The organism is Pseudomonas tumuqii (genome assembly GCF_013184545.1).
Taxonomy (GTDB): Bacteria; Pseudomonadota; Gammaproteobacteria; order Pseudomonadales; family Pseudomonadaceae; genus Aquipseudomonas; species Aquipseudomonas tumuqii.
Genome location: NZ_JAAOJA010000001.1, coordinates 574,089 through 630,224, shown reverse-complemented (window position 1 = coordinate 630,224; position 56,136 = coordinate 574,089). Strand labels below are relative to the sequence as shown.

56 protein-coding genes and 1 other RNA gene (2 of these 57 running past the window's edge) are annotated in these 56,136 nt (G+C 62.5%); 14 read left to right on the top strand and 43 right to left on the bottom strand.

The genetic code is table 11. From position 1 onward, the window contains the following. The 4 genes from groL to G9C89_RS02795 form a co-directional block, all read right to left on the bottom strand. Window positions 1-133, bottom strand: partial view of a chaperonin GroEL gene (gene groL / locus G9C89_RS02810; protein ID WP_172144205.1) — the 5' end (the start) only. It extends 1,511 nt beyond the left edge of the window; only the first 133 of its 1,644 coding nucleotides appear in the window; its start codon is at window positions 131-133; the stop codon falls past the left edge of the window. Window positions 134-193: 60 nt separating this feature from the next. Further along, the gene (locus tag G9C89_RS02805) at window positions 194-487 is read right to left on the bottom strand and encodes a co-chaperone GroES (RefSeq protein WP_090503430.1); all 294 of its coding nucleotides are present in this window, start codon (window positions 485-487) and stop codon (window positions 194-196) included. 303 nt (window positions 488-790) lie between these two features. Then, window positions 791-1,255 carry an FxsA family protein gene (locus G9C89_RS02800; RefSeq protein WP_172144204.1) on the bottom strand — a complete coding sequence of 155 codons (465 nt, stop codon included), beginning with the start codon at window positions 1,253-1,255 and terminating at the stop codon, window positions 791-793. Between the two features lie 63 nt (window positions 1,256-1,318). Beyond that, complete coding sequence (locus G9C89_RS02795; RefSeq protein ID WP_172144203.1) at window positions 1,319-2,095, bottom strand: HugZ family pyridoxamine 5'-phosphate oxidase; 777 nt, start codon at window positions 2,093-2,095, stop codon at window positions 1,319-1,321. 104 nt (window positions 2,096-2,199) lie between these two features. Between G9C89_RS02795 and G9C89_RS02790 the strand changes: the two genes are divergently transcribed. Next, window positions 2,200-2,958 carry an SDR family oxidoreductase gene (locus G9C89_RS02790; RefSeq protein ID WP_172144202.1) on the top strand — a complete coding sequence of 253 codons (759 nt, stop codon included), beginning with the start codon at window positions 2,200-2,202 and terminating at the stop codon, window positions 2,956-2,958. Window positions 2,959-3,132: 174 nt separating this feature from the next. Here G9C89_RS02790 and G9C89_RS02785 read toward each other — a convergent pair whose 3' ends face one another. Beyond that, entirely contained in the window at window positions 3,133-3,960 is an 828-nt protein-coding gene (locus G9C89_RS02785) for a mechanosensitive ion channel family protein (protein ID WP_172144201.1), read from the bottom strand. A 105-nt stretch (window positions 3,961-4,065) separates the two neighbouring features. Further along, the gene (locus G9C89_RS02780; RefSeq protein ID WP_172144200.1) at window positions 4,066-4,545 is read right to left on the bottom strand and encodes a YajQ family cyclic di-GMP-binding protein; all 480 of its coding nucleotides are present in this window, start codon (window positions 4,543-4,545) and stop codon (window positions 4,066-4,068) included. A gap of 153 nt (window positions 4,546-4,698) precedes the next feature. Here G9C89_RS02780 and G9C89_RS02775 point away from each other — a divergent pair, with 153 nt between their 5' ends. The 4 genes from G9C89_RS02775 to G9C89_RS02760 are packed head-to-tail and all read left to right on the top strand — an operon-like array spanning window position 4,699 to window position 9,254. Further along, complete coding sequence (locus G9C89_RS02775) at window positions 4,699-5,664, top strand: GGDEF domain-containing response regulator (protein WP_172144199.1); 966 nt, start codon at window positions 4,699-4,701, stop codon at window positions 5,662-5,664. Then, window positions 5,654-6,601 (top strand): putative 2-dehydropantoate 2-reductase, encoded by a 948-nt coding sequence (locus G9C89_RS02770; RefSeq protein ID WP_172144198.1) that lies wholly within the window; start codon window positions 5,654-5,656, stop codon window positions 6,599-6,601. The genes G9C89_RS02775 and G9C89_RS02770 overlap by 11 nt, the downstream gene beginning before the upstream one ends. 50 nt (window positions 6,602-6,651) lie before the next feature. Continuing rightward, the gene (locus G9C89_RS02765) at window positions 6,652-8,670 is read left to right on the top strand and encodes a sensor histidine kinase (protein ID WP_172144197.1); all 2,019 of its coding nucleotides are present in this window, start codon (window positions 6,652-6,654) and stop codon (window positions 8,668-8,670) included. A gap of 2 nt (window positions 8,671-8,672) precedes the next feature. After that, window positions 8,673-9,254 (top strand): cob(I)yrinic acid a,c-diamide adenosyltransferase, encoded by a 582-nt coding sequence (locus G9C89_RS02760; RefSeq protein ID WP_172144196.1) that lies wholly within the window; start codon window positions 8,673-8,675, stop codon window positions 9,252-9,254. Window positions 9,255-9,347: 93 nt separating this feature from the next. Here the strand turns inward: G9C89_RS02760 and G9C89_RS02755 are convergent, their stop codons facing one another. The 6 genes from G9C89_RS02755 to G9C89_RS02730 all read right to left on the bottom strand — a co-directional run bounded on the left by G9C89_RS02755 (window position 9,348) and on the right by G9C89_RS02730 (window position 14,165). After that, window positions 9,348-10,241: a pseudouridine synthase gene (locus tag G9C89_RS02755; RefSeq protein WP_172144195.1), complete on the bottom strand. Its 894-nt coding sequence runs from the start codon at window positions 10,239-10,241 to the stop codon at window positions 9,348-9,350. Between the two features lie 81 nt (window positions 10,242-10,322). Next, a complete protein-coding gene (locus G9C89_RS02750) occupies window positions 10,323-10,718 on the bottom strand; it encodes a diacylglycerol kinase (RefSeq protein ID WP_172144194.1) in 396 nt (131 codons plus the stop codon). After that, a complete protein-coding gene (locus G9C89_RS02745) occupies window positions 10,708-11,415 on the bottom strand; it encodes a lipopolysaccharide kinase InaA family protein (protein WP_172144193.1) in 708 nt (235 codons plus the stop codon). Before G9C89_RS02745 ends, G9C89_RS02750 begins: the two co-directional genes overlap by 11 nt. A 1-nt stretch (window position 11,416) precedes the next feature. Beyond that, complete coding sequence (locus G9C89_RS02740; RefSeq protein WP_172144192.1) at window positions 11,417-12,106, bottom strand: class I SAM-dependent methyltransferase; 690 nt, start codon at window positions 12,104-12,106, stop codon at window positions 11,417-11,419. A 117-nt stretch (window positions 12,107-12,223) separates the two neighbouring features. Then, entirely contained in the window at window positions 12,224-13,492 is a 1,269-nt protein-coding gene (locus G9C89_RS02735; RefSeq protein ID WP_172144191.1) for a sensor histidine kinase, read from the bottom strand. Beyond that, window positions 13,482-14,165, bottom strand: coding sequence for a response regulator transcription factor (locus G9C89_RS02730; protein WP_172144190.1), 684 nt, complete (start codon window positions 14,163-14,165; stop codon window positions 13,482-13,484). The genes G9C89_RS02735 and G9C89_RS02730 overlap by 11 nt, the downstream gene beginning before the upstream one ends. 118 nt (window positions 14,166-14,283) lie before the next feature. On the opposite strand from G9C89_RS02730, the gene G9C89_RS02725 reads away from it, so the two are divergent. Continuing rightward, a complete protein-coding gene (locus G9C89_RS02725) occupies window positions 14,284-16,290 on the top strand; it encodes an LTA synthase family protein (RefSeq protein WP_172144188.1) in 2,007 nt (668 codons plus the stop codon). Beyond that, window positions 16,280-17,032: a phosphatase PAP2 family protein gene (locus G9C89_RS02720; RefSeq protein ID WP_390623749.1), complete on the top strand. Its 753-nt coding sequence runs from the start codon at window positions 16,280-16,282 to the stop codon at window positions 17,030-17,032. Before G9C89_RS02725 ends, G9C89_RS02720 begins: the two co-directional genes overlap by 11 nt. A gap of 28 nt (window positions 17,033-17,060) precedes the next feature. On the opposite strand, the gene G9C89_RS02715 is transcribed toward G9C89_RS02720, so the two are convergent. The 5 genes from G9C89_RS02715 to G9C89_RS02695 all read right to left on the bottom strand — a co-directional run bounded on the left by G9C89_RS02715 (window position 17,061) and on the right by G9C89_RS02695 (window position 24,146). Then, entirely contained in the window at window positions 17,061-18,020 is a 960-nt protein-coding gene (locus tag G9C89_RS02715; protein ID WP_172144185.1) for a Nudix family hydrolase, read from the bottom strand. Then, a complete protein-coding gene (locus tag G9C89_RS02710; protein ID WP_172144183.1) occupies window positions 18,017-18,649 on the bottom strand; it encodes a glutathione S-transferase family protein in 633 nt (210 codons plus the stop codon). The genes G9C89_RS02715 and G9C89_RS02710 overlap by 4 nt, the downstream gene beginning before the upstream one ends. 139 nt (window positions 18,650-18,788) lie before the next feature. Next, entirely contained in the window at window positions 18,789-20,006 is a 1,218-nt protein-coding gene (gene argJ, locus G9C89_RS02705) for a bifunctional glutamate N-acetyltransferase/amino-acid acetyltransferase ArgJ (RefSeq protein ID WP_172144181.1), read from the bottom strand. 158 nt (window positions 20,007-20,164) lie between these two features. Continuing rightward, window positions 20,165-22,900, bottom strand: a complete 2,736-nt coding sequence (gene secA, locus G9C89_RS02700) for a preprotein translocase subunit SecA (RefSeq protein WP_172144179.1) — start codon at window positions 22,898-22,900, stop codon at window positions 20,165-20,167. 319 nt (window positions 22,901-23,219) lie between these two features. Beyond that, window positions 23,220-24,146: a M23 family metallopeptidase gene (locus G9C89_RS02695; protein ID WP_172144177.1), complete on the bottom strand. Its 927-nt coding sequence runs from the start codon at window positions 24,144-24,146 to the stop codon at window positions 23,220-23,222. An 81-nt stretch (window positions 24,147-24,227) separates the two neighbouring features. Here G9C89_RS02695 and G9C89_RS02690 point away from each other — a divergent pair, with 81 nt between their 5' ends. After that, a complete protein-coding gene (locus tag G9C89_RS02690; RefSeq protein WP_172144175.1) occupies window positions 24,228-24,683 on the top strand; it encodes a DciA family protein in 456 nt (151 codons plus the stop codon). 101 nt (window positions 24,684-24,784) lie between these two features. On the opposite strand, the gene lpxC is transcribed toward G9C89_RS02690, so the two are convergent. The 18 genes from lpxC to rsmI all read right to left on the bottom strand — a co-directional run bounded on the left by lpxC (window position 24,785) and on the right by rsmI (window position 44,191). Then, a complete protein-coding gene (gene lpxC, locus G9C89_RS02685) occupies window positions 24,785-25,696 on the bottom strand; it encodes a UDP-3-O-acyl-N-acetylglucosamine deacetylase (protein WP_172144173.1) in 912 nt (303 codons plus the stop codon). A 112-nt stretch (window positions 25,697-25,808) separates the two neighbouring features. Next, window positions 25,809-26,999 carry a cell division protein FtsZ gene (gene ftsZ / locus G9C89_RS02680; RefSeq protein ID WP_172144171.1) on the bottom strand — a complete coding sequence of 397 codons (1,191 nt, stop codon included), beginning with the start codon at window positions 26,997-26,999 and terminating at the stop codon, window positions 25,809-25,811. A 55-nt stretch (window positions 27,000-27,054) separates the two neighbouring features. Then, window positions 27,055-28,302 carry a cell division protein FtsA gene (ftsA, locus tag G9C89_RS02675; RefSeq protein WP_172144169.1) on the bottom strand — a complete coding sequence of 416 codons (1,248 nt, stop codon included), beginning with the start codon at window positions 28,300-28,302 and terminating at the stop codon, window positions 27,055-27,057. Window positions 28,303-28,322: 20 nt separating this feature from the next. Next, a complete protein-coding gene (locus tag G9C89_RS02670) occupies window positions 28,323-29,180 on the bottom strand; it encodes a cell division protein FtsQ/DivIB (protein ID WP_172144166.1) in 858 nt (285 codons plus the stop codon). Between the two features lie 3 nt (window positions 29,181-29,183). Continuing rightward, the gene (locus tag G9C89_RS02665) at window positions 29,184-30,134 is read right to left on the bottom strand and encodes a D-alanine--D-alanine ligase (protein WP_172144164.1); all 951 of its coding nucleotides are present in this window, start codon (window positions 30,132-30,134) and stop codon (window positions 29,184-29,186) included. After that, on the bottom strand, window positions 30,131-31,555 hold the full coding sequence (gene murC / locus G9C89_RS02660; RefSeq protein ID WP_172144162.1) for a UDP-N-acetylmuramate--L-alanine ligase: 1,425 nt from the start codon (window positions 31,553-31,555) through the stop codon (window positions 30,131-30,133). The genes G9C89_RS02665 and murC overlap by 4 nt, the downstream gene beginning before the upstream one ends. 28 nt (window positions 31,556-31,583) lie before the next feature. Further along, window positions 31,584-32,654 carry an undecaprenyldiphospho-muramoylpentapeptide beta-N-acetylglucosaminyltransferase gene (gene murG / locus G9C89_RS02655; protein ID WP_172144160.1) on the bottom strand — a complete coding sequence of 357 codons (1,071 nt, stop codon included), beginning with the start codon at window positions 32,652-32,654 and terminating at the stop codon, window positions 31,584-31,586. Continuing rightward, entirely contained in the window at window positions 32,644-33,870 is a 1,227-nt protein-coding gene (gene ftsW / locus G9C89_RS02650) for a putative lipid II flippase FtsW (protein ID WP_172144158.1), read from the bottom strand. Before ftsW ends, murG begins: the two co-directional genes overlap by 11 nt. After that, entirely contained in the window at window positions 33,870-35,216 is a 1,347-nt protein-coding gene (murD, locus tag G9C89_RS02645) for a UDP-N-acetylmuramoyl-L-alanine--D-glutamate ligase (RefSeq protein WP_172144156.1), read from the bottom strand. Before murD ends, ftsW begins: the two co-directional genes overlap by 1 nt. Window positions 35,217-35,223: 7 nt before the next feature. After that, a complete protein-coding gene (mraY, locus tag G9C89_RS02640; RefSeq protein WP_172144154.1) occupies window positions 35,224-36,306 on the bottom strand; it encodes a phospho-N-acetylmuramoyl-pentapeptide-transferase in 1,083 nt (360 codons plus the stop codon). After that, window positions 36,307-37,701, bottom strand: coding sequence for a UDP-N-acetylmuramoyl-tripeptide--D-alanyl-D-alanine ligase (locus G9C89_RS02635; protein ID WP_172144152.1), 1,395 nt, complete (start codon window positions 37,699-37,701; stop codon window positions 36,307-36,309). Beyond that, window positions 37,694-39,157, bottom strand: coding sequence for a UDP-N-acetylmuramoyl-L-alanyl-D-glutamate--2,6-diaminopimelate ligase (locus G9C89_RS02630; RefSeq protein WP_172144150.1), 1,464 nt, complete (start codon window positions 39,155-39,157; stop codon window positions 37,694-37,696). Before G9C89_RS02630 ends, G9C89_RS02635 begins: the two co-directional genes overlap by 8 nt. Next, window positions 39,157-40,890, bottom strand: a complete 1,734-nt coding sequence (locus G9C89_RS02625) for a peptidoglycan D,D-transpeptidase FtsI family protein (RefSeq protein ID WP_178115409.1) — start codon at window positions 40,888-40,890, stop codon at window positions 39,157-39,159. Before G9C89_RS02625 ends, G9C89_RS02630 begins: the two co-directional genes overlap by 1 nt. Beyond that, the gene (ftsL, locus tag G9C89_RS02620; RefSeq protein ID WP_172144148.1) at window positions 40,887-41,180 is read right to left on the bottom strand and encodes a cell division protein FtsL; all 294 of its coding nucleotides are present in this window, start codon (window positions 41,178-41,180) and stop codon (window positions 40,887-40,889) included. Before ftsL ends, G9C89_RS02625 begins: the two co-directional genes overlap by 4 nt. After that, entirely contained in the window at window positions 41,177-42,118 is a 942-nt protein-coding gene (gene rsmH, locus G9C89_RS02615) for a 16S rRNA (cytosine(1402)-N(4))-methyltransferase RsmH (RefSeq protein ID WP_172144146.1), read from the bottom strand. Before rsmH ends, ftsL begins: the two co-directional genes overlap by 4 nt. A gap of 2 nt (window positions 42,119-42,120) precedes the next feature. Continuing rightward, a complete protein-coding gene (mraZ, locus tag G9C89_RS02610) occupies window positions 42,121-42,576 on the bottom strand; it encodes a division/cell wall cluster transcriptional repressor MraZ (RefSeq protein WP_172144144.1) in 456 nt (151 codons plus the stop codon). 309 nt (window positions 42,577-42,885) lie between these two features. After that, window positions 42,886-43,244, bottom strand: an RNA gene (rnpB, locus tag G9C89_RS02605) — RNase P RNA component class A. A gap of 41 nt (window positions 43,245-43,285) precedes the next feature. Further along, entirely contained in the window at window positions 43,286-44,191 is a 906-nt protein-coding gene (gene rsmI, locus G9C89_RS02600; RefSeq protein WP_178115408.1) for a 16S rRNA (cytidine(1402)-2'-O)-methyltransferase, read from the bottom strand. Between the two features lie 90 nt (window positions 44,192-44,281). Here rsmI and G9C89_RS02595 point away from each other — a divergent pair, with 90 nt between their 5' ends. From G9C89_RS02595 to G9C89_RS02580, 4 genes are read left to right on the top strand one after another with little or no spacing between them, the layout of a single operon-like run. Next, window positions 44,282-46,093, top strand: coding sequence for a penicillin-binding protein activator (locus G9C89_RS02595; RefSeq protein WP_172144140.1), 1,812 nt, complete (start codon window positions 44,282-44,284; stop codon window positions 46,091-46,093). Further along, on the top strand, window positions 46,090-46,464 hold the full coding sequence (locus G9C89_RS02590; RefSeq protein ID WP_172144138.1) for a YraN family protein: 375 nt from the start codon (window positions 46,090-46,092) through the stop codon (window positions 46,462-46,464). The genes G9C89_RS02595 and G9C89_RS02590 overlap by 4 nt, the downstream gene beginning before the upstream one ends. A 30-nt stretch (window positions 46,465-46,494) precedes the next feature. Then, window positions 46,495-47,088, top strand: a complete 594-nt coding sequence (locus G9C89_RS02585) for a phosphoheptose isomerase (protein ID WP_172144136.1) — start codon at window positions 46,495-46,497, stop codon at window positions 47,086-47,088. Beyond that, window positions 47,085-47,618, top strand: a complete 534-nt coding sequence (locus G9C89_RS02580) for a BON domain-containing protein (protein WP_172144134.1) — start codon at window positions 47,085-47,087, stop codon at window positions 47,616-47,618. The genes G9C89_RS02585 and G9C89_RS02580 overlap by 4 nt, the downstream gene beginning before the upstream one ends. 103 nt (window positions 47,619-47,721) lie before the next feature. On the opposite strand, the gene G9C89_RS02575 is transcribed toward G9C89_RS02580, so the two are convergent. The 7 genes from G9C89_RS02575 to rplM all read right to left on the bottom strand — a co-directional run bounded on the left by G9C89_RS02575 (window position 47,722) and on the right by rplM (window position 52,537). Next, complete coding sequence (locus G9C89_RS02575; RefSeq protein WP_172144132.1) at window positions 47,722-48,138, bottom strand: ClpXP protease specificity-enhancing factor; 417 nt, start codon at window positions 48,136-48,138, stop codon at window positions 47,722-47,724. A gap of 16 nt (window positions 48,139-48,154) precedes the next feature. Next, window positions 48,155-48,772, bottom strand: coding sequence for a glutathione S-transferase N-terminal domain-containing protein (locus G9C89_RS02570; protein ID WP_172144130.1), 618 nt, complete (start codon window positions 48,770-48,772; stop codon window positions 48,155-48,157). Window positions 48,773-48,861: 89 nt separating this feature from the next. Beyond that, entirely contained in the window at window positions 48,862-49,644 is a 783-nt protein-coding gene (locus tag G9C89_RS02565) for a cytochrome c1 (protein WP_172144128.1), read from the bottom strand. Continuing rightward, window positions 49,644-50,855, bottom strand: coding sequence for a cytochrome b (locus G9C89_RS02560; protein ID WP_172144126.1), 1,212 nt, complete (start codon window positions 50,853-50,855; stop codon window positions 49,644-49,646). The genes G9C89_RS02565 and G9C89_RS02560 overlap by 1 nt, the downstream gene beginning before the upstream one ends. Further along, on the bottom strand, window positions 50,855-51,448 hold the full coding sequence (gene petA / locus G9C89_RS02555; RefSeq protein ID WP_172144124.1) for a ubiquinol-cytochrome c reductase iron-sulfur subunit: 594 nt from the start codon (window positions 51,446-51,448) through the stop codon (window positions 50,855-50,857). Before petA ends, G9C89_RS02560 begins: the two co-directional genes overlap by 1 nt. Window positions 51,449-51,701: 253 nt before the next feature. Then, the gene (rpsI, locus tag G9C89_RS02550; RefSeq protein WP_172144122.1) at window positions 51,702-52,094 is read right to left on the bottom strand and encodes a 30S ribosomal protein S9; all 393 of its coding nucleotides are present in this window, start codon (window positions 52,092-52,094) and stop codon (window positions 51,702-51,704) included. 14 nt (window positions 52,095-52,108) lie between these two features. Further along, complete coding sequence (gene rplM / locus G9C89_RS02545; protein ID WP_172144120.1) at window positions 52,109-52,537, bottom strand: 50S ribosomal protein L13; 429 nt, start codon at window positions 52,535-52,537, stop codon at window positions 52,109-52,111. A gap of 248 nt (window positions 52,538-52,785) precedes the next feature. On the opposite strand from rplM, the gene G9C89_RS02540 reads away from it, so the two are divergent. Then, complete coding sequence (locus G9C89_RS02540; protein ID WP_172144118.1) at window positions 52,786-53,823, top strand: NADP(H)-dependent aldo-keto reductase; 1,038 nt, start codon at window positions 52,786-52,788, stop codon at window positions 53,821-53,823. Between the two features lie 157 nt (window positions 53,824-53,980). Here the strand turns inward: G9C89_RS02540 and G9C89_RS02535 are convergent, their stop codons facing one another. Beyond that, the gene (locus G9C89_RS02535) at window positions 53,981-55,117 is read right to left on the bottom strand and encodes an acyl-CoA dehydrogenase family protein (protein ID WP_172144116.1); all 1,137 of its coding nucleotides are present in this window, start codon (window positions 55,115-55,117) and stop codon (window positions 53,981-53,983) included. Window positions 55,118-55,355: 238 nt separating this feature from the next. Between G9C89_RS02535 and G9C89_RS02530 the strand changes: the two genes are divergently transcribed. Next, window positions 55,356-56,136, top strand: the 5' portion of a protein-coding gene (locus G9C89_RS02530; RefSeq protein WP_172144841.1) for a GlxA family transcriptional regulator. 125 nt of this gene lie beyond the right edge of the window; the window shows 781 of its 906 coding nt (coding positions 1-781); the start codon lies at window positions 55,356-55,358; its stop codon lies off the right edge, out of view.

The following is a 56,136-nucleotide window of genomic DNA, read 5'->3' as shown; positions in this document are numbered from 1 at the left end:
CGAAGCTCTTCTCGATGATCACGTTACGGCCTTTCGGGCCGAGGGTCGCTTTAACGGCGTCAGCCAGGACGTTTACACCGGCGAGCATTTTCTTGCGGGCGGAGTCGCCGAACTTAACTTCTTTAGCAGCCATGATGGATATTCCTCAAAATTCGTTTTGGTGGAATGCGATACGCTGTGGCGGAGACGGCAATCAGGCTTCGAGAACGGCCAGGATTTCGCTCTCGCTCATGACCAACAGCTCTTCGCCGTCGACCTTGATGGCATTGCTGCCGGAGTAAGGGCCAAACACCACTTTGTCACCGACCTTGACGGCCAGCGGGCGCACTTCGCCGTTGTCCAGCACGCGACCGGTGCCTACAGCGACGATTTCGCCCTGGTTCGGCTTCTCGGCAGCGGAACCCGGCAGCACGATGCCGCCTGCGGTTTTGGTCTCTTCTTCGCTGCGACGGATCACGACGCGGTCATGCAGAGGACGAAGCTTCATTGTCGATCTCTCCCAAATAGGTTGTTTACATCGGCCGGTGTTCACACCAGCGGGTTAGCAAAGTCCGGCGGGGCCGGTTGCGCTGCACCGAAGTACAACGCGGAAGTCTGTTCTGCCGAAACCGGCAGAAAACCTTGCGGTGACCGCTACATAAGGGCGTACAAGGGGATTTCAAGGGTCAGCGCTGATTTTTTTTGCTGTCGATGCACACCTGCATCGACGGATTGACGCCAGCCCGGCGAGCAAAGACCGCCACGCAAGGGGGACTGCTCAGCCCACCCGTGCCGCCGAGGCTTGCACCCATCAGTCGTGACGCTTGAATTCACCTTCCAGCACATTCGGCTGGGCCGCACCCGGTCGCGTCTGCCCCGAGCGCGCCGCCAGATCATCGGCAAAGGCCCGCTGGCGCATGGCTTGCTCGGCCGCACGCAGGCGGATTTTATTGACCAGCAGGCGGCGGGTGAAGGGGATCAGGCAGAACACGCCGAAGATGTCGCTGATGAAACCCGGCAACAGCAACAAGCCGCCGCCAACCGCAATCAGCAGACCCTCGAGCATTTCCTGCTCCGGCAGCTCGCCGCGCGCCAGTTTCTCTCGCGCGCGCCAGGCGGTGGCGACACCGGCAACGCGCAGCAGGATGCTGCCGAGGATCGCCGTGCCTATGACCAGCAACAACGTCGGCAGCACGCCAATGGCGCTGCCGACCTGGATCAGCAGCGCCAGTTCGATGATCGGGAACAACAAGAACAAAAACAGAAAAACACGCATCAAGGATTCCTTAGCGGAAGAACGGCTTCCAGTAAGAGTGAAATATGGGATGTTGCGCTTAATTCAAGCTGAAACAGCGCCACCGGTCGGCCAGACGTCTGCCCGAGCCAGCTGAACAAAGGCCTGGCGCACCTCCGCGGGAGTGTTACAGGGTGTGGCAAAGGCCAGCCAATACACGCCTTGGCCGATGCGCAGGTGGAAACCCTCGCTGTCGATACCCACCAGTGCGGCCGGCACCTGGGTCGGCAAACCGGCCAGCGCGACATAATGGCCGATGGCACTGGCATGGTCACTGTTCATGTGTTCCAGCATGCCCTGCTCGCTTTCACCAGCCCCGACTGCCACAGCATCGGCTGCCGCAGCATCGGCTGCCGCAGCGAACGGGTTGGCCAGCGCCACGTGGTCCAGCCAGTGAATCGCGCCAAAACCACCGATGTAGCGCCAGCGCACCGGCGCCAGCACCCAGAAATCGAAATCATGGGCGCGGTGATAATCCTGCGATTCGGGAAAATAGCGGTAATAACGCCGGGCTGCCGCGTCGATTGCGGCCTGGTCACACAATTGTCGTGCTTCGGCGAGTAGCGTGAGACGACCGACCGCCTGCACATCCTCGGCGCCACGCTCACCGACAAACAGCGAGCACTTGGCGTCCTGCTTGAGGTTATGGGTGTGCTGGGCGATACGGCTGATCAGGATCAGCGGGCAACCCTGAGCGTCCAGGCAGTAGGGCACCACTGATCCGAAAGGAAAGCCCGGCATGGCCTTCGAATGAGTCGAGAGCACCCCACGGTATTCCTTGAGCAGCAGTTCTCGGGCATGCTTAGCGGCTTTCACGCTCACCTTATGACTCCTTGCAAAGAATCCGTCACTAACGGACAGGCGCCCTAGAATAGCTGTTACAGCGCGCCAGCGGGGCTACATGACACACCTTGAGGGGATACGCGATGCAACTCCAAGACAAAGTTATCATCATCACCGGTGGCTGCCAGGGTCTGGGCCGCGCCATGGGCGAATACCTGGCGGGAAAAGGCGTGAAACTGGCGCTGGTCGATCTCAACCAGGAAAAACTCGACGAAACCGTGGCCGCCTGCAAGGCCTATGGCGTGGAAGCACGCGCCTACCTGTGCAACGTGGCCAACGAAGAGCAGGTGACCCACATGGTCGCCCAGGTCGCCGAAGATTTCGGTGCGATCAATGGCCTGGTCAACAACGCCGGCATCCTGCGTGACGGCCTGACCATCAAGGTCAAAGACGGCGAAATGAGCAAGATGAGCCTGGCCCAGTGGCAGTCGGTGATCGACGTCAACCTGACCGGTGTCTTCCTCTGCACCCGCGAAGTGGCGGCGAAGATGATCGAACTGCAGAACCAGGGCGCGATCGTCAATATCTCCTCCATCTCCCGCGCCGGCAACATGGGCCAAGCCAACTATTCCGCGGCCAAGGCTGGCGTGGCCGCCGACACCGTGGTCTGGGCCAAGGAACTGGCGCGTTACGGCATTCGGGTGGCCGGCGTTGCTCCCGGCTTTATCGAAACCGAGATGGTCGCCAGCATGAAACCCGAAGCGCTGGAGAAAATGACCGCAGGCATCCCGCTGCGGCGCATGGGCAAACCGGCCGAGATCGCCCATTCGGTGGCCTACATCCTCGAGAACGACTACTACACCGGTCGCATCCTCGAGCTGGACGGCGGCCTGCGCATGTAACTTCACTGATCGCCTGGCCTGCAGCCCGAACCCAACCGCAGCACGCGGGGCAATCCGGGTGGGCCCAAGCGCAGAAAAATGCCGCGTTCCTGTCGAAGGGAAGGGAACGCGGCATTTTCATTTGCACACACAGCGAGACTGTTTTACAGGCGTGACCTGTTTACTTGCACAAGCTCAACTGGCCTGGACCAGATGCACCACCCGCTGCGGGAACGGAATACCGATACCGGCGTCGCTCAGGTGCTCCTTGGCCAGCTCGGTGAACTCGAAGGTCACCGGCCAGAAGTCCGCCGTCGCCACCCACACCCGCAGTGACAGGTTGACCGCGCTATCCCCCAGCCCCGTGACGAACACCGCCGGAGCCGGGTCGCGATGAATGCGCGGATCCTCGGCGATCTTCAGCAGCACATCGCGGGCTTTCCTGATGTCGCTGGAGTAGTCGATGCCCAGATTGATGTCGACGCGGCGCGTGGTTTCGCGCGAATAGTTGGTGATATTGCCGTTGGACAGGCTGCCGTTAGGCACTATCACCACCTTGTTGTCGGCGGTTTTCAGGGTCGTGTGAAAAATATGGATGCTGTCGACGCTGCCCGCTACGCCCTGCCCTTCGATCCAGTCGCCGGCGCGAAACGGACGGAACAGCATGATCAGCACGCCACCGGCGAAGTTCGCCAGACTGCCTTGCAGGGCCAGGCCGATGGCCAGGCCGGCGGCACCGATCACCGCAATAAAGGAGGTGGTTTCCACGCCGATCATCGAGGCCACGCTGACCAGCAGCAGCACCTTGAGGACGATGCTGGCCAGGCTGCCAATGAAGCTGTGCAACGCACGGTCGACGTTGCGGCGATCCAGTACAGCGCCGACTTTATGGGTCAGCGTATTGATCAGCCACCAACCGACCAGCAGGGTGATGACCGCCAGGGTCAGCTGACCGCTGTATTGCAGCACCACCGGCAGCCAGCTCTCGGACATTTTCACCAGTTGCTCGACATTCATCTCCATTTGCCACTCCTTTTCGACGCTTAAAACGCAACCGCCATGGCAAGCCATGGCGGTCGCTTTACAATCACTGCCGCCGCGCCACCCGGGCCCGGCGGGCTTGCCGCTTCAATCGCGGAAGTTGTTGAACTGCAGCGGCATGCCGAAGTCCTTGGCGCGCAGGGCGGCGATCGCCTCCTGCAGGTCATCGCGCTTCTTGCCGGTAATGCGCACCTGCTCGCCCTGGATGGCGGCCTGCACCTTGAGCTTGCTGTCCTTGATGTGGGCGACAATTTTCTTCGCCAACTCCTTGTCGATGCCTTCGCGCAGGGTCATCTCCTGCTTGACGCTCTTGCCCGAGGGGTAGGCGTCCTTGAACTCCAGACACTGCACATCGATCTTGCGCTTTACCAGGCAGAGCTTGAGAATCTCGACCATCTGCTCCAGCTGGAAATCCGCATCGGCCGTCAGGTTGACGGTCAGGTCTTTGAGCTCGAAGCTGCCTTTACCGCGCAGGTCATAACGACGCTCAAGTTCCTTGAGGGCGTTGTCGACAGCATTGGTGACTTCGTGTTTGTCCAGTTCGGACACCACGTCGAACGAGGGCATGGTATTCCTCCAGATAGACGGCGCGACCCAGATCACGGACGGGCCACGCGTGACTTGTTGACGGTTGAAAAACCCGGCCATTATATATCGATAGCGGCAAAGACTGCCCGGCGATGTACCGGGCCCATGCGACTTCCTCCTACGAGCCTGCCCATGCCCAACCCCCATCTCAGCATCCTGGTGGTGGACGACGCCAAGTTCTCCAGTGCCATGATCGGTCGCGCCCTGAGCCAGGTCGGCTACCAGGATATACGCTTCGCCAACAGCGCCGCGCAAGCCATCAAGCTGCTCGAACAGCGCCCGGCCAGCGTGCTCCTGGCGGACTGGTTGATGCCGGAAATGGATGGCCTGGAACTGACCGGGCGGGTTCGGCAGCTGGATGAGATGGCCGATCACTACACCTACGTCATGCTGCTGACCGGCAAGGAAGGTGAAAACGTGCTGGGCGAAGCCTTCGACCGTGGGGTCGACGACTTCATCAACAAGGCGCAGATGAATGAGCAACTGGTGCCGCGGGTCTATGCCGCCGACCGCCTGTGCAACACCCTGCAACGCCTGCTGCAGGAAAACCGTCTGCTGACGGAAAACATCGCCAGCATGGAACAGCGCAATCTGGTCGATACGCTTACCGGCCTGGGCAACGCACGCTACCTGCGGCAGAAGCTGCTCGACAGCCTGCGCCAGATCGAGTCGCGCGGTGGCGCGCTGTGTTACCTGTTGATCGGCCTGCAGGAGGCCAGCGAACTGCGCCAGCGTCATGGCGACGGGTTCTACACCGAGCTGCTGCATGGCGTCGCCCGCCGTCTGCAGCAACTGGTGCGCCCGCTGGACGTGCTGGTGCGTCTGGATGACAACCATTTCGCCCTGATTACCCTGCTCGAAGACCTCCACGAGTGCTCGCCGAGCAGCTTCAAGCGCCTGCACGAAGGGCTCAACCTCAAGGCGTTCAAGACCAGTGAAGGCTTCGTCAGCCTCAAGGCCGGAATCTGCCTGGTCGGCCTCGACAGCAAAGCCTTGCCCATCGGCCCGGAGAGCCTGATCGCCCATGCGAGCAAGCTGTTGGCGGAGTCTTACGCCACTGGCCGGGTCGCCGCCGTGCGCCTGCCGCATGCAACCTAGCAAGCCGGCAACGAGCTGGCATGTCCTCGGCGCCGGCAGCCTGGGTTGCCTCTGGGCCGCACGCCTGGCGCGGGCCGGCGTGCCGGTGCAGCTGATCCTGCGCAACCCGGGTCGCCTCGCGGCTTATCAACACGCGGGCGGCCTGACCCTGGTCGAACAGGGACAGGCCCGACACTACCCTGTGCCAGGGCAGACCGCCGCCGATCCCCAGCCAATCCAACGCCTGCTGCTGGCGTGCAAGGCCTACGACGCCGAAAGCGCCATTGCCAGTATCGCCCCGCGGCTAGCACCAGGCGCCGAGCTGGTTCTATTGCAAAATGGCCTCGGCAGCCAGGATGCCGTGGCTGCCCGGGTACCCCAGGCGCGCTGCATTCTTGCCTCAAGCACCGAAGGCGCCTTTCGCGATGGCGCCGCTCCTGAAGGAGAATGGCGCGTGGTATTCGCCGGCCAGGGCCACACCTGGCTCGGCGACCCGCTCGACGACCACCCGCCGCGCTGGCTGGCTGAGCTCGAGCGCAGCGGCATTCCCCACCAGTGGAGCCCGGATATTCTCAGCCGGCTATGGCGCAAGCTGGCGCTGAACTGCGCGATCAATCCGCTGACCGTGCTCTACGATTGCCGCAACGGCGGCCTGAACGGCCACCCGGCCGAAGTCTCCACGCTCTGCGCCGAGCTCTGCCAACTGCTGCAAAGCTGTGGCCAGCCCGCCGCCGCGGTGGATCTGCATGTCGACGTGCAGCGGGTGATCCTGGCTACCGCGGCGAACTACTCATCGATGCACCAGGATGTCGCCCAGGGCCGGCGCACCGAAATTGCCTACCTGCTTGGCCATGCCTGTGCCACGGCGCAACGCCAGCGCCTGGTCTTGCCGCACTTGACGGCGCTGCATGAGCGCCTGCTGCAGTACCTTGACGCACACGGATTGCCCAGCCATTAAGCCGCGCGTTACCCTGCTCGAACTTCCTCGCCACTGCGACTCGCCCGCCCATGCCATTGCGCCAGCGCCTCGAAAATCTGCCAGTCGGCCGCAAACTGCTCGCCGCGCTCCTGGTATTGCTGGCCGCCGTGTTGCTGATGGCCAACCTGGCGTTCATCAGCGCGGCCTACTGGATTTCTCAGCAGAGCGTCGCTCCGCAGGCCTTGCACACCCTCGGTCAACTGATCGCCAGCCCCACCCTGGGTCAGGAAGCGCTGAGTTCGGCGAGCGCCGCCCAAGCCCTGCTGCAACGCCTGGATGACTACCCGCCACTGCGCGCCGCGGTGATCTACGACAGCAATGGCGCGAGCCTGGCGCAACTGCAACGCGGGGAGTTCCTCGACTTGCCCCTGCGCGTCGAGCAACTGGACAGCTGGCGCCACAGCGAATTTCGCACCAACCTGCTGGTCGAACTGCCGCAGCCCGACGCACGCCCCGGCCACCTGCTGCTGGTCGCCTCCGGCGAACTGCCCGGCGCCTTCTATACCGGCACCCTCACCGCCAGCCTGGCGATTCTTGCGTTCAGCGTGCTGCTCTGGCTGCTGGTGGCGCGGCAGATCCGCCGCCTGGTGACCAAGCCGATCCGCCGCCTGGAAGAACTGTCGCGCCAGGTCACCCGCGAGGAAAACTATTCCCTGCGGGCCAGACGTGGCAATCAGGACGAGATCGGCAGCCTGGCCGACGCCTTCAATACCATGCTGATGCGCATCGAGGCGCGCGAGCAGCAGCTCAAGCGCGCCCGCGACGACGCCCAGGCGGCATTCGATCAGGCGCATAACCTGGCCGAAGAAACCCGCCACTCCAACCGCAAGCTGGAACTGGAGGTGCAGGTACGCAGCAAGATCGAGAAGAAGCTCACCGGCTTCCAGAATTACCTCAACAGCATCATCGACTCGATGCCCTCGGCCCTGATCGCCCTCGACGAACAGCTCTACGTCACCCAGTGGAATCAGGAGGCCAGCGCCCTCTCCGGCACGCGCCTGACGGAGGCGCTGAACCAGCCGGTGTTCCTCGCCTTCCCGCCGCTGAAGCCCTTTCTGCCGATACTCAAGCGCACCGTCGAGCAACACAAGGTGGAGAAGATCGAGCGAGTGACCTGGAGCAAAGACGAAGACCCCCATCACTACGCCCTGACCTTTTACCCGCTGACGGGCGGCAGTGGCCGTGGCGTGGTGATCCGCATCGACGACATCACCCAGCGCCTGAACATGGAAGAGATGATGGTGCAGTCGGAGAAGATGCTCTCGGTCGGCGGCCTGGCTGCCGGCATGGCCCACGAGATCAACAACCCGCTCGGCGCCATCTTGCATAACGTGCAGAACATTCGCCGGCGCCTGTCGCCGGAACTGGAGAAGAACCGCGAGCAGGCCGCGCTCATCGGCATCAGCCTGCCGAGCATCGACCGTTACCTGCAGGCGCGGGAAATTCCGCGCCTGCTCGATGACATCCAGCAGGCCGGCACGCGCGCGGCGAAAATCGTCAGCCACATGCTCAGCTTCAGTCGCCGCAGCAACCGCCAACTGGCCCCCTGCATGCTGCCCGCGGTGATCGACCAGGCCCTGGAAATCGCCGGCAACGACTTCGACCTGACCGAAAGCTTCGACTTCAAGAGCCTGCTCATCCGCCGCGAGTTCGACCCGAAGCTCGGCCCGGTGCCCGGCACCGCCAACGAACTGGAACAGGTGCTGCTCAACCTGCTGAAAAACGCCGCCCAGGCGATTCATCAGCGCGAAGACAACAGCACGCCCGGACAGATCATCTTGCGCACCCGGCTGGCGCCGCCCTGGGCGGAGATTCAGGTGGAAGATAACGGCATTGGCATGCCTGAATTGGTGCGCAAACGCATCTTCGAGCCGTTCTTCACCACCAAGGAAGTCGGCCAAGGTACCGGGCTTGGCCTGTCGGTCTCCTACTTCATCATCACCAACAACCACAAAGGGCAGATGGAAGTGCAGTCCAAGGAAGGCCAGGGCACCTGCTTCACCCTGCGCCTGCCCCTGGCTGCAGCCATCACCCACACAGGTCATTGAACATGGGTTATCGACTGTCGAAGATTTACACACGTACCGGCGATGCCGGCGAAACCGGGCTGGCCGACGGCCGCCGGGTGGCCAAGAATCACCCACGGGTGGAGGCCATGGGCGAGGTGGACACGCTCAACAGCCAGCTCGGCCTGCTGCTGGCCGAACTGGCCGAACAGGCGGCCCTGTGGCCAGGGCTGAGCGAGTTCATCGAGGTGCTCGCGCCCTGCCAGCACCGCCTGTTCGACCTCGGCGGCGAACTGGCCATGCCCGCGTACCAGGCCCTGCAACAAGCCGAAGTCGAACGCCTGGAAGCGGCCATAGACCGCTGGAACGAGGAGCTCGGTCCGCTGGAGAACTTCATCCTGCCGGGCGGCACTCGCCTGGTTGCCCAGGCCCACGTCTGCCGCAGCCTGGCGCGCAGCGCCGAACGCCGCTGTCAGCACCTGAACGCCGAGGAACCGTTACGCGGCGTCGGCCTGGCCTATGTCAACCGCCTCTCCGACCTGCTGTTCGTCGCCGCCCGCTTGATCGCCAAGCGCCAGCGCAGCGCTGAAGTACTCTGGCAGGCGGCGCCGAAACCACAGGCGTAACCCGAGCGGTTCTCAGGGGTTCGTAGGAGCGGGCCATGCCCGCGATTGGCCATGCCCGCAAAAAAGCAATGCAGGCACTTGGGATCGACGGGATCAGGTCAGGCTCAGCCGGCTCTCGAAGCGGCGCGCTTCGCCACTCAGCGGATCGATGAAGGCCAGGCCCTGGGCCAGTAGCTTGAGCGGCCGGCTGTAGTCGTCAGGGGCGTCGGGGCCTTCGCTGATCTCGGGGTAGAAGGGATCGTTGAGGATGGGTGCGCCCAGGGCAGCCATGTGCACCCGTAGCTGGTGCTTTTTCCCCGTCACCGGATAGAGCCCGTAGAGCCAGTGCTCACCCAGCCGCTGCGCCACTTCGATGCGGGTCTCGGTATTGGCCATGCCGGCGACTTCCTGCATGCGGAAAAACGGCTCGCCGGCGCCCAGCCGCGTGGCCCGGCGCAGGGGAAAATCCAGGCCCGACAGGGCCGGTGCCAGCGCCTCGTAGCGCTTGTCCATCTGCCGCTCACGGAACAGCGCCTGATACAGCCCACGACTCTGGCGGTTGCAGGAAAACAGCACCAGCCCGGCGGTATGCCGGTCGATGCGGTGCAGCGGCACCAGGTCGGCATTGCCCAGGCGCTTGGCCAGGCGCGCCTGCAGCGTCTGCTCGACATACTCGCCGGCCGGCATCACCGGCAGGAAATGCGGCTTGTCGGCCACCAGCAGATGCTCGTCGACATACAGCACGCTCTCGACGAAGGGAATCGGCGTCTCCGCCACCACCTCGCGAAAGTAATGCACGCGCAGGCCGACCCGATACGCATGCGCCGGGCCGATCGGCGCGCCCTCGGCATCCAGCACCCGCCCACGCGCCATGCGCTGCAGCCATACCTCGCGGCCGATCGCCGGAAAATGCGCACACAGGCAGTCGAGCACCGTCGGCCAGTCGCCCTGGGGCAGATGCAGGGTGCTGGGACGCATGTTGGAAGGGGAACGGGCAGACACGGACATGAGCAGCTCGGCGGGCATCGATGAAGGTAACCAGCGCCCATTAGGCCGCAGCCGCTCACCTGGCGTCAAAGGCCGAGCTGGTTACAGCAGTATCACCGCCCAGACTACGGCGATCAGGCACATGGTGACCAATTGCGCGGCGCTGCCCAGATCCTTGGCCTGTTTCGACAGCGGGTGCAGCTCCAGAGAGATGCGGTCCACCGTGGCCTCGATCGCAGAGTTGAGCAGTTCGACGATCAGCGCCAGCAGGCATACGCCGATCAGCAGCGCACGCTCGGCCTTGCCAATATCCAGATAGAACGCCAGAGGCAACAGTACGGCATTGAGCAGCAACAACTGGCGGAAGGCTGCCTCGCCCCGGAATGCGGCCAGCAGCCCCGCGCGGGAATAACCGAAGGCATGCACAATGCGCCGCCAGCCGGATTGGCCCTTCAGCGTGCTGCCATCGAGCACTGTGACAGCGGCTTCAGGCTTCACGAGGAGCAGCCGGGCGCTGGTAGGCCTCGAGCAAGATTTGCCAGTCTGCCAGCGGCATGCCGCCACGGTGGCGAAACAGCTGCCCCATGTCACGCCGCGAAGCCGCGCGAGCGAACAGCCGGCGCCGGCTTTTCTCCAGATCGAGCAACGCCACTTCGACCCCAACGCCCTCTCCTGCGGCGTGAGCCTTGATAAAGATGTGCTTGGGATACAAGCAGCCATGCTGCCAGCCGGCCCGGTGCAAACGACTGAGCGTCGCGGCCAGTTGCTGCAACATGCAGCGATTGAGTTGGCTGTCGAAGCACTGCGGCGCTTGGCCGGCGTACCACTGATCCAGGCTGATGAAGCCCTCCAGGGCTTCGGTCACCAACAGCGCACGCCACTGGCCGGCCTGTTTGCGCGCCGCGCCATACACCACCTTCGGCACGCGGATGCCGAGCCGTTCCAGTGCCTGCAACGCCTGCAACTCACGCAATACCGTGGGCCTGCCCAAGGGGTACATCCAGGAACGATGCAAGTGCCCGGTCTGGCGCTTGAGGTACAACCAGCGCCCGCCTTGGTTATGCAGGCGCTGCACACCGCTCTCGCCACCACGGCGCTGATTGGGCGCCTCGACCCACTCACCCCGGGTCTGCCACCAACGCTCGAAGGTGCTGGGCACCTGCTCGGTCGGCGCCAACGCAATCAGGCTACTCATCTCAGTTGCCCTTGCGCAGTACGTAGACCCGCCACATGGCGTAGCCAGGGAGGAAATCCTGATGGCCGAGGATGTCGAAACCGACCTGTTTGAACTCCGCCTCAATGGTCGACCTGGCGATGACGAAACGGTTCTGATTGTCGCCTGCCCGCCCCTCGGCGGCACGCCGCGCTTCCAGACTTCGACGTTTCCAGGCCTTGTAGTTGCCGTCGACCCACAGCGAGACGATCAGGGTATCGCGGGTCACCCGGTGCAACTCGCGCAACATGGCCAGGCGATGCTCGGGGTCGGCGATGTGATGCAGCAGGCGCATGCAGAAAATACTGTCGACCGCGTTATCGCCTAGCTCGATGGCGAAGGCCGAGGTCTGAAAGGGTTTTACCCTGGCCACCACCTCTGCCGGTTGCCCGGCCATGGCAATCGCCAGCATGTCCGCCGAATTGTCGGCCGCGAGGATCACCCGGTTCGGCTGCTCGGCCAGCAGCGGCCAGAAGCGCCCGGCACCGCACGGCAGGTCGAGCAGCAGATCAGGCTCGCCCGCCAACTTCAAGGCATACCGGGCCAATTGTTCGTCGCGCCAGTGGGACAACCGGCGCGCCAGGCCATCCTGATGCTTTTGCAGATACTGACGGGCGTGCTCGCGGTCGTATTTGTGCGAGAAGTCCAATTCGATCGGTTTGGCGCTAGACATGACAACCTGCTCCCGTGAGGAATCCATGGCTGCCAAATTAACCAGCGGAGCATCAAGCCCCCGTCAAAAGGATGTGAAAAAAACGTGAAGTACGCAGCACGCCAGGCGGCGACGCCATCAGCGGTGCAGACTGACCTCGAACACACTGCCCTGCGGCGGTAGATCATGCACCTGCACCGTCCAGCCCTGGTGCATGCAGATCCGTTTGACCAGAGACAAGCCCAGCCCCAAGCCTTCACCACGCGCCTGGGCGCCGCGCACGAAGGGCTGGAACATCTGCTCTTGCTGATCCTGGGGGATACCGACGCCGCTGTCTTCCACGCGAAAGCTGCCGTTTTCCAGGATCAGCCGCACCGTGCCCTGCTCGGTGTAGTGCAAGGCATTGCGCAACAGATTGGAGATCACCGTGCGCAGGAACGTCAGGTTGTACTGGGCCTCGTCCTTGCCCTGCTCGATCAATTGGAACTGCAGACCTTTCTCGCGCATCAATGGCGCCCAGCGCTTGCTTTGTTCATCCGCGACCGCGACCAGGGTTGCACTGCCACCCTGGCTCGACTCCTGCTGGTTGGCCCGCGCGAGGATCAGAAAGGTCTGCACCAGGTCACGCATTTCCTCGGTCGCGCGGCCGATGCGCTGTACCTGTTCACGCTGGCGCGCATCCAGATTGGGCGCCTCCGCGAGCAACTCGCAGGAGCTGGCGATAATCATCAAGGGCGTCCGCAGTTCATGGCTGACGTCGCTGGTGAACAGCCGCTCGCGCTCCAGGGAATGGCGCAACTGGCCGAGGGTACTGTCGAAGGCCGCTGCCAGATGACCGACCTCATCGTCCGGATACTCCGGGGCCAGAGCCGGCGCCAGGGCGTGCAACTGATCGCGATGGCGCACCTGATTGGCCAGACGGATCACCGGCGCCATCACCCGTCGCGCCACCCACCAGCCGAGGCCCCAGGCCGCCAGTACGCTGAGCAGAAAACCGGCCAGCACCACATTGAACAGCACCTGCTCGCGCGCTTCGAACTCATGCTGCTCCTGCACCAGCATGAAGGACTGGGCGTTGTCGCTGCGCTTGAACAAATAAAAAGCCTGGTCGCCCTCGACCACCTCGGAAAATCCGTCGGCGACTTCAGCGAACTGCTGGGGCGCCTGATATTCGGGCAGATGTGAAGCAAAAAAACGCGTACTGGAGTCCAATCGGGGCCGCTCGCCGCGGCGCAGATCTTCAGCGATAACGCTGCTCAGTTCACGATCGAGCTCCTGGGACACCAGGTGTTCTTCGACGAAGTGCACGATCGCCACGATGCTCAACGAGAACACCCCGCTGACCACCAGGGTCATCAGCACGAAGGCGATCACGATGCGCCTCAGCAACGGCTGTTTAGACACCATCGGCGGACTCCGCCAGGCGATAACCAATACCGTGAACAGTGTGCAGCAGCGGTGTGGCAAAGGGCTTGTCGAGCACCTGGCGCAGTTGATGGACATGGCTGCGCAGGCTGTCGCTGTCCGGACAATCGTCGCCCCACAGCGCCTCCTCGAGGGCCTCGCGGCGTACCACTGCCGGACTGCGCTGCATCAACACCGCGAGCAGTTTCAAGCCCAGGGGGTTGAGCTTCAGCGGCTGGCCGGCGCGACTGACCTGCAGGGTATCGAGGTCATAGAGCAGCTCGCCGACTTGCAGTTGGCGCGTGCGACTGCCCTGGCTGCGGCGCAGGATGGCTTCGATGCGCGCCACCAGTTCGGACAGGGCGAACGGCTTGAGCAGGTAATCGTCGGCCCCGGCATTCAAGCCCTTCAAGCGGTCGTCGAGGGCATCGCGCGCGGTCAACATGATGATTGGCGTATCGCGCCGGGCATCCTCGCGCAGGCGCTTGCACAACTGATAGCCGTCGATGCCCGGCAGCATGATATCCAGCACGATCAGGTCGTAATGCTCGGAGGCCGCCAGGTGCAGCCCACTCAGGCCATCCTGCGCGCAGTCGACGCTGTAACCCTTCAGGGTCAGGTAATCGAGAATATTGGCCAGAATATCCCGGTTGTCTTCCACCACAAGAATGCGCATGTCCGTTCAATCCTCGAGCGCGTCGAAACGAGTTGACGTTTTTTTCACGCAGTTTCTACATTCGCCTCACATCCAGATGAGCAGAGTGCACAGCATCTTTCCGCTGCAGGATCATACGATGCCAGCCTTGAAGTTTGCTCAACTGCGTTACCTTGCCCTGATTCTAATGGCCTGGCTGACGCTTTTTACCCTGACCCGCAGTGCCTTGCTGCTCGGTCACCTAGGCGATGCGGCTCTCGGCCTGAGCCAACTCGCCCGGTTATACGCCACCGGCCTGGGCTATGACCTGGGCTTTGTGTGTTACGCAGCACTGCCGCTGGCCTTTTACCTGCTGCTTTGCCCCCGGCGCATCTGGCAGCAGCGCTGGCACCGCGGCATGCTCCATGCCGTAGTAGCCGTCAGCCTGTTTGCCATGCTGTTTACCGCAGTGGCGGAATGGCTGTTCTGGGACGAGTTCGGCGTGCGCTTCAACTTTATCGCCGTGGACTACCTGGTGTACTCCGACGAGGTAATCAACAACATCCTCGAGTCTTATCCGATCTACCCGCTGCTGGCGGCTCTTGCCGTCATTGCGGTGGTTGCTGCCGTGCTCTTGCGCAAGGCCACGAGCGCCGCCCTGAACGCACCGCTGTTGAGCTGGCGGGATAGCACATGGGTGGCGGCCGGGTTTGTCCTGACGGCCTGCGTCAGCAGCCTGCTGCTCGACCAGGACTTCCCCCGCGGCTCAGATGGCAATGCTTACCAGCGCGAACTGGCAAGCAACGGGCCTTACCAATTTTTTGCCGCCTTTCGCAACAATGAGCTGGATTACCCGCAGTTCTATGCCGCCCTCGAGCAGAACGAAATCGGCAAGCAGTTGCGCGCCGAGCTTGGCGAGCCCAATGCACGCTTTATCGGCAGCGACCCTCTGGATATTCGCCGGGTGATCGACAACCCCGGCCAGGTGCAGCGCCGCAATGTGGTGCTGGTGACCATTGAGAGCCTCAGCGCCAAGTACCTGGGCAGCTTCGGCGACTCGCGCGATCTCACCCCGAACCTCGATAGCCTGCGGCAGCAGAGCCTGTTTTTCAGCCAGTTCTATGCCAGCGGAACCCGTACCGACCGCGGCCTGGAAGCCATCAGCCTGTCAATTCCACCGACGCCAGGGCGCTCCATCGTCAAACGGATTGGCCGCGAGAGCGGCTTCGCCAGCCTCGGCCAACAGTTCCAGGCACTCGGTTATGACAGCGCTTTCGTTTATGGCGGACGCGGTTATTTCGACAACATGAACGCGTTTTTCAGCGGCAACGGCTACCGCGTGGTCGATCAGAGCAGCGTTGCCGAGCAGGACATCCACTTCAAGAATGCCTGGGGCATGTCCGATGAAGACCTCTACAGCCAAACCTTGAAACTGGCCGACGCCGACCATGCCGCCGGCAAGCCGTTCTATCTGCAGCTGATGACCACCTCCAACCACCGGCCCTACACTTACCCGAGCGGACGTATCGATATCCCATCGGGCGATGGCCGCGAAGGCGCGGTCAAGTACACCGACCATGCCATCGGCCAGTTCCTTGAGCAGGCGCGGCAAAAACCCTGGTTTGCCAACACCCTGTTCGTCTTCGTCGCCGACCACACCGCTGGCAGCGCCGGTACCGAAGACCTGCCGCTAGCCAACTACCATATCCCGCTGTTCATCTACGCACCGGGTTTTATCGAGCCAGGCGAACATGCCGGACTGGCTAGCCAGATCGACCTGGCTCCGACCTTGCTGGGCCTGCTCAATGTCGACTACACCTCGACCTTCTTTGGCCGCAATGTACTGCGCGCCGATGCCGCACCAGGCCGCGCCCTGATTGGCAATTACCAACACCTGGGCCTGTTCGACGGGCATGATCTGGCGATTCTCAGCCCACGCAAGAGCATGCGTCGTCACGATGACGCCCTAGGCGCCAGCCACGAATCGAGGGCCACGGCCAGCGATCCGCTGGTCAAGCGCAACATCACCTACTACCAGGGGGCCAGCTACGACTTCAGCCACCATTTGCTCGACTGGCAGCAGCCAGGTGCGACTGACAGCGAACGACTCGCCGCCGCTCCGGCGCAAGTGCAGCCACAAGCCGAGGATCCCGCCCATGCACTTTGAACGCCACCCAGCCACATCGATGCCGTTCAACTTCCACTTGGGCTTTGGCCTGCCCCTCGCCCTGATGCTGCTGTTGTTGCTGGCTGACCCGACCGCGCTGGACTTCGCCATCGCCCACTGGGCCTACGACCCGCAGGCCGGCTTTATTGGTCGACATAGCTGGTTTCTCGAAGACTTCCTGCATGATCGTGCCAAGCAGGCGGTGATCGTCATCGGCGTGCTGGCCATTGCCGGTTTCGTGCTGAGCCTGTTGCTAGGCCGCTGGCGGGCATGGCGCCGACCGCTGGGCTACCTGGTATTGGCGATGGGGCTGTCGACCAGCTATGTGAAGCCGCTGAAGAATCTGACCGGCGTGCATTGCCCCTGGAGCCTCAGCGAGTTCGGTGGCGAGGAAACTTACACGCCATTGCTCAGCACCCGCACAGCGACCGAGCAGCCTGGGCGCTGCTGGCCCGGCGGTCACGCTGGCACGGGTTTCTCGCTGTTTGCGCTGTTCTTCGTGCTGCGCGACCGCCACTCGCGCATGGCCAGATCAGCGCTCGCCATAGCGCTCGCCCTGGGCATCACTTTCTCGGTCGGACGCATGCTGCAGGGCGCACACTTCTTCTCGCACAACCTGTGGACCGCGCTGTTCGACTGGCTGATCTGCCTGGGCTGCTACCGCCTGCTGCTGTACCGGCCGAGCCTCGCGTCGGCCCTCAGCCTCACAACTCGAGCAGATACAGGCACAACGCCAGACTGAGCGTTTTTTTTCAGCGCCTGTCAGCCCGTCAGTGCGTTCGATCCGCCCGCTCTGGCCAGAACGCGCGAATCCCGGCGACGCCCTGGGCACCCGCTCGCCAAGCTTGCTCCAGGTGCTGCTGGCCGACCCCACCAAGCAGGTAGGCCGGCTGATTGAAACTGCGCAGCAATTGGCCCGCCAGGTCCCAACCCAGCGCCGTTGCATCGGGATGGGTCTGGGTGGCTTGCAGCGGCGACAGGGTGACGAAATCCACGCCCATCTGCGCGGCCAGCGCCAGCTCGTGCGCCGAATGACAGGAGGCCGCCAACCAGCGGTTCCGGGCAAAGGGTCGGCCCTGCTCGGCATAGCGGCCGAGTTGCTCGGCAGTCAGGTGCCAGCCCGCAGCCGGGAAATCCCCCAGCCACTCCAGCGGCCCCTTGAGCATCAGCTGTGCCTTGCCCGCGCAGAGTCCCTGGATATCCAGCGCCAGGTCACGGTACTGGGCATCGAACATACCCGGCGCCCGCAGTTGAATCAGCCGAATACCGTCCGCCAAGGCCGCACGCACCCCCTGCACCAACGCCTGCGCAGTCGGCCCCTCTGGCGTGATCAGGTAGCGGTCGGGCAAACGGGCGGCAGCCACGATCGGCTGATTGGCCGCTGGAAACTGATACTCGGGCAACTGCCGCGCACTGACCCAGGCCAGCGGCTGGCCTTCGGCGCCATGCGGCTCGCCGACGAAGGCCGACACCTCCCAGACATCCAGCAACACCTGCTTGTCCGGGTAATCGTGGTGCACCTGAATCAATGGCCGGGCGACACTCGGACGAATGCCCAACTCCTCCTCCAGCTCGCGCGCCAGGGCCGTCTGCACCGCCTCACCAGGCTCCACCTTGCCGCCCGGGAACTCCCACAGGCCGCCCTGGTGCTGGTCGTCCGCGCGCCTGGCAATCAGGATGCGGCCATCCGCCCCGCGGATGACCGCGGCGGCTACATGAATGCGTTTCACCCCAGTTGTTCCTCCTGAGCCGCCTGATACCAGCGCTGAAATGCCGGCCATTGATAGACCGTAGCCACATAAGCCGCCGCCACCTCGGGCAACGCCACCCGATAACTGCGCAGCCGGGCCGCGACAGGGGCGAAGAAGGCATCCGCCAAGCTGGCGTGACCAAACAGGAAGGGGCCACCCTCGCCGAACTTGCTGCGACACTCGGCCCAGAGCGCACAGATGCGGCGGATATCGGCCTCGGCATCAGCCGGCATCTGGTCCAGTGCCTGGTCGCGCTTGAGGTCCATCGGCAGATGCGTGCGCAGCGCGGCAAAACCGCTGTGCATCTCGGCGCAGACACTGCGTGCCACCGCGCGGGCGTATTCGCCGCGTGGCCACAGATAGGCCTCGGGAAAGCTTTCGGCGAGGTATTCGCCAATCGCCAGGGAATCCCACACCGGCCCCTCCTCGGTCTGCAACAACGGCACCTTGCCGGTCGGCGAGTGTTCGAGGATGCGCGCGCGGGTATCCGGACGATCGAGCGGGATCAGCACTTCGCTATACGACGCCTCGGCCAGCTCCATGGCCAGGGCGGCGCGCAGTGACCAGGACGAGTAGGTTTTGTTGCCGATAAGCAGAACCAGGGACATGGGGCACTCCGTGCGTGATGCGGTTGCTGAAGGGTCGCTCGACATTAAGACGCCGCGCCGCCCAATAGCAAATTCCCGTTGTTCATGCCCCCATGAACAACGGGAATACCCGGTACGCCCTAACAGTTGCGGGCTGCCCTCAGGTGCGGTATTCGGCGTTGATCTTCACATACTCATGGGACAGATCGGTGGTCCAGATCGTCTCGCTGCAAGTACCACGCCCCAGTTCGATGCGGATGGTGATTTCCTCTTTGGCCATCACCGCCGCACCCTTCTCTTCGGTGTAGCTGGCCGCACGGCAACCACGGCTGGCAATGCACACGTCACCGAGGAACACGTCGATCAGGCTGACATCCAGTTGCGCGACACCGGCATAACCCACGGCGGCGAGGATGCGTCCCCAGTTCGGATCGGAGGCGAACAGCGCGGTCTTGATCAGCGGCGAGTGGGCCACGGCATAACCGACGTCCAGGCACTCCTGGTAAGTCGCCCCGCCGTTGACCTGCACGGTGACGAACTTGGTCGCGCCTTCGCCGTCACGCACGATGGCCTGGGCCACCTCCATGCACACCTCGAACACCGCCTGCTTGAGCGCGGCAAACAATGCGCCGCTGGCCTGGGTGATCTCCGGCAGGGCGGCCTGGCCAGTGGCGATCAGCATGCAGCAATCGTTGGTCGAGGTGTCGCCGTCGATGGTGATGCGGTTGAACGACTTGTTCGCCGCGTCACGCAGCAAATCCTGCAATACCCCCTGGCTGACCTTGGCGTCGGTCGCGATGTAACCGAGCATGGTCGCCATGTTCGGTCTGATCATCCCGGCCCCCTTGCTGATGCCGGTGACGGTGACGGTCACGCCGTCATGCACGAACTGGCGGCTGGCGCCCTTGGGCAGGGTGTCGGTGGTCATGATGCCGGTGGCCGCTTCGGCCCAATGATCCGCGGCCAGGTCATCCAGGGCCGCCTGCAAGGCAGCCTCGATCTTCTCCACTGGCAAGGGCTCGCCGATCACACCGGTCGAGAACGGCAGCACCGTACTCTCATCGACACCGGCCAGTTGCGCCAGGCTGGCGCAGGTGCGCACGGCATTCTGCAGGCCGGGTTCGCCGGTGCCGGCGTTGGCATTGCCGGTATTGGTCAGCAGGTAGCGCACACGGCCGGTCACGCGCTTCTTGGCCAGGATCACCGGCGCGGCGCAGAAGGCATTGAGGGTGAACACCCCGGCCACACTGGAGCCTTCGGCGCAACGCATGACTACTACATCCTTGCGCCCGGGGCGCTTGATGCCAGCCGAAGCGATGCCCAGTTCGAAACCTGGGACCGGGTGCAGGGTAGACAGCGGGCCAAGACCAACAGCCATAGGGTGTGCTCCTTGAGGGATTTAAGTGTCGCGCCGCGGGGCACGAGCGAATTCGATGGTAAAACGCCGCGAGCGGCCAGGCCGTTCGCGGCGTTGTCGGGCGGACTCAGGCATAACCAAAGCCCGTACCCTTTCTGCTTTGTTGCGTCAGCCCGAGGTTAGTTGACCTGGCCGTGGCAATGCTTGTACTTCTTGCCGGAACCGCAAGGGCAAGGTTCGTTGCGGCCGATCTTCGGTTCGGTACGCACTGGCGGCGGCGCAACCGCCACATCACTGTCTTCCGCCACGGCTTCGGGCTGCACCAGGGCCGATGCTTCGGCGTGCTGGAACTGCATGCGTTCGGCCAGCGCCTCGGCTTCGCGGCGCAGACGTGCCTCTTCCTCGACCGGGTCTTCGCGACGCACCTGCACATGGGACAGGACCCGGATGGTGTCGCGCTTGATCGAGTTGAGCAGCTCCTGGAACAGGGCGAACGACTCGCGCTTGTACTCCTGTTTCGGGTTCTTCTGCGCATAACCGCGCAGGTGAATGCCATGACGCAGGTGATCCATGGTCGACAGGTGGTCTTTCCACAAATCGTCGAGCACGCGCAGCAAAATCTGTTTCTCGAAGGTGCGCAGCGCCTCGGCGCTGGCCAGCTCTTCCTTCTCGTTGTAGGCCGCGACCAGCTCTTGCAGAATCCGCTCGCGCAGGGTTTCTTCGTAGAGCTTGTGGTCGTCGTCGAGCCACTGCTGGATCGCCAGGCGGAGGTTGAAGCCGGCGTACAGCGCCTCTTCCAGGCCGGCGATATCCCATTGCTCGGGCAACGACTGCGGCGCGATATGTTCGTTGATGATGCCTTCCAGCACTTCCTTGCGGAACTCGGCGATGGTTTCGCCAATGTCATCGGCAGCCAGCAGGGTGTTGCGCATGTGATAAATCACTTTGCGCTGCTCGTTGGATACGTCATCGAATTCCAGCAGCTGCTTGCGCATGTCGAAGTTGCGTCCCTCGACCTTGCGCTGCGCCTTCTCGATGGCGTTGCTGACCATCCGATGCTCGATCGCTTCGCCGGGCTGCATGCCCAGGGCTTTCATGAAATTCTTCACCCGATCCGAGGCGAAGATGCGCATCAGGTTGTCTTCCAGCGACAGGTAGAAGCGGCTGGAGCCCGGGTCGCCCTGACGACCGGAGCGGCCGCGCAGCTGGTTGTCGATACGCCGCGACTCGTGACGTTCGGAAGCGACCACATGCAGGCCGCCGGATTCGATCACCTGCTGATGACGCTTCTGCCAGTCGGCCTTGATCTGCGCAATCTGCTCGTCCGTGGGATTTTCCAGGGCGGCCACTTCGACCTCCCAGTTACCGCCCAGGACGATGTCGGTACCACGACCGGCCATGTTGGTGGCGATGGTCAGCGCGCCAGGACGCCCGGCCTGGGCGATGATCTCGGCCTCTTTTTCATGGAACTTGGCGTTGAGCACCTTGTGCTCGATGCCTTCCTTGGTCAGCAGGCGCGAGACATATTCGGAACTGTCGATGGTCGCCGTACCGACCAGAATCGGCCGCCCCAGGGCCTGGCATTCCTTGATATCGGTGATGATGGCCGCGTACTTCTCTTCCTGGGTCAGATAGACCAGGTCGTTGAAGTCCTTGCGCGCCATCGGCCGGTTGGTCGGGATCACGATCACCGCCAGGCCGTAGATCTGATGGAACTCGAAGGCTTCGGTGTCGGCGGTACCGGTCATGCCGGACAGTTTGTTGTACAGGCGGAAGTAGTTCTGGAAGGTGGTCGAGGCCAGGGTCTGGCTCTCGGCCTGGATCGGCAAGCCTTCCTTGGCCTCGATGGCCTGGTGCAGGCCCTCGGACAGGCGGCGGCCCGGCATGGTGCGGCCGGTATGCTCGTCGATCAGCAACACCTGATCGTTCTGCACAATGTATTCGACGTTGCGGTTGAACAGCTTGTGCGCCCGCAAGCCGGAATAGACGTGGGTCAGCAGGCCCAGGTTATGCGCCGAATAGAGGCTCTCGCCCTCGGCCAGCAAGCCAGCCTCGGTAAGCATTTCCTCGACGAACTGGTGGCCGGCCTCGTTCAGCTCGACCTGACGGGTCTTCTCGTCGACCTTGTAATGGCCTTCCTGAGTGACCACGCCTTCCTCTTCCTCGATGTGCAGCTTGAGGGTCGGGATCAGCTTGTTGATTTCGATATAGAGCTTGGAGCTGTCTTCGGCCTGGCCGGAGATGATCAACGGGGTACGCGCCTCGTCGATGAGGATCGAGTCGACTTCGTCGATCACGGCAAAATTCAGCTCGCGCTGGAATTTGTCCTCCAGGCTGAAGGCCATGTTGTCGCGCAGGTAATCGAAACCGAACTCGTTGTTGGTGCCATAGGTGATATCGGCAGCATAGGCGGCGCGCTTTTCTTCCGGCGGCATGAACGGGGTGACGATGCCTACCGACATGCCGAGAAATTCATACAGCGGACGCATCCAGTTGGCATCGCGACGAGCCAGGTAGTCGTTGACCGTGACCACATGCACGCCTTTGCCTTCCAGCGAGTTGAGGTAGACCGCCAGGGTCGCCACCAGGGTCTTGCCCTCGCCGGTACGCATCTCGGCAATCTTGCCTTCATGCAAGGTCATGCCACCGATCAACTGTACATCGAAGTGGCGCATGCCCATGACGCGCTTGCCCGCTTCCCGGGCTACCGCGAAGGCTTCCGGCAGCAACTGGTCGAGGGTTTCACCTTTGGCCAGACGAGCTTTGAACTCAATGGTCTTGGCGCGCAGTTGCTCATCCGAGAGCGCAAGCATCTGCTCCTCGAAGGCATTGACGATCTGAACCGTCTTGAGCATGCGTTTGACTTCACGCTCGTTCTTGCTTCCAAAGAGTTTTTTCAACAAAGGCGCAAACATATCGGCAGGGTCTTCCACGCGTATGGATGGAGGGCGGCCCCATGAGTCGCCCATGCAGCCTTCATGGCTGCGTGCGAAGGGGGCATTCTACCCGGAAACGGCGATGAATAAAGCGGCGTTATCAGGCCGTTTAAAAATGTAGCGAGCGACGGCCAGGCAAGGCGAAGTCAACCAAAACGCAGCGAAGCGAGCAACAACCGAAGGCTGGTCCGCCGGGTCAGCCAAGCGAATCAGAAGCGCCGTGTACGAGTTGTACCTGAGCGTTTTTCGGCTGCAATCGCAGAGGGCGCGAAGCCCGCAGTGATTGTGCAACGGCCGGCTATTCGACGTCGCTGACTCGAGCGATATAGCTGGTGGGATTGACCACCCGGCCATTTTGACTGACTTCGAAATGCACATGGGAACCGGTAGAGCGGCCGGTGCTGCCAACCTTGGCGATAACCTGACCGCGCTGCACCAGATCGCCAACCTGCACCAGATTGCTCTGGTTGTGCGCGTACAGGGTGACGTAGCCATCGGCATGGCTGATTTCCACGGTATTGCCATAACCGGAACGTCGGCTTGAGGCGGTCACCACGCCGGCGGCCACCGCGACCACATTGCTGCCGGCCTTGGCGGCGAAGTCCACGCCCTTATGCACGCTCAACCGCCCGTTCAGGGGGTCGGTACGCCGGCCGAATGGTGAGGAGATATAGCCTTGCAAGACCGGACGCCCGGCGAGGTATTCGGCCTCATTGAGCTGGCGGTCGGCGAGCAGTTGCTCCAGCACCTCGAGTTGCTGCTCGCGACTGTCCAGGCGCAGGGCCAGGTCATCGAGGGTGCTGATGAATGATGGCGGGGCATAGGCCGAGCCACCGAACAGCTCTTCGGGACCGCCCTGACCCACGCTCAAGGAAAAATCGAATTCACTGGCATCCAGATCGGCCAGCTCGGTCAGGCGTTCGCCCAGTGCATCCAGGCGGGTCAAGCGGGCCTGCAACTCGGCAACATGGGCGGCGAATGCATCCAGTTGACGCTGTGCATCGACCCGCACCGCGCCCACTTCTGCACGCTGCTGATTCAGTGCCTCGGTCAACTGCGCACTGCCTGGCACGTTTTCCACTTGCGGCACGACCCACGCCCCTACCGCGACGCCACTGCCAAGCGCCGCCGCTATCAGCATGAGCAGCGCCACCAGCAGCCAACGTAAATCCAGGCTCAGAGAACGTGCGGCGCCGTGACTCCGATTGAGTAGAATAATGTGCATGGCTTCCCCTTTGCGGTGGAGCCCAAGTCGGCAGCAGAGATTCTGCTACCATGGCGACTCCACAATCTCAGGCGTCCTGCCATGGCGTTTCGTCCTTTGCCGGCTAAAGCACCCGCCGCGCTAATGCGCGAAGCGAAGCCCTTGAAAGCGCTGTTCAACCAGGCGCAACGCATCGATCGCCTGCAGCACTTACTGGAAAGCCAGCTGCAACCCGCGGCCCGCGAACACTGTCATGTAGCGTCCTGGCGCGAGGGTTGCCTACTTCTTATAGTCACCGATGGCCACTGGGCCACCCGCTTGCGTTATCAACAACGGCGCCTGCTCAGGCAGTTGCAGACACTCGAAGAGTTCGCGACCTTAACCAAGATCCTGTTCAAGGTGCAACCGCCAACTGCCGAAAGGCGTGCACCCGGTCGCACAATCAGCCTATCCAGCAGCGCTGCCGAGAACATCCAGGCCACTGCCGACGGCATAACCGACCCCAAGCTGCGCGCCGCCCTGGAACGACTGGCCAAGCACGGCCAGCCCCGCGAATAGCGCCCCGCCAAGCCGGATCAAGATCCGATTCAGGACTGCTCCACAGAAAAAAAGAAGCCACCCGAAGGTGGCTTCAAAAACAAAGGAAAGAGAGTTTTTGCTTACACCGCCGCGACCGGCCGCATGTACGAGATAGGCGCATTCTTGATGTCATCGAAGGTGACCACTTCCCAACAGTCCGTCTGCTCGATCAAGGCGCGCAGTAGACGATTGTTCAAGGCATGCCCCGATTTGAAGCCGCGGAACTCACCGATCAGGCTATTGCCCAGCAGGTAGAGATCGCCGATGGCGTCGAGGATCTTGTGCTTGACGAATTCGTCCTCGTAACGCAGGCCGTCTTCGTTCAATACACGAAACTCATCCACCACGATGGCGTTATCCACACTGCCGCCGAGTGCCAGGTTCTGCGAACGCAGGAACTCGATGTCACGCATGAAACCGAAGGTGCGCGCACGGCTGACTTCCTTGACGAAAGAAGTACTGGAAAAGTCCACGCTGGCCGACTGGGTGCGGTTGCGGAAAACCGGGTGATCGAAATCGATCTCGAAGCTCACCTTGAAGCCTTCGAAAGGCACGAAAGTGGCGCGCTTGTCGCCCTCTTCGACCGTCACTTCACGAAGGATGCGGATGAACTTCTTGTGGGCATCCTGCTCCTGCAACCCAGCGGACTGAATCAGGAATACAAAGGGACCAGCACTGCCATCCATGATCGGTACTTCGGACGCGGAGAGCTCGACGTAGGCGTTATCGATGCCCAGGCCAGCCATGGCCGAAAGCAGGTGCTCTACCGTATCCACCTTGACGTCACCATTGACCAACGTGGTCGACATGGTGGTTTCACCGACATTGCAGGCCCGCGCGGGGATTTCCACGACAGGGTCAAGGTCGGTACGACGGAACACGATACCGGTGTCCACAGGTGCCGGCTTCAGGGTCAGGTATACCTTCTCCCCGGAATGCAGGCCGACGCCAGTGGCGCGGATAATGTTCTTCAGGGTACGTTGTCTGATCATGGCTTTGGCCGCTATAGCACTAGTTGCGAATTGTTTTCAACAATGGCCGGCGATGATAGCAGAACCGGCCTTTGCTGAACACCAATCACCCCAATACTCCTGATACATTCCATCAATCGGCCTGACGACGCAGGAAGGCCGGGATGTCCAGATAATCCAGGTCATCCTGCGGATTCAGCTTGGCCGCGGCAGCAGCGCCGCCGTGGCTTTGACGCTGAACGGTTGGGCGTTCGTAATCCTTGTAGTTGACGCTTTGCTCGCCGCGCGAAGCTGGCGTTGCCGCCGACGAAGCGCTGCTGGTCGTGACCTGCACGGTATTGTCGATCACCTTGACCGGCTTCTCGATTTTCGCGCCCAGACCAGTGGCCACCACGGTGACGTGCAGCTCGTCGCGCATGTCCGGATCGATCACGGTGCCCACCTTGACGGTGGCGTGCTCGGACGCGAACTGCTCGATGATGTTACCCACGTCGGAGTACTCGCCCAGGGACAGGTCGGGACCGGCGGTGATATTCACCAGGATGCCACGCGCGCCCTGCAGGTTGACGTCTTCCAGCAGCGGATTGCGGATTGCCGCCTCGGTGGCTTCACGCGCACGGTTCGGACCGCTGGCGCAGCCAGTGCCCATCATCGCCATGCCCATTTCGCTCATCACGGTTTTCACGTCGGCGAAGTCGACGTTGATCATGCCCGGACGCTTGATGATGTCGGAGATACCGCGCACGGCACCGGCCAGCACGTCATCCGCCTTGGCGAACGCCGACAGCAGGCTGGCGTCTTTACCGAGGATGGTCAGCAGTTTTTCGTTGGGGATGGTGATCAGCGAGTCAACGCTTTCCGCCAGGGCGCGAATGCCCTCTTCGGCGATCAGCATGCGCTTGCGCCCTTCGAACGGGAACGGACGAGTCACCACAGCGACGGTGAGAATGCCCATTTCCTTCGCCACCTGGGCGATCACCGGCGCAGCGCCAGTGCCGGTACCGCCACCCATACCGGTGGTGATGAAGACCATGTCGCAACCTTGCAACACTTCGGCGATGCGCTCGCGGTCTTCCATGGCCGCCTGCCGGCCGATTTCAGGGTTGGCGCCCGCGCCCAGACCTTTGGTCACGCCAGTGCCCAGCTGCAGGATGGTGCGCGCACCGATGTTCTTCAGTGCCTGTGCATCGGTATTGGCGCAGATGAACTCGACGCCTTCGATGTTGTTCTTCGACATGTGGTTGACTGCGTTGCCGCCGCCGCCGCCCACGCCAATTACCTTGATGACCGCACTTTGCGGGATGTTGTCTACGAGCTCGAACATTTTCCCTCTCCTTTGCTTTCTAGTTGTAACGCCTACTGCATAAGCGGTTGTTAAATCAGAAATTGCTTTGTACCCAGCGCTTCAAGCGCTCGAATACCGGTGTCCTGGCTTCATCGCTGTAGCTGCCGATGGCGGACATTGAGATGCCATCGGCCTGTTTCTGCAGGCCATACAGCAACAGGCCCACGCTGGTGGAATAAATCGGGTTGCGCACCACGTCGGCCAGGCCCCTGACGCCTTGCGGCATGCCCAGGCGAACCGGCATGTGGAAGATTTCCTCGGCCAGCTCGACCGCGCCTTCCATCTTTGAGGTGCCGCCGGTGAGCACGATGCCCGCCGGGATCAGGTCTTCGTAGCCGCTGCGGCGCAGCTCGGCCTGGATCAGGGTGAACAGCTCGTCGTAGCGCGGCTCGACCACTTCGGCCAGGGACTGGCGCGACAGATCGCGCGGCGGCCGATCGCCGACGCTCGGCACCTTGATGGTCTCGCCGGCACCGGCCAGCTTGGCCAGGGCACAGGCATAACGAATCTTGATTTCTTCGGCGTACTGGGTCGGTGTGCGCAGCGCCATGGCGATGTCGTTGGTGACCTGATCGCCGGCGATCGGAATCACCGCGGTGTGGCGAATCGCGCCTTCGGTGAAGATGCAGATGTCGGTGGTACCGCCGCCGATGTCGACCAGGCACACGCCCAGCTCTTTCTCGTCGTCGGTCAACACCGCATAGGCCGAAGCCAGCTGCTCGAGAATGATGTCGTCGACTTCCAGGCCGCAGCGGCGCACGCACTTCTCGACGTTCTGCGCCGCATTCACCGCGCAGGTCACCACATGCACCTTGGCTTCCAGGCGCACGCCGGACATGCCCAGCGGTTCGCGCACGCCTTCCTGGTTATCGATCACGTAGTCCTGCGGCAGGGTGTGCAGCACCCGCTGATCCGCCGGAATCGCCACGGCCTGGGCCGCATCCAGGACGCGCTCGAGGTCGGCCGGGCTGACTTCGCGATCGCGGATGGCGACGATGCCGTGGCTGTTGAGGCTGCGGATATGGTTGCCGGCTACGCCGACGAAGGCCGAATGAATGCGGCAGCCAGCCATCAGCTGGGCTTCCTCGATGGCGCGCTGGATCGACTGCACGGTCGACTCGATATTCACCACCACGCCTTTTTTCAGGCCACGCGACGGATGGGTGCCGATACCGACGATTTCCAGCTGGCCATCAGCCGTCACTTCACCGACCAGCGCCACCACCTTGGAGGTGCCTATATCGAGGCCAACGATCATCTTGCCACTCTGCACGTTTACCATGGGTCTCGCCTTCTCCTGATTCACTGCACGACAGCGGTATCAGCCGCCGTGGGCGCAATCGGCTCACGCCACGCCACGGCCAGGCCGTTGGCGTAACGCAGATCGATCCGCGCGATATTCGTTTGTTGCTCTTTCAGCGCCTTGTCGTAGATGGCGATGAAACGACGCATCTTTTCCACCAGATGGTCGCGGCCCAACAGCAGCTCGATACCCTGACCGGTGGAGAGGAACCAGCTGCCGCGCTCACGCAACTCCAGGCGCGCCACGGAAAAACCCAATGGACGCAACATCTGGCTGAGCATCTGGTACTGCTGCATCACTTGCTGCTGCGCCCGCTTGGGGCCGTACAGCTGCGGCAGATGCTGATAATTCGCCTGTTCCTTGGGCGCGAAGGCCTTGCCCTGGTTGTTCAACAGCGCCTCATCACCCCAACGGGCAATCGGCAGATGCTCCTCGAGGTGCACCAGCACCTGGTCCGGCCACACCCGGCGCACCTGTGCACTGGCGATCCAGGGCATCGACTCCAGTTCGCGGCGCATCCCCGGCAGGTCGACACTGAAGAAACTCGCCTTGACGAACGGCTCGATACGCTGCTGGACCGCCTGCTGGCTGACGTAGCTGAGATCGCCCTCGACGCTGATCTTGGCGATCGGCCGGTCTGCGTAGGGCAGCAGGCGTTGTGCCAACTCATAGGCGGCGAAGCCCAGCACCAGCAGCAACAGCGGCCAGGTGATGCGCTTGAGCAGACCGAGGTTCGGCTTGGGCAGGCGCAGGCTGATCGGCTCCCTGGTCACCAGGCGGCTGGCACCGCGTTGCGCAGGCTTGCCGCGCAACGGTGCAGGTGCAGAGCCTGGCTGGTGACGAAGAGTGGCGATCATGGCTTAACCCCGAGCCTCAAGGCTGTCGGCGAGGATCGCCAACACCAGTTGTGGAAAATCCAGACCGGCGGCACGCGCCGCCATCGGCACCAGACTGTGGTCGGTCATGCCCGGTACGGTATTGACCTCCAGCAGCCAGAACTGGCCGGCGGCGTCCTGCATCACATCGACCCGCGCCCAACCCTGGGTACCAACCGCTTCGCAGGCCCGGGCACTGAGGTTCTTCAGCTCTTCTTCCTTGGCCGCATCGAGGCCGCAGGGGATGCGGTACTGGGTGTCGCTGGCCAGATACTTGGCGTCGTAGTCGTAGAACGAATGCGGAGTGCCCAGGGCAATCGGTGGCAGCACCTGACCGCGCAGCAGGGCAATGGTGTATTCCGGGCCGTGAATCCACTGCTCGACCAACACTTGCGAATCGTACTGGCTGGCGTCCTGCCAGGCGGCGATCAAGCTGTCGACATCGGCCACCTTGGCCATGCCGATGCTCGAGCCTTCATGGGCCGGTTTGACGATCAGCGGGAAACCCAGCTCCGCCGCAGCGGCGCGGCAGTCGTCGGCACTGGCCAAGACCGCATGCCGTGGCGTCGACAGGCCGAGGCTTTGCCAGACCTGCTTGGTGCGCAGTTTGTCCATGGCCAGGGCCGAAGCCAGGATGCCGCTGCCGGTGTAAGGGATGCCGGCGCATTCGAGCAAGCCCTGCATGCTGCCGTCTTCGCCGCCACGCCCGTGCAGCACGATGAAGGCGCGGTCGATCTTCTCGTTGAGCAGACGCTGCAGGAAATCCTCACCGACATCGATGCCAAAAGCATCCACGCCAGCGCCTTGCAGGGCGTTGAGCACGGCATTACCGGACTTCAGCGAGACTTCACGCTCGGCGCTCTTGCCGCCGAACAGCACGGCGACGCGACCGAAAGCAGTAACTGGCAGGTGTGACTTCAAGGTTTCGGCGCTCATTTGGACTCAGCCTCTTTCGACTCACCGCCAGTTGCCGCGAACAGCGCGCTTTGCAACAGTTGCGGGGCCAGGCCACCGATATCGCCGGCACCCTGACACAGCAGGATGTCGCCGGCGCGCAGCAGCGGTTTGATCAGCGGCGCCAGTTCGACGCCGCGCTCGATGTAGATCGGATCCAGCTGGCCACGCTGACGAATGCTGTGGCACAGGTGCTTGCTGTCGGCACCCGGGATCGGCTCTTCGCCGGCCGGATAGACCTCCATCAGCAGCAGAACGTTGGTATCGGCCAGCACCTGGACGAAATCCTCATAGAGGTCGCGGGTACGGCTGAAACGGTGCGGCTGGTAAACCATCACCAGGCGCCGCTCCGGCCAGCCACCGCGCACGGCCTTGATCACCGCCGCCACTTCGCGCGGGTGGTGACCATAGTCGTCGACCAGCATCACGCTGCCGCCGGCCACCGGCAGTTCACCGTAGACCTGGAAACGTCGGCCGACACCCTGGAAGCCGGACAGGCCCTGGACGATGGCTTGATCGCTGATACCTTCATCGGTCGCGATGGCAATGGTCGCCAGGGCATTCAGGACGTTGTGATTGCCTGGCATGTTGACCGAGACATCCAGCGGCTCGCAGTCGCGACGCAATACGGTGAAGAAGGTCAGCATGCCTTGCTGGCGCACGTTGATCGCCCGCACGTCGGCATCTTCACCAAAGCCGTAGGTCATGGTCGGACGCGCCACCTGCGGCAGGATCTCGCGCACGATGGGGTCGTCGACGCACAGCACCGCCAGGCCATAGAACGGCAGGTTATGCAGGAACTCGACGAAGGTTTTCTTCAACTTGTTGAAGTCGCCTTCGTAGGTGCTCATGTGGTCCATGTCGATGTTGGTGACCACCGCGACCATCGGCTGCAGATGCAGGAAGCTGGCATCGCTTTCATCCGCTTCGGCAATCAGGTAGCGGCTGGTGCCCAACTGGGCATTGGTGCCCGCCGCATTCAAGCGGCCACCGATGACAAAGGTCGGGTCCAGGCCGCCAGCGGCAAATACCGAGGCCAACAGGCTGGTGGTGGTGGTCTTGCCATGGGTGCCGGCCACGGCAATGCCATGCCGGTAGCGCATCAGCTCGGCGAGCATTTCCGCACGCGGCACCACCGGCACGCGCCGCTCCAGGGCCGCGGCGACCTCCGGGTTGGCGGTATTCACGGCGCTGGAGACCACCAGCACATCGGCGTTCTCGGCGTTCTCGGCACGATGTCCGATAAAGATCTGCGCGCCGAACTGCTCCAGACGCTCGGTGACCGCCGACGCCTTGAGGTCGGAGCCGGACACCTGGTAGCCCAGGTTGAGCAGCACTTCGGCAATACCGCACATACCGGCGCCGCCGATGCCGACGAAGTGGATGCGGCGGATACGGCGCATTTCAGGCTGCGGGAAAGCTTTGCGACTCTCAACCACGGGCCACCTCCAGACAAATATCGACAACGCTGCGGGTTGCATCGGGCTTGGCCAGACGCCGCGCGGTGCGCGCCATTTCTTGCAATCGTTCAGGGTGCATCAAAACCTCGGACAGCTGAGCGGCCAGCGTGGCGGCGTCTGTGGAGCGTTGCGGCAGAAGGACGGCAGCGCCCTCCTTGGCCAGGTACTCGGCGTTACGCGTCTGGTGATCGTCGATGGCGTGCGGCAGCGGCACCAGCAGCGACGGCAGACCGGCGGCAGCCAGCTCGCTGACGGTCAAGGCACCGGCGCGGCACACCACCAGATCGGCCCAGGCGTAAGCGCGGGCCATATCCTTGATAAAGGGCGCGACCTGCGCTTCGACGCCGGCAGCGCGGTAACGTTCGCCAGTAATGCCATCGTGTTGCTTGCCGGCCTGGTGGAACACGTGCGGGCGCAACTCGTCTGGCACTAACGCCAGCGCTGCCGGCAGCAGCTTGTTCAGCGGCTCGGCACCCAGGCTGCCGCCGAGGATCAGCAGACGCGGCCGGCGATCGCGCAGCGAATCGCGCGGGGTTTCCAGGAACAGCTCCTCGCGTACCGGGTTGCCGGTGGTGCGGCGCTTGGCCGAAGCGCCGAAGGTATTCGGGAAAGCTTCGCAAACGCGGCTGGCGAACGGCACCAGGCTTCGATTGGCGGTGCCGGCCACGGCGTTCTGCTCGTGGATGATCAACGGCGCACCGCCCAGGCGGGCCGCCAGGCCGCCGGGGCCGGTGACGAAGCCACCCATGCCGAGCACGCACACCGGCTGCAGTTCGCGCACCACTTTACGCGCCTGAAACAGTGCCTTGATCAACTGGAACGGCGCCTTGAGCAGCGACAGCTTGCCCTTGCCGCGCAGACCGCTGACGTTGATCAGGTGCAACGGCAGGCCGGCGGCCGGGACCAGTTCGTTCTCGATGCCGCGCGGAGTGCCCAGCCAATGCACGCGGTAGCCGCGTGCCTGGAACTCGCGGGCACAGGCCAGCGCCGGGAACACGTGCCCGCCGGTACCGCCGGCCATGATCAGCACATTACCGGGCATTGGCAGGCTCCTGTGCGCGCTTCCCATCGAAAAAATCCGACTCCTGAAAATCGACGTCCTCGCTGCCCAACTGGGTGCGCCGCTCCCACTCGATGCGCAGCAGCAGCGCCAGGCTGACGCAGCAGATCACCAGGGAACTGCCGCCGTAGCTGAGGAACGGCAAGGTCAGGCCTTTGGTCGGCAGCAGGCCGATATTCACCCCGATATTGATCAGGAACTGGCCGATCCACAGGAAGGCCAGGCCGTAGGCGACATAGGCGGCGAAGAACTGCTTGGCCTTCTCCGCCCACAGGCCGATGTACAGGGCACGCACACAGACGAAGGCGAACAGGCCGACGGTAACCAGGGCGCCCAGCATGCCCAGCTCTTCGGCGAGCACGGCAAACACGAAGTCGGTGTGCGCTTCCGGCAGATAGAACTGCTTCTGAATGCTGTTGCCCAGGCCGACGCCGAACCACTCGCCGCGACCGAAGGCGATCAACGCCTGGGTCAACTGGTAGCCGGAACCGTACTGATCGGCCCAGGGGTCGGTGAAGGTGATCAGGCGTTGCAGGCGGTATTCCTGGGTTTGCACCAGGACGAACAACGCGCCAACGGCCAGGGCGACCAGCAAGCCGAAGCGCAGCAGGCCGACGCCGCCGAGGAACAGCATGGCCGCGGCGGCGCCCATCATCACCACGGTGGCGCCGAAGTCAGGCTCCAGCAGCAGCAAGCCGGCCATCGGCAGCAGCACCACGAAGGGCTTGAAGAAGCCGGCCCAGCTTTCGCGAACTTCGGCCTGGCGACGCACCAGATAGCCGGCCAGATAGATCACCACGAACAGTTTGGCGATTTCCGACGGCTGCACGTTGAATGCACCGAAGCCGATCCAGCGCATCGAACCGTTCACTTCACGGCCAATACCCGGCACCAGCACCAGCACCAGCAAGGCGAAGGCAGCCAACAGCGCCATCCCGCTGAGGCGTTGCCAGGTTTCCAGCGGAATCAACAGCACCACGGCGGCGGCGCCGAGGCCGATCACCAGGTAGACCAGGTGGCGGAGCATGTAGTAAAGCGGGCTGCCCACATTCACCGCGGCCACCTCGGTCGAGGCGGACGCGATCATCACCAGCCCCAGGCCGAGCAGGGCCAGGCAACCGGCCAGCAGCGGGAAGTCCAGGTCCAGGCCACGGCGGCTGAACAGCGGGGACGGGTATGGGCGCAGGAAGGCGAGCATCAGGCGAGCGCCTCTACGGCTTGGGCGAACAGGCGTCCGCGTTCTTCGAAATTCTTGAACATGTCCAGGCTGGCGCAGGCCGGCGAGAGCAGCACGGCATCGCCCGCCTGGGCCAGTTCGGCGGAACGCTGCACGGCTTCCTCGAGAGTCGCCACGCGGATCAGCGGCACGCCCTCACCGAGCGCAGCGGCCAGACGCTCGGCATCACGACCGAGCAACAGCACGGCGCGGCAGAATTGCGCGACCGGTTTGGCCAAGGCGGAGAAATCGGCACCCTTGCCGTCGCCACCGGCGAGCAACACCAGCTTGCCGGCGATATCCGCGCCCAGACCTTCGATGGCCGCCAGGGCGGCGCCGACGTTGGTGGCCTTGGAGTCGTCGTAGTAAGCCACGCCGTTACGCTCACCCACCCACTGGCAACGGTGCGGCAGACCGGCGAAGCGCTTCAGGGTCTCCAGCATCGGCGCCATCGGCAGGCCGGCCGCATGGCCCAGAGCCAGCGCCGCCAGGGCGTTGGACTGGTTATGCGCACCACGGATTTTCAGCTCACGCACCGGCAGCAGCGCGTCGAACTGGTAAGCCAGGTACTTCTCGCCATTCTCCTCGAGCAGACCGAAACGCTTGAAGTCCGGCTTGCCCAGGCCGAACGACCAGCACGGCAGATCGTCCGCCACCAGCGGCCGTGACAGCGCATCGTCGCGGTTCACCACCACCTGACGGGCGCCACGGAAGATCCGGTGCTTGGCCAGGTGATAAGCCGCCAGCGAGGCGTAGCGATCCATATGGTCTTCGCTGATGTTCAGGCAGGTCGCCACTTCGGCGTTGAGCTGATCGGTGGTTTCCAACTGGAAGCTGGACAGTTCCAGGACATACAGCTCGACCTCCTCGCTGAGCAGATCCAGCGCCGGAGTCCCCAGGTTGCCGCCGACCGCGACCTTCTTGCCGGCCGCCGCCGCCATTTCGCCGACCAGGGTGGTCACCGTGCTCTTGGCGTTGGAACCGGTGATGGCGACGATCGGCGCCTTGGCGTAACGGGCAAACAGGTCGATGTCGCCGGAGAGCTTGACGCCGCGCTTGGCCGCTGCCTGCAGCGCCGGGGTCGCGATAGCCAGGCCCGGACTGACCAGCAACTCGCTGGCACGGCAGAGGAAGTCCACATCCAGCTCGCCACAACGCACTTCCACCTGCGGGAACTGTTCACGCAAGGTGGCCAGCTCCGGCGGATTGGCACGGGTATCGACCACGGCAAAGGGCAGGCCCTGGCGGGCGAGAAAACGCACCAGGGACATGCCGCTCTTGCCGAGGCCGACAACGATGCGGAATTGGTCGGAAGCGATCAGGCTCATGGTGTCCTCAACGCAATTTCAAGGTGGCAAGGCCGATCAACACCAGAATCACGGTGATGATCCAGAAACGGACGATGACGCGCGGCTCGGGCCAGCCTTTCAGTTCGAAGTGGTGATGAATCGGCGCCATGCGGAACACCCGCTTGCCGGTCAATTTGAACGAAGCGACCTGGATGATCACCGACAGGGTCTCCATGACGAACACCCCGCCCATGATGAACAGCACCACTTCCTGACGGACGATCACGGCGATGGTGCCGAGTGCCGCGCCCAGCGCCAGCGCACCGACATCGCCCATGAACACCTGTGCCGGGTAGGTGTTGAACCAGAGGAAACCCAGACCGGCGCCGACCAGGGCGGCGCAGAACACAATCAACTCGCCCGCGCCCGGCAGATAGGGGATGAACAGGTATTCGGCGAACTTCACGTTGCCCGACAGGTAGCAGAAGATCCCCAGCGCGCCGCCGACCATCACGGTGGGCAGAATCGCCAGGCCGTCCAGGCCATCGGTGAGGTTCACCGCATTGCTCGAGCCGACGATGACGAAGTAGGTCAGCACCACGAAGCCGAAGCCCAGCTGAATGCTGACGTCTTTCAGCAGCGGCAGGATCAGGGTGGTTTCCGCCGGGGTCTGCGCGGTCATATAAAGGAACGAGGCCGCCGCCAGACCGAACACCGATTGCCAGAAATACTTCCAGCGACTCGGCAGGCCGCGCGAGTTCTTCTCGATCACCTTGCGGTAATCGTCGACCCAGCCGATCGCGCCGAACAGCAGGGTCACCGCCAGCACCACCCACACATAGCGGTTGCTCAGGTCGGCCCAGAGCAGGGTGCTGATCGCGATGGCGGAGAGAATCAGCGCGCCGCCCATGGTCGGCGTGCCCTTCTTCGACAGGTGCGACTGCGGCCCGTCATTGCGCACCGACTGGCCAATCTGGCGGATCTGCAGGGTGCGGATCATCCACGGCCCCAGCCACAACGACAGCGCCAGCGCGGTCAACACCCCGAGAATCCCGCGCAGGGTCAGGTACTGAAAGACCGCGAAGCCCTTGTTGAACTGTTGCAGGTACTCCGCCAGCAGCAGCAGCATTTAGTGACTCTCCATTGGGTGATTCTCGCCGGATGTGCCACAAAGCGCCGCCACGACTTTATCCATCGCGGCGCTACGTGAACCTTTGATTAGAATGGTGGTGTCGCCATGTTCGCCGCGGAGCGCTTCGATCAGGCTGGCTTGATCGGCAAAATGCCGGCCATCTGCACCGAACGCTGCAACCGCATGAGCCATCAGCGGGCCAACCGCATAGAGCGCGGCAACCTTGCCAACGGCATAGCTGCCCACCTCGCGGTGAGCTCGCTCAGCCCAGGCTCCTAGCTCGCCCATGTCCCCGAGCACCAGAACGGTGCGACCGGAGAAGCCGGCGAGTATATCAACCGCCGCGCACATCGACGCGGGGTTGGCGTTGTAGCTGTCATCGATAACCCGCACACCATTGCTCGCCAACTGCGCTACGGCGCGGCCTTTGACTGGTTGCAGGTTTTCCAGCCCGTTCTTGATATCGACCAACGGCACGCTCAGGGCCCGCGCCGCCGCGGATGCCGCCAGGGCATTGGCAACGTTGTGCTCGCCGAGCAGGTTGAGCTGGATGCGTGCCAGGCCATCGGCACAGTGCAGGGTGAACGCCGAGCAACCGCGCGCATCGCGGTCCAGGTCGCTGGCATGGAAGTCGGCCGCCGGATTGTGCAAGGCGAAACTGAGGATTCGCTGGTCGCCTGCGCGCTTTTGCCAACGCGCAAAGGCCGGATCGTCACGATTGAGCACGGCAACCCCGCCCGCGCCGAGCCCTGCGAGGATCTCGCCCTTGGCCTCGACGATTTTTTCCGGCCCGCCGAACTCGCCCACATGCGCGGTGCCGGCGTTGGTGATGATGGCCACATGGGGCTGCGCCAGGCTTACGGTGTAGGCGATTTCGCCGACGCGCGAGGCGCCCAGCTCGATCACCGCCGCCTTGTGCTGCGATGCCAGTTCCAGCAGGGTCAGCGGCACACCCAGTTCATTGTTCAGATTGCCGCGGGTGGCCAGCACGGAATTGCCCTGCTCGACGAACGCCGTGCGCAAAATGCTGGCGAGCATTTCCTTGACCGTGGTCTTGCCGCTGGAACCGGTGACCGCAACCAGCGGGCCACCATAGGCCTGACGGTTCAAGGCGCCCAGCCGGCCAAGCGCCAGGCGCGTATCGGCCACCAGCAACTGGGGCAAGGCGACGCCCGCCACTTCCCGCTCGACCAGCGCGGCCACCGCCCCTTTGGCGGCGACATCGGCCAGGTAAGCGTGGCCGTCGAAGTTCGGCCCGGTCAGGGCGATGAACAGCTGACCCGGTTGAATCGCCCGGCTGTCGGTGCTGACTGCATCGAAGGCGCAATCTTCACCGATCAAACGCGCATGCAACGGCGCGCTGATTTCGCTCAAGCGCAGGGCTTTAAGCATGCGTCACCTCCCATGCCGCCAGGGCTTTGCCAGCTTCGACCAGATCGGAGAATGGCTGGCGCACGCCGTTGATTTCCTGATAGTCCTCATGGCCCTTGCCGGCCAGCACCAGCACGTCGTCGGCACTGGCGGCGGCGATCAACTGGGCGATGGCCTGGCCGCGGCCATGGACGAACTGCACGCGCTCAGGCGTGGCAAAACCTGCGCGGATATCGCTGAAGATATGCTCGGGCGTCTCGCCACGCGGATTGTCGTCGGTGACCAGCACGCCATCGGCGAGACGCTCGACCACGGCCGCCATCAACGGCCGCTTGCCGCGATCACGGTCACCGCCGCAGCCGAACAGGCACAGCAGACGACCTTTGACATGCGGGCGCAGGGCTTCGAGCACCTTTTCCAGGGCATCCGGGGTGTGCGCGTAATCGACCACCACCAGTGGCTGCCGGGCGCCGCCCAGGCGCTGCATGCGCCCCACCGGGCCCTGCAATTGCGGGAGCACCTTGAGGATTTCGTCGAGTGGATAATCCATGCCCAGCAACGCGCCGACCACGGCCAGCAGGTTGCTCAGGTTGAAGCGTCCCAGCAGAGCACTGCGCACATTGCCTTCGCCGCGCGGCGTGACCAGCTTGACCCGTACACCCTGCTCGTCGAACTGGGCGTCTCGGCAGTACAGATAAGCCGTGGGGTCTTCCAGGCTGTAGCTGATCAGGCGCGAGTCATGCTCGGCACGGGCCAGTTCACGACCGAATTGGTCGTCCAGATTGAGCACCCGGCAGCGCAAACCCGGCCAGGCGAACAAGGCCGCCTTGGCCTCGCCATAGGCGTCCATCGAACCGTGATAGTCCAGATGATCGCGCGACAGGTTGGTGAATACCGCCACGTCGAACGCCAGCGCGGTCACCCGGCCCTGGTGCAAGCCGTGGGAGGAAACTTCCATGGCCACCGCACGGGCGCCGGCATTCTTCAGGTCGGCCAGGGTGGCTTGCACGCCGATCGGATCCGGCGTGGTGTGCCGACCGAGGGCCAGTGCATTGTAAAAACCGTTGCCCAGGGTACCGACGATGCCGCAGCGCTCACCCAGCAGATCCAGCGCCTGGGCCAACAACTGGCTGACGCTGGTCTTGCCGTTGGTGCCGGTAATGCCGACCAGATGCATCCGTCGACTCGGTTCGCCGTAAAAGCGCCCGGCGATGGCCGACAGCTGACTGGCCAAACCCTTGATCGCCACCAGCTCGGCGCTGCTGGCCGTCATCGTTGGCGCACCCTCGGCCTCATAGGCCACTGCCGCGGCGCCGCGGGCGATCGCGTCGGCAATGTGCACGCGGCCGTCCTGCTGGCTACCCGGCACGGCAAGGAACAGATCACCGGGGCGCACCTTGCGACTATCCAGGGTCAATTCACGGATCAGCACCGCACTGGCGGCTTCAGGCAACAATTGATTCAGAGGCATGGGCATCAGATGCGCCCTCCCTTGGCTGCGTTCACCGCAGTCGCTTGCGATTCGACGGGCGGTGCCAGGTTATCCGGCACGACATTCATCAGGCGCAGGGCGCCGGCCATGACTTTGCCGAACACCGGCGCAGACACCAAACCGCCGTAGTAACCGCCCTTGCTGGGTTCGTCGATGACGATGGCAACGGCAATCCGCGGATCATTGACTGGCCCGAAGCCGGCGAACAGTGAGCGGTAAGCATTCTCCCGATAGCCCCTGGAATCGGTCGAAACCTTGCGCGCGGTACCGCTCTTGCCCGCGACGTGGTAACCCGGAACCTTGGCCCGGAACACTCCGCCGGGGGCCTCGATCACTTCCTGCAGCATGCCCTGCATGGTCTTGGCGATATCTTCAGGGATCACCTGCACGCCGTCCGGCTTGCGGTCCATGCGGGTCAGCGACAACGGCACGCTGCGCCCGCCATTGGCCAGCACCGAGTAGGCATGCACCAACTGCACGGCCGTCACCGACAAGCCGTAGCCATAGGACAGGGTGGCGGTTTCAGCCTTGCGCCATTCGCGATGGTTGGGCAGATTGCCGACCCGCTCGCCCGGAAAACCGAGGCCGGTGTCCTGCCCCAGCCCGACCTGTTGCATCACCGAGTAGATCGACTCGCCGCCGATATCGAAGGCGACCTTGCTCATGCCGACGTTGCTCGACTTGATCAGAATTTCAGTGAGGCTCAACGGCCCAGTGCTGCGCGAAACGTCGCGGATCGTGTACCTGCCAATCCGCAAGGTACCCGGATACACATCGACGGTATCGGTCGGCTTCCAGCGGCCACTCGCCAGCGCGGCACTCATGGAGAACGGCTTCATGGTCGAACCCGGCTCGAATACGTCGATCATCGCCCGGTTACGCATGGCGGCCGGCTGCAGATTGCGGCGGTTATTCGGGTTATAGGTGGGCTGGTTGACCATCGCCAGCACTTCACCGGTCTTCACATCGATCATCACCAGGCTGCCCGCCTTGGCCCCGAACTCGGCCAGGGCGTTGCGCAACTCGCGATGCGCCAGATACTGCAGACGCAGGTCGATCGACAGCGCCAGCGTCTTGCCCGCCTTGGCATTCTGGGTGACCTGGACATCCTTGATCAAACGACCACGGCGATCCTTGAGCACCTGGCGCTTGCCCGGCACACCGGCCAGCCATTCATCGAAAGCCAGCTCCATGCCCTCGCGCCCGCGATCGTCGATATCGGTAAAGCCGATCACGTGCGCGGTCACTTCGCCGCCCGGATAGAAACGGCGAAACTCTTCGATGGCGTATACACCTGGCAGTTTCAGGTCGAGGACCCGCTGCCCCTGCTCCGGCGTCAGGCCACGTACCAGGTACATGAATTCGCGCTCGGCATTGGCCTGCAGACGCACGGCAAGTCCCTTTGGCTCCTGCCCCAGCGCGGCCGCCAAGGCCGGCCACTGGGCCTTGCCGGCCTGCAACTCTTTGCCATTGGCCCAGAGGGTCGTGACTGGGGTACTTACCGCCAGCGGCTCGCCATTGCGATCGGTGACCAGGCCGCGGTGCGCAGGAATCGGAATATGCCGCACACTGCGCGCATCGCCATGGGCCTTGAGGAAATCATGGTCGAACACATGCAGATCGATGATGCGCCAGACAATCGCACCGACCATCAGCGCCAGGAGCAGCAGCACCAGGCGAAAACGCCAGGGATAGAGTGCCCCTTCGAGTCTGATCATGGCGCCACCATGCGCACTTCGGCGGCTTCGGGAATGCGCATCTTCAGCTGTTCACTGGCCAGGGTTTCGATACGACTGTGGGCGGTCCAGGTGCTTTGCTCGAGAATCAAACGGCCCCACTCGGCCTGCGCCCGGTCGCGGGTGCTCAGCTCGGCATACAGCCCGTTGAGCAACTGACGATTCCAGTGCGCACTGTAAGAGACCGCCAACGCCGTGCACAGCACGCCAAGGAACAGCACCAGCATCAGCAGGCTGCCCCTGGGCAATGGCTTGGCAAAGAGCGTGCTCATCGCATTTTCTCCGCCACCCGCATGACCGCGCTACGCGAGCGCGGATTGGCCTTCAGCTCGGCGTCGGAGGCGTACTGCGGCTTGCCGATCAGCTTCAAACGGGGCTCGAAGGCCTTGGGGATGATCGGCAGGTCGCGCGGGTATGCGTCCCGCTCGCCCTTGGCATGCTTGCGCATGAACTGCTTGACGATGCGGTCCTCGAGGGAATGAAAGCTGATCACCACCAGGCGGCCGCCCACTTCAAGCGTTTCCAGCGCGGCATCGAGGCCACGCTGCAGATCACCGAGCTCGTTATTGATGTAGATGCGCAACCCCTGGAATGCGCGGGTCGCCGGATTCTTGCCCTTTTCCCAGGCAGGATTGGCCACCGTCAGCACCTGGGCCAGGTCGGCGGTGCGCTCAAAGGGCTGCTCGGCGCGGCGCAACACCACGGCACGGGCCATGCGCTTGGCGAAACGCTCTTCGCCATACTCCTTGAACACCCGGGCGATTTCCTCTTCGCTGGCGCTGGCGATCCACTGCGCCGCACTGACGCCTCGAGTAGGGTCCATGCGCATGTCCAGCGGGCCGTCATTGAGGAAGCTGAAACCGCGCTCGGCATCGTCCAGCTGCGGCGAGGAAACGCCCAGGTCCAGCAGAATCCCACTGACCTTGCCAGCCAGCCCGCGGACAGCAACCTCTTCGCCAAGTTCCGCAAAACTGCGCTGCACAACGACAAAGCGGCCGTCTTCGGCCGCTAGCTCATTCCCCGTGGCAATCGCCAAGGGGTCCTTGTCAAACCCCAGCAAATGCCCGTCCGGCCCGAGCCTTTCGAGGATCAACCGGCTATGCCCGCCACGGCCGAAGGTGCCATCCAGGTAGCAGCCATCCGCACGCACGGCCAACCCGTCGACAGCCTCGTCGAGTAGCACAGTAATATGGCGAAAGCTGCTGGTCATAGTCACAGGATCAAGTCACGTAGTTCGTCGGACAAAGCACCCGGTTGCTTGATGGCCGCCAAATCGGCATCGGCGACCGCATTCCAGGCATCTTCATCCCACAGTTGAAATTTATTCAGTTGGCCGACCAACATCGCGCGCTTATCCAGCTTGGCGTACTCGCGCAGACGCGGCGGCACCAGAAAGCGGCCGCTCGCATCCAGCTCGAGGTCAACGGCATTACCGATCAGCAAGCGCTGTAAACGGCGATTTTCCTCACGAAAGGAGGCCAATTCGCGCAGCTTGTTCTCGATCAGTTCCCACTCAGCCAGCGGGTAGACACATAGACAGGGGTCGATGGCATCGATGGTCACGATAAGCTGGCCCGCACAACGCGACACGAGCTCGTCCCGATACCGACTTGGCATCGCGAGTCGCCCTTTGGCGTCGAGACTGATGGCGTTGGCTCCACGAAACACAGCTGCGCTTCCCCTTAAATTAGCTATCCATGCCCAAAAAACCCCACTTCATGCCACTTCTTACCACCTGTGCACACTATAGGAACGCCCACACCCCACCGTCAAGGCGCGCCTGGAGGGAAAAACCCTTACAGAACGGCGATTTAGCAAACTTAAGCGGAGTAAGAGCAGAGCATTGCACGGAGTTTCGCAAGGCAAATTGAGCGCGTACAGCAAGCTGCACTTCTAACTTAAAGTGATTTGTTAAGAGTAAGATTTTTTCGGTCTTAGAAAAGCGAGGAGTAAGCGTGTCGCGGATAGAAAGGAAAGGTGGAGAGTCGATCTGTAAGCCGGGTTCTGTCGAGGACAGTCATTCCTCTACGACGTACATCACTGCACGCCTTTAGCAACCTACCCGGTTCCAGCGCGGGCCACGCCAATGGAACCCTATTTGGTCTTGCTCCGAGTGGGGTTTGCCTAGCCACGGACTGTTACCAGCCGCGCGGTGCGCTCTTACCGCACCTTTTCACCCTTACCGGCACCGAAGCGCTTAGGCGGTTATTTTCTGTGGCACTTTCCGTAGGCTCACGCCTCCCAGGCGTTACCTGGCACTCCGCCCTATGGAGCCCGGACTTTCCTCCCCCGCATTTCGCAGAACGAAACACGGCAGCGACTGTCCGATCGACTCTCCGCCGCCAAGGTTACCGACACGCGCCCGATAGAACAAGGCTCAAGCATCTTTCTGCCGTTCCAGCGCCGCCTGATAGAGCAAGTTCTTGCGCACCCCAGTGATTTCCGCTGCCAACGCTGCCGCCCGCTTGAGTGGCATTTCCTTGAGCAACAGCTCGAGCACACGTAGCGCCTCGGCACTCACCGCCGCCTCGTCCTCCGGCGCCTGCCAGCCCGCGACCAGAACCACGCACTCGCCGCGCTGCTGATTGCTGTCAGCCGCCACCCAGGCGCGCAACTCGGCCAATGGCAGGCCCTTGAGCGTCTCGAAGGTCTTGGTGATTTCCCGCGCGAGCAGTGCCGGGCGCTCATCACCGAACACCGCCTGCATGTCTTCCAGGCACTCGAGAATGCGGTGCGGCGCCTCATAGAAGATCAGCGTGCGCGGCTCTTCCTTTACCTGCTCCAGGCGCGCGCGACGGCCGGCGCTCTTGGCCGGCAGAAAACCCTCGAAAATAAACCGGTCGGAGGGCAAGCCCGCAGCCGACAGTGCCGCAATCAACGCACAGGCTCCCGGCACCGGCACCACCGCGACGCCGGCAGCACGCGCCTGGCGTACCAGGTGATAGCCCGGATCGGAAATCAACGGCGTACCGGCATCGGAAATCAACGCCACGTCCTCGCCTGCCAGCAGCCGCGCGAGAAAGCGCCCACCCTGATCGCGCTCATTGTGTTCGTGACAGGCGGCCAGCGGCGTGGCAATCCCGAAATGCTGCATCAGGCGCACAGAGTGACGGGTGTCCTCGGCGGCAATCAAGGCCACATCGCCGAGCACCTTGAGCGCCCGCGCACTGATGTCGTCCAGGTTGCCAATTGGCGTGGCGACCACATAAAGGGTGCCAGGAGTGGAGTTCGATGCACCGGGAGTGGTCACAGCACCAGCCTCTTCAATCGCAAAAGCGCGCATTGTAGCCCGTTTCACGCCATCGACATCGCGCCAGGGCCAGGCCTTGGGTACAATTCGCCGTTCATTTGATCAAGTATCAGGAACGCTTACATGATCGCCTGCCTGCGCCCACTTCTCGCCCTCTGCTTTGCAGCGCTGCTTAGCGCCTGCGCCAGCCAGCCCTCATCCACCCTGGGAGAGCTGCCGCGCACCCCTCAGGCCAGCATCGAGCAACTGCTGCAGCAGGCCGCCGAGAGCAAGCCCGAACAGGCCGCCCTGCTGCGTCTGGCGGCCGCAGACCTGGCTTACCAACAGAAAAGTATCGCGCGCGCCGACAGCATCCTCGAGCAGGTGCAACTCAACAGCCTGAAGCCTGCCCAGCAGATCTACGCCAGCACCCTGGCCGCCGAACTGGCACTGGCGCGCGAAAAACCCAAAGCCGCCCTGAAAGCGCTCAGCCATCCGAGCCTGGAGCGCTTGGCAGAGCTGCCGATCGAGCAACAAGTGCGCACCCAACTGGCGCGCGCCAGCGCCCTGCAAGCCGATGAACAGATCCTTGCAGCCGCTCGCGAACGCGTTTACATCGCGCCACTGCTCAGCGGCGCAGCAGCCAAACGCAACCACGACAGCATCTGGGACCTGGTCTCCAGCCTGCCCAGCGAACAACTGCAAAGCAGCGACGCCACCGACCTGGCTGGCTGGCTGAGCCTGGCTCTGGCGGCCAAGACCCCTGGCACCCTGCAACAGCAGCAAACAGCCATCGATGACTGGCTGGCACAACACCCCCAGCATCCGGCCGCCCTGCAATTGCCGCCAGCGCTGAGCAAACTGCAAGAACTGTCCAGCCAACCCATGCAGGAAATCGCCCTACTGCTACCCCAAGAAGGCCCGCTTGCAGCCGTAGCGCGTGCCTTGCGCGACGGTTTCCTCTCGGCCCACTATCAGGCCCAGCAGGCCGGACAGAACCCTCCCAACATCCAGTTCTATGACAGCTCACGCCTGAGTTCGCTGGATGAGTTCTACCGACAGGCCCAGGCTGCCGGCGTACAACTGGTTATCGGCCCACTGGAAAAACCACTGGTCAAGCAACTCGGCAATCGCGAGCAATTACCCATCACCACCCTGGCCCTGAACTACAGCGACCCAGGCCAGGAGGGCCCGGCGCAGCTGTTCCAGTTCGGCCTCGCCGCCGAAGACGAAGCGCGCGAAGCAGCACGCCGGGCCTGGGCCGACGGCATGCGCCGGGCAGCCGCCCTGGTGCCCCGCGGTGACTGGGGCGACCGGGTACTCGATGCCTTCCGCCAGAGCTGGCAAGCCCAGGGCGGCACCCTGATTGCCGCCGAACATGTCGACCAACCGGTTGAACTGGCCCGGCAGATCGCCGAACTGTTCCAATTGCGCGAAAGCGAAGCACGCACCAAGCGCCTGAAGAACACCCTGGGCGTTGCGGTGGCCGCACAGCCGGCTCGGCGCCAGGACATCGACTTCATCTTCCTGGCGGCCACCCCGCAGCAAGCCCAACAGATCAAACCGACCCTGGCCTTCCAGTACGCTGGCGACGTGCCGGTCTACGCCACTTCGCACCTGTTTACCGGCAACCACAGCGATGCGCAGTACCAAGACCTGAACGGCATCCGCTTTTGTGAGACACCCTGGCTGCTGAACGTCAACGACCCGGTACGCCTGCAGGTCGAAAACCAGTGGCCGCAAGCCGGCGGCAGCCTTGGCCGGCTCTATGCCATGGGCGCCGACGCCTACCTGCTGGCAGCGCGCCTGAGCCAGCTCAAGGCCCTACCGGAGACCCGCATCGACGGCCTGTCCGGAAGCCTCAGCCTCAACCCGGCACAGCGCATCGAGCGCCAACTGCCCTGGGCCGAGTTCCGCGACGGTCGCGTCGAGCGCCTGCCAGACAGCCTCAATTGATCGACCACAGCAGCACGCAAACCAGCGGCAAGACGGCCGAGGAGCTGGCCCGCCTGCATCTGCAGCAACACGGTCTGAAGCTCCTGGCGCAGAACTGGAGCTGCCGCCGCGGCGAGCTTGATCTGGTCATGCTCGACGTCGATACAGTAGTATTCGTCGAAGTCCGCTACCGCCGACATTCCGCCTGGGGCGGCGCCGTGGAGAGCGTCGACGCGCGCAAGCGCGAAAAGCTCACGAGAGCCGCCATGCATTTTCTGCAGCAGGAATCGCGCTGGGCCAAACACCCCTGCCGGTTCGACGTGATTGCCATAAACGCCGAAGGCAACTCGACTCCCCGGCTGAACTGGATTCAAAACGCCTTTGACACCTGAACCGGCGCCACACTGAAGGTTAAATCTCTGATGGAAATGCAAGACCGTATCCGCCAACTGTTCCTGGCCAGCATTGAAACCAAGCAGCAGGCTCTGGAAGTACTGGTTCCGTTCATCGAGCAAGGCAGTCTGGCCATGGTTCAAGCCCTGCTCAGCGAGGGCAAGATCCTCACCTGCGGCAATGGCGGCTCGGCAGGCGATGCCCAGCACTTTTCCTCGGAACTGCTCAACCGCTTCGAACGCGAGCGCCCGAGCCTGCCGGCCATCGCCCTGACCACCGACAGCTCGACCATCACCTCGATCGCCAACGATTACAGCTACAACGAGATCTTCTCCAAGCAGATCCGCGCCCTCGGCCAGCCGGGCGATGTGCTGCTGGCCATATCCACCAGCGGCAACTCGGCCAACGTGATCCAGGCCATCCAGGCCGCCCACGACCGTGAAATGACCGTAGTCGCCCTCACCGGCCGCGACGGCGGTGGCATGGCCTCACTGCTGCTACCGGAAGATGTGGAAATTCGCGTACCGTCGAAGATCACCGCACGCATTCAGGAAGTCCACTTGCTGGTAATCCACTGCCTGTGCGACCTGATTGACCGCCAACTGTTTGGGAGTGAAGAATGACCCGTTCGCCACTGATCCTTGCCGGATTGCTCTGCAGCCTGATTCTTGCCGGTTGCGGCAGCCGCAGCATCGGCAACAAAATCGATGACCAATTCATCGCCCCGCAAGTGCGCGCCAATATCACCCGCGCTCATGTCGACCTGACCGATCCGACCTCGCACATCGTGATCACCAGTTACAACGGTGTGGTGCTGCTGGCCGGCCAGACGCCACGCAGCGAATTGAAAAGCGCCGCCGAACAGGCGGCGCGCAAGGTTCAGAACGTCACCAAGGTGCATAACGAACTGCAGGTAATGCAGCCAACCTCGCTGCTCGCGCGCAGCAACGACTCACTACTGACTACCAAGATCAAGGCGCAGATGGTAACCGACGCGACTGTACCGGGCTCGCGGATCAAGGTCATCACCGAGAACGGCATCGTCTACCTGCTTGGCCTGGTCTCGCGCCAGGAAGCCAACCGGGCGACCAGCCTGGTGCAGAGCACCTCCGGTGTGCAGAAGATCGTCAAGCTGTTCCAATATACCGATTAGAGGCAGCTCAGGCTGCGAGCAAAACTCAAGTAAAAAAACAGGGCGCCCATGGCGCCCTGTTTTTTTTACTTGAAGCTTATGGCTTGCAGCCTGAGGCTGGGCATCACTTGACCACCTTCAGACTGGGCCGCCCACTGGGACGCGGCGGCTCGCCATCTGGCGGCCCCTGATCATCGGGACCGTCGCTGTCTTCATCATCATCCGGCACCGGCGGCTCCAGATCGAAGACCATGCCCTGGCCATTCTCCCGCGCATAAATTGCCAGTATGGCCGCAGTCGGGACATACAGGCTGTATGGCGTTCCGCCGAAGCGGCCCTCGAAGCTCACCGCATCGTTATCCATGTGCAGATGACGCACCGCACTGGGCGAGACGTTAAGCACGATCTGTCCATCACTGGCGAAGCCTGGCGGCACTTGCACACCGGCAAACTCGGCATTGACCAACAAATGCGGAGTACAGTCGTTGTCGACGATCCACTCGTAAAGCGCACGAACCAGGTAAGGACGACTGGAGTTCATCAAAGCCTCCTCAGCTTCAGCGCATATCGCGCTCAACGGGGGAAAGACTGACCTGAAAGGCCTCACGAGCAAACTGACGATCCATGTAATCGAGCAACGGCTTGGCCGGCTTGGCCAACTCGATGTCCAGCACCGGCAGGCGCCAGAGCAGCGGCAGCAAGCAACAATCCACCAGACTCAACTCGTCGCTGAGAAAGTACGGCTTGTCGGCGAACAGCGGCGAAACACCGGTGAGGCTCTCGCGCAGTTCTTTGCGCGCCTGCACGCGAGCCGGCTCCTTGCTGCGCGAGTCCAGGATCAGATCGACCTGAGCACACCAATCGCGCTGAATACGATGAATCAGCAGGCGGCTATTGGCCCGCGCCACCGGATAAACCGGCAACAATGGCGGATGCGGATAACGCTCATCCAGATATTCCATCACCACAGTCGACTCGTACAACGCCAAATCACGGTCGACCAGGGTCGGCAAGCTGGCATAGGGGTTAACCTCCAGCAGCCTTGCCGGATAACGGCCCTTTTCGACAGTGATGATCTCGGCGCTGACACCCTTCTCGGCGAGCACGATGCGTACACGGTGGGAATAGTGGTCGGCGGGGTCGGAGTAGCAGGCTAACCGGTTGGTCACGCCCATGGCGGTCCTCCTCGCTTATTTAGGTTATTGGAGCAGAAAAGACTGCGCGCCCAAAGGGGCGCGCAGGACAACATTGCAGCGACAAACGATTAATGCACGTCCTTCCAGTACTCACGCTTGAGCAGGTAGGCGAAGACGAAGAAGAAGGCCAGATACAGCAGCACGTAGGCGCCGACACGCTGACTTTCCAGCTTCACCGGATTGGCCGAATAAGCCAGGAAGGTCACCAGATTCTTGATCTTGGTGTCGAACTCCTCTTCGCTCAGGGCACCGCTTTTCGGCTCGATGGCCAACTGATCGCAGGCCTCATGCGTAATTGGCGTACCGGTCAGCGGGTCGAACTGCTTCTTGCCCTCCTCGAGCACCTGAACCTGCTTGCAACCGATGTACTGACGCCCTTGCAGGGCGACCAGCACGTTCGGCATACCGACGTTCGGGAACACCTTGTTGTTGGCGCCCAGCGGACGGCTCGGATCATCGTAGAACGTACGCAGGTAGGTATACAGCCAGTCGGTGCCACGCACACGAGCGACCAGCGTCAGGTCCGGAGGCGCTGCCCCGAACCAGACCTTGGCGTCCTCGGGCTTCATGCCGATCTTCATGTGCTCGCCGATCTTGGCATCGTTGAACACCAGGTTATCCAGCATTATTTCATGCGGAATCCCCAGGTCGTTGGCCACCCGCTCATAGCGCTGGAACTGGGCGCTATGGCAACCCATGCAATAGTTGGCGAACGTGCGCGCGCCATCCTGCATACCGGCCTTGTCGGTCAGATCAATCTCGACCTTGTCCAACGGATACTCAAGAGCAGCTGCGGCAAACGTCAGGCCCGGCAGAAGCGCGATAATCAGTGCTGCAAAATACTTTTTCATCAGCCAGTCACCCTTTCCGGAACCGGTTTGGTTTTTTCCATCCTGGTGTAGAACGGCATCAGGATGAAATACGCGAAGTACAGGAAGGTACATACCTGCGCCAACAGCGTGCGACCCGGTGTCGGCGCCAGCACACCCAGCACACCCAGGATGACGAAGGACACGCAGAATACCAGCAGCCATATCTTGCTCAGCCAGCCCTTGTAGCGCATCGACTTGACCGGACTGCGGTCCAGCCAGGGCAGCACGAACAGGATAGCGATGGCCGCCCCCATGGCGATGACGCCCATGAGCTTGTCCGGAATCGCCCGCAAGATCGCGTAGAACGGGGTGAAGTACCACACCGGCGCGATATGCGCAGGAGTCTTGAACGGGTTGGCGACTTCGAAGTTGGGTTTCTCGAGGAAGTAACCGCCCATTTCCGGGAAGAAGAACACCACGAAGCAGAAGATGAACAGGAACACCACTACTCCGACAATGTCTTTCACGGTGTAGTACGGATGGAAAGGAATACCATCCAGCGGAATGCCGTTCGCATCCTTCTTCTTCTTGATCTCGACGCCGTCAGGGTTGTTCGAGCCGACTTCATGCAGCGCCAGGATGTGCAGGACAACCAGACCGAGAATCACGATCGGCAGTGCAACCACATGCAGGGCGAAGAAGCGGTTCAGGGTGATCCCGGAAATCAGGTAGTCGCCACGAATCCACTGCGTCAGATCGGCACCGATCACCGGAATGGCACCGAACAGCGAGATGATCACCTGGGCGCCCCAGTAGGACATCTGTCCCCATGGCAGCAAATAGCCCATGAAGGCTTCAGCCATCAGCATCAGGTAGATCAGCATGCCGAAGATCCACACCAGCTCGCGCGGCTTCTGGTAGGAGCCGTAGAGCAGCCCGCGGAACATGTGCAGGTAGACCACCACGAAAAACGCCGAAGCACCGGTGGAGTGCAGGTAGCGCAGGATCCAGCCATACTCGACGTCGCGCATGATGTACTCGACCGAGGCGAACGCCTCTTCGGCCGACGGGTTGTAGCTCATGGTCAGCCAGACCCCGGTAACGATCTGGTTGACCAGAACCAGCAACGCCAGGGAGCCGAAAAAGTAGAAGAAGTTGAAGTTCTTCGGTGCGTAATACTTGCTCAGATGGTCTTCCCACATCTTGGTCGCCGGGAAGCGCGCATCCACCCATTCCATGAACTTGCTCATCATGCTTGCTCCTGATCCACACCGATGATGATCACATCATCCGACTCGTACGTGTGCGGTGGCACCGGCAGGTTCAAGGGCGCAGGCTGCGCTTTGTAGACCCGGCCAGCGAGGTCATAGCGGGAACCGTGGCAAGGGCAGAAATACCCCCCGACCCACTCGCCACCGAGATCGGCAGGCGCCACTTCCGGACGGAAGGACGGTGCGCAACCCAGGTGCGTGCACAACCCGACCAGCAGCAACAGCTCCGGCTTGATCGAACGGGTTTTCGGATCGACATAGCTCGGCTGTTCAGATGCCTGAGATTCGATATCGGCCAGTTTCGGCTCGAGCTTTATCAGGTTGCTGAGAATTTCCTCGGTACGGCGCACGATAAACACCGGTTGCCCCCGCCACTCGGCAACCATTTGCTGGCCAGGCTCGATCTTGCCAACGTTCACCTTCACAGGTGCACCGGCAGCTTTCGCCTTAGCGCTCGGGAACCATGACCCCACGAACGGGACCGCGGCACCCACCGCTCCAGCAGCACCCACCACAGAGGTGGCCGCCACCAAGAAGCGACGCCGGCCTGCATTCACGCCGTCATTGCTCATTCAGTCGTCTCCCATCAGCTTTGTGGCCTGTTGTCAGGCCTCTACTAGGTAAAAATCGAGTCGCGCAAAAAATCCGCCAAATGGTAAAGAAAAGCCCCTTTTATGACAAGGTAATTACCTTACAGGAAACAGCTCAACCCCTTGCAGGGCGCGGCGCGCACGGCTGCGGCATGATGTCGCAGAGTAACCAGTCAGCCAAAAAAAACGCCCAGTTCCAAAAGGAAACCGGGCGCTTTTGAACGCAAGAAGCGAATTAACGCTTGGAATACTGCGGACGCTTACGCGCTTTACGCAGACCAACCTTCTTACGCTCAACTTCACGAGCATCACGAGTCACGAAGCCAGCCTTGCGCAGAGCAGGACGCAGCGATTCGTCGTAGTCCATCAGTGCACGAGTGATGCCGTGGCGGATTGCGCCAGCCTGGCCACTCACGCCGCCACCGATAACGGTGACGTAGATATCGAACTTCTCGGTCATCTCAACCAGTTCCAGCGGCTGACGAACTACCATGCGGGCAGTTTCGCGACCGAAGAAGCCGTCGAGAGTACGGTTGTTGATGGAGATCTTGCCAGTACCGGCACGCATGAAAACGCGAGCGGTTGCAGTCTTGCGACGGCCAGTGCCGTAATTTTGAGTCGCCGACATAATGAACTATTCCGTTAAATCTTCAGTTCTTGGGGCTGCTGAGCAGTGTGAGGGTGAGCAGCGCCCGCGTACACTTTCAGCTTACGGTACATGTCGCGACCCAGCGGGTTCTTCGGCAGCATGCCTTTGACCGCGGTCTCGATCACACGTTCTGGCGCCTTGGCGATCAGTTTTTCAAAGCTGATCGACTTGATGCCGCCCGGAAAACCGGAGTGAGAGTAGTACATCTTGTCGGTGGTCTTGGCACCAGTCACACGGACCTGCTCAGCGTTGATCACGACGATGTAATCGCCGGTATCTACGTGCGGAGTGTATTCAGGTTTGTGCTTGCCACGCAGACGGCTGGCGATTTCGGTAGCCAGACGACCCAGTGTCTGACCCGCAGCGTCGACGACGAACCAGTCGCGCTTTACTGTTTCCGGTTTAGCAGTAAAAGTTTTCATTCTTTATAGCCTCAGGGGCCGCCCTGATAAATAAGACGGCGGATCTTACTGAATAGTGCTTACTTTGACAAGTCAAAGGCAGCCGAAAACAGGCGCTATCGGGGGCTCGGGTCAGCGCGTCCGTAATACGGCAAGATTCTTCGGCAGGCGGCGCATCACTTCCACTGCAGAAAGAGGTGCGCAATTATGCCGATTGCGAAAATAAATTCAACCTGCTTGTATGGTTGATTTGCGAAAAGGAGCAGCAAATGGAATATCGCCAGTTAGGCCGCACGGATCTGCGCGTCAGCGCCCTCTGCCTCGGCAGCATGACCTGGGGCGAACAGAACAGCGCCAACCAGGCCTTTGCCCAGATCGAGCGCAGCAAAGCTTATGGCGTCAATTTCATCGACACCGCCGAAATGTACCCGGTGCCGCCGCGCGCCGAGACCTACAGCAAAACCGAGCAGATCATCGGCGAGTACTTCACACGCAAAGGTGATCGCGCCGACTGGGTACTGGCGAGCAAGATCGCCGGCCCCGGCAACGGTATCGACTACATCCGCGGCGGCAGCCTGAAATTCAACCGGGAACATCTGATCACGGCACTGGACGCCAGCCTGAAACGCCTGCAGACCGACTGGATCGATCTCTATCAGCTGCACTGGCCGGAGCGCCCGACCAACTTTTTCGGCCAACTCGGCTATCGCCATCAGGAGAGCGAGTTCACCGCATTGGAGGAGACCCTGGCAGTGCTCGACGAGCAGGTCAAGGCCGGCAAGATCCGCCACATCGGCCTGTCCAACGAAACGCCCTGGGGCACCATGAAATTCCTCCAACTGGCCGAGAGTCGCGGCTGGCCGCGCGTGGCGTCGATCCAGAACCCCTACAACCTGCTCAACCGCAGCTTCGAGGTCGGCCTGGCGGAAGTCGCCATGCGTGAACAGTGCGGCCTGCTGGCATACTCGCCACTAGCCTTCGGCATGCTTTCCGGAAAGTACGAAGGCGGCGCCCGCCCGGCCAACGCACGGATCAGCCTGTTCAGCCGCTTTACCCGCTACACCAACCCGCAATCCGAGGCGGCCTGCTCGCGCTATGTCGCCCTGGCCCGCGAACACGGCCTGGATCCGGCGCAGATGGCCCTGGCCTTCGTCACCGCCCAACCCTTCGTCACCAGCAATATCATCGGCGCCACCTCGCTGGAACAGCTGGAGGCTGACCTGACGAGCAGCGAATTGTTGCTCGGCGATGAAGTCCTGGCCGGCATCGAGGCGATTCACCAGGCGCAACCCAACCCGGCGCCCTGAACGAAAAGGCCCGGCAACACCAGATGCCGGGGCTTCGTAGGAGCGAGCCATGCCCGCGATGCTCTTTTGCAGGCATGGCCTATCGCGGCCATGGGCTAGGCGCCCCCGCCGTTCCTACGTCTTGCGCGACTGACGCATAAACACAGGATCTACAGGCTCACAGCGAACGCGCGATGATTTCCTTCATGATCTCGTTGGTCCCGGCGTAGATGCGCTGCACCCGGGCATCGGCCCAGGCGCGGGCCACCGGGTATTCCCACATGTAGCCGTAGCCGCCATGCAACTGCACGCACTCGTCGAGCACCTTGCACTGCAGGTCGGTGCCCCAATACTTGAGCATCGCGGCGGTCGGCACATCCAGCTTGCCCTGCAGGTGCAATTCGAGGCAGCGATCGAGAAAGACCCGACCGATCTGAATTTCCGTGGCCATTTCCGCCAGTTTGAAGCGGGTGTTCTGGAAATCCGCAATGGCCTTGCCGAACGCCTTGCGCTCGCGGGTGTAGTCCAGGGTCCACTGCAACGCCGCCTCGGCCGAGGCCAGCGCGCCGATACCGACGGTCAGGCGCTCCTGGGGCAGTTCCTGCATCAGGTAGGCGAAGCCCATACCGGCCTGACCCAGCAGGTTCTCCCTGGGCACGCGCACATCCTGGAAGAACAGTTCCGAGGTGTCCTGGGCCTTCATACCGACCTTTTCCAGGCGCTTGCCCTTGGCAAAGCCCGGCGTATTGGCTTCGACCAGAAACAGACTGGTGCCCTTGGCCCCGGCTTGCGGATCGGTCTTGGCCACCACGATGACCAGATCGGCCAGGTAGCCATTGGTGATGAAGGTTTTGGAGCCGTTGATCACATAGTCGTCGCCATCCAGCACCGCCGTGGTTTTCACCCCCTGCAGGTCGGAGCCCGCGCCTGGCTCGGTCATGGCGATGGCCGTGACCATCTCGCCGGACACCAGTCTGGGCAGGTACTTGTGCTTCAGCGCCTCGGAGCCGTAATGCAGGATATAAGGCGCGACTATGTCCGAATGCAGGGAGAAACCGATCCCGGTCAGCCCCAGACGACCGACCTCCTCGATCACCACCGTACTGTAGAGAAAGTCGGCAGCCATGCCGCCGTACTCTTCCGGGATATGCGAGCAGAGCATGCCCGCCTCGCCCGCCTTGTTCCACAGCTGGCGATCGATATGCCCATCCTTTTCCCACTGCGCATGAAAGGGCACGGCCTCCTGCTCGAGAAACTTGCGCACGCTGTCGCGGAAGAGCTCATGGTCGGAGCTGAACAGGGTTCTGGGGATCATGACGGCACCTTGCGGCGAAGCGGATTAGAGAGACCTCGACTTTAACCAAGCAAACGCTTGGTCGCACTGGACACAAGCGCCAATAAATAAGACGATCCAGCCAGTCAATGACCACTTAGCCTTGATAAGAACACTCACTATGCTCACCCAACAGTCATCGCCCTTGCGCCGCGTCAGTATTCTCGCCACCGAAGGCGTATTTGCCTCGACCCTGATGCAGGCCAAGGACTTCTTCCACATGGCCAGCCTGCGCTACGGCAAACAGCAGGGGCTCGGCCTGACCGAAACCTTCGAGATTCGCCTGGTCAGCCCGGACGGCCAGCCGGTGCGCAGCTTCAGCAACGTCATGATCCCGGTCGACGGCGGCCTCGACGCCACCGACGTGATTATCCTGCCGGCCTTCTGGGACGACTTCGACGCCCTCCGCCAGCGCCATCCCCAGGTGCTCAGCTGGCTGAAACACAGCCACGCCAACGGCAGCGCGATCTGCGGCGAAGCCACCGGGGTGTTCTGGATGGCCCAGGCCGGCCTGCTCGACGGCAAGGAGGCGACCACCTACTGGCGCTTTTTCAACGAATTTACCGAGCGCTTCCCCAAGGTGCTGCTCAATCAGGAGAAACACCTGTCGGATGCCGACAACCTGTACTGCGCCGGCGGCACCACTTCGGCCTGCGACCTGTATATTTACCTGATCGAGCGTTATTGCGGTGCCAGCGTGGCCCAGGGCGTGGCCCGCGACATCCTCTATGAAGTGCAGCGCAGCTATACCCCGGGGCGCATCGGCTTTGGCGGACAGAAGCTGCACCACGATCTGACCATCCTGCAGATCCAGCAGTGGCTGGAAGAGCACTTCGCCGACAAATTCCGCTTCGAGGACGTGGCCCGCGAACACGGCATGAGCATCCGCAACTTCATGCGCCGCTTCCAGGCCGCCACCGGCGACAAACCCCTGCACTACCTGCAACGGCTGCGCATCGAAACGGCGAAAAGCCTGCTCAGTGCCACGCGCAAGAGCATCA

Excerpts from the sequence above, each read along its gene's own strand:
- G9C89_RS02805 (WP_090503430.1), bottom strand. The coding sequence starts at position 487 with ATGAAGCTTCGTCCTCTGCATGACCGCGTCGTGATCCGTCGCAGCGAA.
- G9C89_RS02800 (WP_172144204.1), bottom strand. The coding sequence starts at position 1,255 with ATGCGTGTTTTTCTGTTTTTGTTCTTGTTGTTCCCGATCATCGAACTG.
- G9C89_RS02790 (WP_172144202.1), top strand. The coding sequence starts at position 2,200 with ATGCAACTCCAAGACAAAGTTATCATCATCACCGGTGGCTGCCAGGGT.
- G9C89_RS02785 (WP_172144201.1), bottom strand. The coding sequence starts at position 3,960 with ATGGAGATGAATGTCGAGCAACTGGTGAAAATGTCCGAGAGCTGGCTG.
- G9C89_RS02780 (WP_172144200.1), bottom strand. The coding sequence starts at position 4,545 with ATGCCCTCGTTCGACGTGGTGTCCGAACTGGACAAACACGAAGTCACC.
- G9C89_RS02775 (WP_172144199.1), top strand. The coding sequence starts at position 4,699 with ATGCCCAACCCCCATCTCAGCATCCTGGTGGTGGACGACGCCAAGTTC.
- G9C89_RS02770 (WP_172144198.1), top strand. The coding sequence starts at position 5,654 with ATGCAACCTAGCAAGCCGGCAACGAGCTGGCATGTCCTCGGCGCCGGC.
- G9C89_RS02765 (WP_172144197.1), top strand. The coding sequence starts at position 6,652 with ATGCCATTGCGCCAGCGCCTCGAAAATCTGCCAGTCGGCCGCAAACTG.
- G9C89_RS02760 (WP_172144196.1), top strand. The coding sequence starts at position 8,673 with ATGGGTTATCGACTGTCGAAGATTTACACACGTACCGGCGATGCCGGC.
- G9C89_RS02755 (WP_172144195.1), bottom strand. The coding sequence starts at position 10,241 with ATGTCCGTGTCTGCCCGTTCCCCTTCCAACATGCGTCCCAGCACCCTG.
- G9C89_RS02745 (WP_172144193.1), bottom strand. The coding sequence starts at position 11,415 with ATGAGTAGCCTGATTGCGTTGGCGCCGACCGAGCAGGTGCCCAGCACC.
- G9C89_RS02740 (WP_172144192.1), bottom strand. The coding sequence starts at position 12,106 with ATGTCTAGCGCCAAACCGATCGAATTGGACTTCTCGCACAAATACGAC.
- G9C89_RS02735 (WP_172144191.1), bottom strand. The coding sequence starts at position 13,492 with ATGGTGTCTAAACAGCCGTTGCTGAGGCGCATCGTGATCGCCTTCGTG.
- G9C89_RS02730 (WP_172144190.1), bottom strand. The coding sequence starts at position 14,165 with ATGCGCATTCTTGTGGTGGAAGACAACCGGGATATTCTGGCCAATATT.
- G9C89_RS02725 (WP_172144188.1), top strand. The coding sequence starts at position 14,284 with ATGCCAGCCTTGAAGTTTGCTCAACTGCGTTACCTTGCCCTGATTCTA.
- G9C89_RS02720 (WP_390623749.1), top strand. The coding sequence starts at position 16,280 with ATGCACTTTGAACGCCACCCAGCCACATCGATGCCGTTCAACTTCCAC.
- G9C89_RS02710 (WP_172144183.1), bottom strand. The coding sequence starts at position 18,649 with ATGTCCCTGGTTCTGCTTATCGGCAACAAAACCTACTCGTCCTGGTCA.
- argJ (WP_172144181.1), bottom strand. The coding sequence starts at position 20,006 with ATGGCTGTTGGTCTTGGCCCGCTGTCTACCCTGCACCCGGTCCCAGGT.
- secA (WP_172144179.1), bottom strand. The coding sequence starts at position 22,900 with ATGTTTGCGCCTTTGTTGAAAAAACTCTTTGGAAGCAAGAACGAGCGT.
- G9C89_RS02695 (WP_172144177.1), bottom strand. The coding sequence starts at position 24,146 with ATGCACATTATTCTACTCAATCGGAGTCACGGCGCCGCACGTTCTCTG.
- G9C89_RS02690 (WP_172144175.1), top strand. The coding sequence starts at position 24,228 with ATGGCGTTTCGTCCTTTGCCGGCTAAAGCACCCGCCGCGCTAATGCGC.
- lpxC (WP_172144173.1), bottom strand. The coding sequence starts at position 25,696 with ATGATCAGACAACGTACCCTGAAGAACATTATCCGCGCCACTGGCGTC.
- ftsZ (WP_172144171.1), bottom strand. The coding sequence starts at position 26,999 with ATGTTCGAGCTCGTAGACAACATCCCGCAAAGTGCGGTCATCAAGGTA.
- ftsA (WP_172144169.1), bottom strand. The coding sequence starts at position 28,302 with ATGGTAAACGTGCAGAGTGGCAAGATGATCGTTGGCCTCGATATAGGC.
- G9C89_RS02670 (WP_172144166.1), bottom strand. The coding sequence starts at position 29,180 with ATGATCGCCACTCTTCGTCACCAGCCAGGCTCTGCACCTGCACCGTTG.
- G9C89_RS02665 (WP_172144164.1), bottom strand. The coding sequence starts at position 30,134 with ATGAGCGCCGAAACCTTGAAGTCACACCTGCCAGTTACTGCTTTCGGT.
- murC (WP_172144162.1), bottom strand. The coding sequence starts at position 31,555 with ATGCGCCGTATCCGCCGCATCCACTTCGTCGGCATCGGCGGCGCCGGT.
- murG (WP_172144160.1), bottom strand. The coding sequence starts at position 32,654 with ATGCCCGGTAATGTGCTGATCATGGCCGGCGGTACCGGCGGGCACGTG.
- ftsW (WP_172144158.1), bottom strand. The coding sequence starts at position 33,870 with ATGCTCGCCTTCCTGCGCCCATACCCGTCCCCGCTGTTCAGCCGCCGT.
- murD (WP_172144156.1), bottom strand. The coding sequence starts at position 35,216 with ATGAGCCTGATCGCTTCCGACCAATTCCGCATCGTTGTCGGCCTCGGC.
- mraY (WP_172144154.1), bottom strand. The coding sequence starts at position 36,306 with ATGCTGCTGCTGCTGGCGGAGTACCTGCAACAGTTCAACAAGGGCTTC.
- G9C89_RS02635 (WP_172144152.1), bottom strand. The coding sequence starts at position 37,701 with ATGCTTAAAGCCCTGCGCTTGAGCGAAATCAGCGCGCCGTTGCATGCG.
- G9C89_RS02630 (WP_172144150.1), bottom strand. The coding sequence starts at position 39,157 with ATGCCCATGCCTCTGAATCAATTGTTGCCTGAAGCCGCCAGTGCGGTG.
- G9C89_RS02625 (WP_178115409.1), bottom strand. The coding sequence starts at position 40,890 with ATGATCAGACTCGAAGGGGCACTCTATCCCTGGCGTTTTCGCCTGGTG.
- ftsL (WP_172144148.1), bottom strand. The coding sequence starts at position 41,180 with ATGAGCACGCTCTTTGCCAAGCCATTGCCCAGGGGCAGCCTGCTGATG.
- rsmH (WP_172144146.1), bottom strand. The coding sequence starts at position 42,118 with ATGACCAGCAGCTTTCGCCATATTACTGTGCTACTCGACGAGGCTGTC.
- rsmI (WP_178115408.1), bottom strand. The coding sequence starts at position 44,191 with ATGCGCGCTTTTGCGATTGAAGAGGCTGGTGCTGTGACCACTCCCGGT.
- G9C89_RS02595 (WP_172144140.1), top strand. The coding sequence starts at position 44,282 with ATGATCGCCTGCCTGCGCCCACTTCTCGCCCTCTGCTTTGCAGCGCTG.
- G9C89_RS02585 (WP_172144136.1), top strand. The coding sequence starts at position 46,495 with ATGGAAATGCAAGACCGTATCCGCCAACTGTTCCTGGCCAGCATTGAA.
- G9C89_RS02580 (WP_172144134.1), top strand. The coding sequence starts at position 47,085 with ATGACCCGTTCGCCACTGATCCTTGCCGGATTGCTCTGCAGCCTGATT.
- G9C89_RS02575 (WP_172144132.1), bottom strand. The coding sequence starts at position 48,138 with ATGAACTCCAGTCGTCCTTACCTGGTTCGTGCGCTTTACGAGTGGATC.
- G9C89_RS02570 (WP_172144130.1), bottom strand. The coding sequence starts at position 48,772 with ATGGGCGTGACCAACCGGTTAGCCTGCTACTCCGACCCCGCCGACCAC.
- G9C89_RS02565 (WP_172144128.1), bottom strand. The coding sequence starts at position 49,644 with ATGAAAAAGTATTTTGCAGCACTGATTATCGCGCTTCTGCCGGGCCTG.
- G9C89_RS02560 (WP_172144126.1), bottom strand. The coding sequence starts at position 50,855 with ATGAGCAAGTTCATGGAATGGGTGGATGCGCGCTTCCCGGCGACCAAG.
- petA (WP_172144124.1), bottom strand. The coding sequence starts at position 51,448 with ATGAGCAATGACGGCGTGAATGCAGGCCGGCGTCGCTTCTTGGTGGCG.
- rpsI (WP_172144122.1), bottom strand. The coding sequence starts at position 52,094 with ATGTCGGCGACTCAAAATTACGGCACTGGCCGTCGCAAGACTGCAACC.
- rplM (WP_172144120.1), bottom strand. The coding sequence starts at position 52,537 with ATGAAAACTTTTACTGCTAAACCGGAAACAGTAAAGCGCGACTGGTTC.
- G9C89_RS02540 (WP_172144118.1), top strand. The coding sequence starts at position 52,786 with ATGGAATATCGCCAGTTAGGCCGCACGGATCTGCGCGTCAGCGCCCTC.
- G9C89_RS02535 (WP_172144116.1), bottom strand. The coding sequence starts at position 55,117 with ATGATCCCCAGAACCCTGTTCAGCTCCGACCATGAGCTCTTCCGCGAC.